Origin of the sequence: Streptomyces sp. NPDC048415, from assembly GCF_040651675.1 — a bacterium.
Lineage (GTDB): Bacteria > Actinomycetota > Actinomycetes > Streptomycetales > Streptomycetaceae > Streptomyces.
In genome coordinates this window covers 56387-113755 of record NZ_JBEZKJ010000017.1, presented here as the reverse complement: position 1 = coordinate 113755, position 57369 = coordinate 56387, and the positions used below count along the sequence as shown (strand labels likewise).

Here is a 57369-nt window from a genome sequence, read left to right as displayed (position 1 = left end):
GTCGGAGTGATCCCCGGTGGCGGCGGTACGCAGCTGCTGCCGCGCCGGGTCGGGGCCGCCCGTGCGGCCGAGCTGATCTTCTCGGCGCGCCGTCTGCAGGCCGCCGAGGCGGGGGAGTTGGGGCTGATCGACCAGCTTGTGGACGCGGGGCAGGACCGTGCGGAGGCGCTCGCGCTGGCCGCCCGCATCGCCGCGAACTCGCCGGTCGGGCTGCGCGCCGCCAAGCGTGCGCTGCGGCTCGGGCAGGGGCTCGACCTCCGGGCCGGCCTGGAGGTCGAGGACGCCGCGTGGCGCTCCGTCGCCTTCTCGGGGGACCGGGCGGAGGGGGTGGCGGCGTTCAACGAGAAGCGGCCACCGTCGTGGCCGGGGGAGTAGGGCTGGCCCCCCTGCCCGCCGGGCACCGGGGCTGACCCCGCTGCCTATGGGGCACCCAGGGGGGGGCCGTCGGGGTGAGTGCGCCTGCCGACGCTGACAGCGTGCCGCTGTCTTTGGTGCGGCTGCCGCCCAGCGGCACGATCGTCCGCAGCTGCGACGGTCGGGTGGGCTGCCGTTCCAGGTGCGCATGCCTGCAGCTGTGACGGTCCGGGTGGGCTGCCGTTCCCAGGCGGGCGTGCCCGCAGTTGGCGGTGGTGGGTGGGCTGCCGTTCCCAGGCGGGCGTGCCCGCAGTTGGCGGTGGTGGGTGGGCTGCCGTCCCTCGGCGCGCAGGCCCGCGGTTACGGGGGCGGGGCGGTTGTCGGCCCCCGGCACGCAGGTCCGCAGCCGTGACGGCCAGTGCGGCCGCTGCGACCCCTGTTCGCCATACCAATGTCCCAAATTGTGGTAAACATCCCTAGCCTGGGGTGATGGGTGAGGACAGACGGCTGAGGGCCGTGGTGGCGCTGGCGCAGGGGATGGCGGCGGCGCACACACCGCGCGAGTCGTGGCGGGCGGCGGCGCGCGGCGCGTGCCACGCGCTGGCCGGAAGCTTCGCCGCGCTCTCCGCGTGGGAGCGCGAGCTCGGCCGGCTGAGGGTGCTGGTCAACGTGGGCGACCGGGCCCCGGACGAGGAGGAGTTCCCCGAGGGGGAGGCCTACCCGGTGCACCAGTTCCCGGAGATCACCGAGTTCCTGCACGAGCGCTGGGCGGGTGGCCGCGGGCCCAACGCCTGGGTGGAGACCGCCGAGGGCCCGGCGGCCGGCCCCGCCGGATACTGCCACCAGCGGGTCGCCGCACTGCGCAGACGGGGCCGCGGCTGCTGCGTCGTCGCCCCGATCGTGCTGCACGGCCGCGCCTGGGGCGAGCTGTACGTGGCCCGCCCGGCCGGCGCCCCCGTCTTCGACCGGGCCGACGCCGACTTCGCGACCGTCCTCGCCTCCGTCGTCGCCGCCGGGATCGCCCAGACCGAGCGCTTGGAGGAGGCGCGCCGGCTGGCGTTCACGGACGCCCTCACCGGGCTCGCCAACCGCCGCGCCGTGGACGTACGCCTCGACGAGGCGATCGAGCAGCACAAGGACGACGCGACCGCGGTCAGCCTCGTCGTCTGCGACATCAATGGGCTCAAGCACGTCAACGACACCTGCGGGCACGCGGTCGGCGACCGGCTCCTCGAGCGGTTCGGATCCGTGCTGTCCCTGTGCGGGGCCATGCTCCCGGGCACCCTCGCCGCGCGCCTCGGCGGCGACGAGTTCTGTCTGCTGGCGGTGGGCCCGGCGGCGGACGAGGTCGTCCGCGTCGCCGCCGAACTCTGCCTGCGTGCCGCCGAGTTGGAGCTGGGGGAGGGGGTGGCATGCGGGGTCGCCTCGACCGGGGATCCGATCGGCCCGGTGCGCTCGGCGCGCCGGCTGTTCCGGCTCGCCGACGCCGCGCAGTACCGCGCGAAGGCCGAACGGGCCGCCAAGCCCGTGGTCGCCGGGCGCGAGGGCCCCGACGACCCCGTCGTACGCCTCGCGGACGCGCCGTCGCCCACGGCCGGGGAGCGCCGGCGCTTCCGGGGGCGGCACGAGCCGCACCGCCCATGACGCGGTGACGGCTGTGACGTATGCCGGAGTAAGGGGTAAACCGGCCACCCACTAGTGACATCATCGAATTCACTGCGTACGCTCCTGAATATGGATATGCACACTGTGGTGGTGGGGACGTCCGGCGTGACCGCGTCCGACGTACTCGCCGTGGCGCGCGACGGCGCCCGGATCGAGCTCTCCGACGAGGCGGTGGCGGCCCTCGCCGCGGCCCGCGAGATCGTGGACGCGCTGGCGGCCAAGCCGGAACCCGTCTACGGCGTCTCCACCGGTTTCGGCGCCCTCGCGACCCGGCACATCAGCCCGGAGCTGCGCGCCCAGCTGCAGCGCAACATCGTCCGCTCGCACGCCGCCGGGATGGGCCCGCGCGTCGAGCGTGAAGTCGTCCGCGCGCTGATGTTCCTGCGGCTGAAGACCGTCTGCTCGGGACACACCGGCGTCCGGCCCGAGGTCGCGCAGACCATGGCCGACATCCTCAACGCCGGGATCACCCCCGTCGTCCACGAGTACGGCTCGCTCGGCTGCTCCGGCGACCTGGCACCGCTGTCCCACTGCGCACTGACCCTCATGGGCGAGGGTGACGCCGAGGGACCCGACGGCGTCGTGGGACCGGCCGGTGAATTGCTCGCCGAGGCCGGCATCACCCCCGTCGAGCTGCGCGAGAAGGAGGGCCTCGCCCTCCTAAACGGCACCGACGGCATGCTCGGCATGCTGGTGATGGCCCTCGCCGACCTGGAGACGCTCTACAAGTCGGCCGACGTGACGGCCGCCCTCTCCATGGAGGCGTTGCTCGGCACGGACAAGGTCCTCGCCCCCGAACTGCACGCCATCCGCCCGCACCCCGGTCAGGGCGCCAGCGCCGCCAACATGCTGGCCGTCCTGAAGGGCTCGGAACTCACCGGGCACCACCAGGACGACGCCCCGCGCGTCCAGGACGCCTACTCCGTGCGCTGCGCCCCGCAGGTCGCGGGCGCGGGCCGGGACACCCTGGCGCACGCGCGCACCGTCGCCGAGCGCGAACTCGCCTCCGCCGTCGACAACCCCGTCGTGCTGCCCGACGGCCGCGTCGAGTCGAACGGCAACTTCCACGGCGCCCCGGTCGCCTACGTCCTCGACTTCCTCGCCATCGCCGCAGCCGACCTCGGTTCCATCGCCGAGCGCCGCACCGACCGTCTCCTCGACAAGAACCGCTCGCACGGCCTGCCGCCGTTCCTCGCGGACGACGCCGGCGTGGACTCGGGCCTGATGATCGCCCAGTACACGCAGGCCGCGCTGGTCAGCGAGATGAAGCGGCTCGCCGTACCGGCCTCCGCGGACTCCATCCCGTCCTCCGCGATGCAGGAGGACCACGTCTCCATGGGCTGGTCGGCGGCGCGCAAACTGCGTACGGCCGTGGACAACCTGACCCGCATCGTCGCGATCGAGCTGTATGCCGCCACCCGCGCGATCGAGCTGCGCGAGGGCCTGACCCCGGCCCCGGCGTCGCGGGCGGTCATCGACGCGGTGCGGGCCGCCGGCGTCCAGGGCCCGGGCCCGGACCGCTTCCTCGCCCCCGACCTGGAGGCCGCGGACACGTTCGTGCGCGGGGGTCATGTGGTGGCGGCGGTGGAGCCGGTGACGGGTCCGCTCCTGTAGGAGCCGCGGTACGTGAAGGGGGCCGCCGTCCGGTGTACGGTGGCCTCCGTCACAGCAGGGCCTCTCGGTGCCGGAAGGCAGCGCAAGTGTGCTACTGTCACATTGATACGTTTTTGGTACCCATTTACTTTGTGCGCCTGATCGGAATCCTCCGCAGGCGCGTTTTGTTTTACCGGCAACTCCGGCTTTTCCCGGTGCATCTCCGGATTGGGTCCGCTACCTGTTCAGGAGAGAACAATGGCTACAGGCACCGTGAAGTGGTTCAACTCGGAAAAGGGCTTCGGCTTCATCGAGCAGGACGGCGGCGGCCCCGACGTCTTCGCCCACTACTCCAACATCGCCAGCTCCGGCTTCCGTGAGCTGCTGGAGGGCCAGAAGGTCTCGTTCGACGTCGCCCAGGGCCAGAAGGGCCTGCAGGCGGAGAACATCGTCCCCGCCTAATTCGGGACGCGCTTTTCAGAGCCGGGACCCGCACCTTCGGGTGCGGGTCCCGGCTCGCGCTGTGAGCGCAGTGCGTGTGCTGTCCGTGGGGCCCAGGAAGGAAATCCAGATCCAGCATGACTCGATCCGAACGTCCCGTCCGTAAGCGGCCGGCGAATGCACGTGGCGGTGCCCAGACCGGCGGCTCCGCGAGGAACGCCGGCCGCAACCCCGGCCGGGGCGCCGGTAAGGGCGCGGCCCGCAAGGCCGCGCCGCCGCAGGAGTTCTCCCTGCCCGAGACGCTCACGCCCGCGCTGCCCGCCGTCGACTCCTTCGACGCGCTGGACATGCCGGCCGCCCTGACGAAGACGCTCGCGGCGCAGGGCGTCACCGAGCCGTTCCCGATTCAGGGTGCGACCCTGCCCAACTCCCTCGCCGGACGCGACGTCCTCGGCCGTGGCCGCACCGGCTCGGGCAAGACGCTCGCCTTCGGACTCGCCCTGCTGGCCCGTACGGCCGGCCGCCGGGCCGAGGCAAGGAAGCCGCTCGCGCTGGTCCTCGTCCCCACCCGCGAACTCGCGCAGCAGGTCAACGACGCGCTGACGCCGTACGCGACCGCCGTCAACCTCCGCGTGGCCACGGCCGTCGGCGGTATGTCGATCAGCCGGCAGGCCGGGGCACTGCGCCGCGGCGCCGAGGTTCTGGTGGCCACCCCGGGGCGGCTCAAGGACCTCATCGAGCGCGGCGACTGCGCCCTCGACCAGGTCGCCATCACCGTGCTCGACGAGGCCGACCAGATGGCCGACATGGGCTTCATGCCGCAGGTCACGGCGCTGCTTCAGCAGGTCGAGCCGGGCGGCCAGCGGCTGCTCTTCTCGGCGACGCTCGACAAGAACATCGACCGGCTCGTGCGGATGTTCCTCACCGACCCCGTGGTGCACTCCGTCGACCCGTCGGCGGGCGCGGTGACGACGATGGAGCACCATGTGCTGCACGTCGCCGACGAGACCGACAAGAAGGCCGTCGCCCTGCGGATCGCCGCGCGCGACGGCCGGGTGATCCTCTTCGTCGACACCAAGCGCGGCGCCGACCGGTTCACCAAGCGGCTGCTCGCCAACGGCGTCCGGGCCTCCGCGCTGCACGGCGGGCGCAGCCAGCCGCAGCGCAACCGCACCCTCGACCAGTTCAAGAACGGTCAGGTCACCGCGCTCGTCGCCACCAACGTGGCGGCCCGCGGCATCCACATCGACGACCTCGACCTCGTGGTCAACGTCGATCCGCCGACCGACCACAAGGACTACCTCCACCGCGGCGGACGCACCGCCCGTGCGGGGGAGTCCGGCAGCGTCGTCACCCTCGTCCTGCCCGAGCAGAAGCGCGAGATGACCCGTCTGATGTCGGACGCCGGCATCTCCCCGCGCACCGCCCGGATCAAGTCCAGCGACGAGGAACTGGCCCGCCTCACCGGCGCCCGCGAGCCCTCCGGCGTCCCGATCGTCATCGAGGTCCCGCAGCCCGCCGAACAGCCCAAGCAGCGGCCCAAGGCCCGGCGCGCGACCGGCGGCGGGGCGAGGCGCCCGGCGGTCGCCGGTACGGGCGCGGGTACGGAGTCCCAGGGTCGTCAGCCACGCCGCGGTGCTCGGCCTGTCGCGGGCGGGGCGTCGGGAGGCACGGCCGCCGGCCGCCGTACCGGAAGCGGCGGCGGCGCGAACGGCCGCCGGGACGAGACGGGCGGCGGCGCGGCCGCTGGTCGTTCGGCCGGCCGTGGCCGAGCCCCGCAGCGTCGCACCGAGCGCGGTGGCGAGGGCGGCGGCGGACGCAGGGCCGCGTAACAGCGGGAGTTGGTTGCCCCGTGTCCCGTCAGGGGCACGGGGCTGTGTCATGTGGGGCTGGTCGCGCGGGCGCGACCAGCCCTTCACAGGTCGCCCATGAACCCCGGATCGATGGAGTCGAGCTTCAGGGCGTAATCCCGGTGCAGATCGAGGATTTCGGCCAGCGGCACCGCGCGCCGGCTGGTCGAGTGCAGGTCCCGCCGGGCCTGGGCCGACCACAGGAAGGGCACGACGGACAGTCCCTGCCGTCCGGTCAGCGCGCCCGACTCCGCCCTCCAGCCGGGCCAGCGCAAGGTGTCGTAGAAGTGGTCCGTGCCCTCGCTCAGGAGCCACTGGAGCCAGGCCGCGTGGCCCACTTCGAGGCCCTCCCAGCGCAGGGAGTCCGGGGCGAAGTACACGATCTCGCCGGGCCGTCCGGGGCGGCCCACCGCCTCGGGGTCGGCCCCGTTGAGGACGAAGACCCCGCCCAGCACATCGTGGCCGACGACGAGTCCGCCCTGGGGGCGCCAGGCGGGATCGACCCGTTCCGGGAATTCGTTGACCTCGGCGAGGCTGGGCAGGTCCGTCACCCCGCCCGGCAGTCCCGTCGAGGCGCCGGCGCCCGCGCTGCCGTAGATCCGCAGCCACCCGCTGTCCAGCACCACGCCACCGCAGTTGAGCGCCATGCCGCCGAGCCAGGACCGTGCGGTGGTCTGCAGCTGGAGCAGGGTCGCGCGGCCCAGCGCCGGGTCGCCGGGCAGCACCTCCATGGACACCCCGCTCCTGGCGAGTGTCTCGGACAGGAGCGGCCAGGCAGGTTCCTCGACGTCGGTCAGCTCGGTCAGGTCTCGCATGGATACCCCACGGGTTGTCCGGGCCGCCGGAGCACGGGGCTCAGTAGGCCGTCGTGCGCTCGCGGCGCACCGAATAGGTCACGAACCCGGCGCCCACGCCGAGGAAGAGGGTGCCGCCGATGACGTACGGCGTCGTGTCGACGCTGCCGGTGTCGGCGAGTTGGGTGTGCTCCCCGCCGGGCTCCGTGCCCGACCCCGTGCCCGACTCCGCGGAAGTTCGCTCCGCGGGGGTGGGTGCCGTCGCGGAGGTTGACGCCGAGACGCTCGGGGCGGGTTCGTCCTGGGTCGCGTTGGCGGACGGGACGAACCACAGGGCTCCCAGGAGGGTCCCCGCTGCGGTGGCGGTCAACAACGATCGACGTGCGGCGGACACGAAATATCGATCCCCTTGTGGCGCTGGCGAATTGGCCGTGTGGGGCGATGCTAATGAAAGGCGCGGGTCGTGGGAAAGTCGCGCAAGCTGTGGGTCGTACGCTCCGTCTCATGAGTACTCCTGAGACATCACAGTTTGTACGGCTTCGTGTCGAACTGGTGCTGGAAGTCGACGACGCCGACGCCGTCACCAAGGCCGCGCTGCGCCGGATCGCCGCCGACACCGGTATGCCGGCCGACGAGCGCACGCATGCCGAGAACGCGGTGACGGAAGACACGTCCGAGGCCCTCGCGTATCTGGTGGATCCGTTCGACCTGGTCAGCGAGGTGCCGGGGATCGAACTCGCCCAGGCCTCCTGGAGCAGCGAGCCCATCGCCTACGACCCCGATTCGCCGGATTGGGACCTCGACGAGGATGATGCTGACGAGGACGACGAGGAAGACGCCCTCGGCTGACGCGGCTTGGGGAAATCGTGACCCCGGGCGGCAACCGCCGTCCGGGGTTTCTTCGTCTCAGCAGACGCACTGACCACCTCCGCACCACCGGTCCCTCTGTCTGGACGTGGTGTGCCCCACACCTCCGCGGTATGTGGAACGGGACGAACCGGTCGTAGCGTTGATTGTTCTTACGGGGCTCTCGTGTCTTTTGGGTATTCGGCAACGATGGAGAAGCGTGTGATGACGGACAGTAAGCGGCGCAAGGGCCTGATGGCCGCGTCCGCACTGCTCGGCGGGGTGCTGGTGCTCTCTGCGTGCAGCGGAGGCAGCAAGGCCGATGCTTCGAGCGGCGGCGACAGCTCGTCGCAGGCCAAGGTCGACGAGGCGGCGGCCAAGAAGACCTCCGAGGCCCAGATCAAGATCACGCCCAAGGACGGCTCCGACAACGCCTCCATCAACAACGGCACCGCGGTCACCGTGAGCAAGGGAACGCTCACGTCCGTCACGATGCAGACCGCGTCCGGCACCGCCGTCGCCGGTCAGATATCCGCCGACAAGAAGAGCTGGAAGCCCTCCGCCCAGCTGGACCGCGCCACGACGTACAAGATCGCCGCCGAGGCCGCCGACTCCGCGGGCCGCGTCGCCCACGAGAACGCCTCGTTCGCCACGGTCGCCCCGGCCAACAGCTTCATCGGCAACTTCACGCCCGAGGACGGCTCCACCGTCGGCGTCGGCATGCCGGTCTCGATCAACTTCGACAAGGCGATCACGAACAAGGCCGCCGTGCAGAAGGGGATCACCGTCTCCTCCAGCAGCGGCCAGGAGGTCGTCGGGCACTGGTTCAGCGCCAACCGCCTCGACTTCCGCCCCGAGAACTACTGGACCGGCGGCTCCACCGTCACCCTCAAGCTGAACCTCGACGGTGTCCAGGGCGCGAGCGGCGTGTACGGCGTGCAGCAGAAGACGGTCACCTTCAAGATCGGCCGTAACCAGGTCTCCATCGTCGATGCCCAGACCAAGACCATGAAGGTCACCCAGGACGGCAAGACGATCAAGACCATCCCGATCTCGGCGGGTGCTCCGGACCACAAGACGTACCAGGGCCAGATGGTGATCTCCGAGAAGTTCAAGGAGACCCGGATGGACGGCTCGACGGTCGGCTTCACGAAGAACGACGGCAAGGGCGAGTACGACATCAAGGACGTACCGCACGCCATGCGTCTGTCGAGCTCCGGCACCTTCATCCACGGCAACTACTGGGGCGCCAAGTCCATCTTCGGCGCGGTGAACACCAGCCACGGCTGTGTCGGTCTGTCCGACACGAAGGGGGCGGGCGACCCGAACACGTCGGCGGCCTGGTTCTACAACCACTCGCTGATCGGTGACGTCGTGGTCGTCAAGAACACCGGCGACAAGACCGTCGCCCCGGACAACGGCCTCAACGGCTGGAACCTGGACTGGGCGGCGTGGAAGGCCGGTTCGGCCGTCTGACAGCCACCTGACCCCGTCGACGGCGGCGGCAGCCCTGAGGGGTTGCCGCCGCTTCGCGTTTCCACAGGGTTCTCCGGCCGCCCACAGATGAACTCGCGGCCCGCCACAGCCTTCTCATCGTTCTCTTATTTCGGCCTTATCCCTTCATCACGCGCCGTACCTACCTTGCGGCCATGTTCTTCACCTACCTGAGGCGCGAACTGCGCCGCCGCAGAAAGGCGGCCCTCGTCGTCGCCTCCGGACTCGCCCTGGGCATCGCCCTGGTCATCGTGGTCAGTTCCGTGTCCTCGGGCATGGAGAAGGCCCAGGGCAAGGTCCTCCAGTCGCTGTACGGACTGGGGACGGACATGACGGTCACGAAGGCGGCGGTGCCCACCACGAGCACCAGCCAGCGTCCGCGCTTCAACTTCGACGCACAGGACAACGGCTCCGACACGGAGCAGAGCAGCGACCGCGTCATGGTCCAGGGCTTCCAGACCCTGGCCGCCTCGACGGTCACCAAGGTCGACTCCCAGAAGGGTGTCGCGGACTCCGTCGGCGGACTGAGCCTCCAAGTCATCAAGGTCAACGGTCAGTTCACGCGGGGTCAGTTCCAGCAGAACCAGAACGGCGGCACCCAGCAGGGCGGCCGGGGCGGCGGCGCCCAGCCCTCGCCCGAGGGCACCGTCAAGGGCGGCGGCGCCAACTTCGACGTCAACAACTACTCCGTCTTCGGAACCGACGTCACCAAGCCGGCCCTCGGCCCGCTGACCTCGTCGAAGATCACCAGTGGTCGTACGTTCAAGACGTCCGAGACGAACTCCAAGGTCGTCGTCGCGGACAAGTCGTACGCCAAGGAGCAGAAGCTCAAGGTCGGCGGCACGGTCACCGTCAAGGGCGTCAAGTACAAGGTCATCGGCATCGCGACGCCCGACAGCGGTGACGCGGCGGCCAATCTCTACATCCCGCTCAAGCAGGCGCAGACGCTCAGCGACTCCAAGAACAAGGTCACCACGATCTACGTCAAGGCGTCCGACTCGCAGCAGATCAGCAGCGTCAAGAGCACCATCCAGAAGAACATCTCGGGTACGACGGTCACCACCTCCGCCGACCTCGCCGACACCGTCTCCGGCTCCCTGTCCACCGCCTCCAGCCTCGCCTCCAACGTTGGCAAGTGGCTGTCGATCGCGGTGCTCGTGGCCGCGTTCCTGGTCGCCGGTCTGCTCACCTCCTCGGCCGTCTCCCGCCGCGTGCGCGAGTTCGGCACCCTCAAGGCACTCGGCTGGAAGTCGGGCCGGGTCACCCGCCAGGTCGTCGGTGAGGCCATCGTCAACGGTCTGGTCGGCGGCGCCCTCGGCATCGCTCTCGGCCTCGCGGGCGCGTACGTCGTCACCGAGATCAGCCCCAACCTGCAGGCCCAGGTGGGCGCTTCGGGCGGCGGCCAGGGCGGCGGTCCCGGCGGGGGCGGCGGCTTCGGTGGTCCCGGACGGCAGGCCGCGACCAAGGCCCTGGACGTCGCGCTCACCGCGCCCGTCAGCCTGGGCACCATCGTCGTCGCGGTCGCCCTCGCCGTCACCGGCGGCCTGATCGCCGGCGCCTTCGGCGGCTGGCGCGCCTCCCGGCTGCGGCCCGCGGACGCCCTGCGCCGCGTCGAATAAGCCCTGAGCGGCCTCGGGGAAGTCTTCCCCGAGGCCGCTTGCCCCTTACGTACTTCCGTATCCCAGGAGTTGCACCATGTACGAACTCAGAGGCGTCACCAAGCGCTATTCGCGGGGCAAGGAAACCGTCGACGCGCTCGCCGGTGTCGACCTGACCATCGGGGACGGCGACCGGCTCGTCATCCAGGGCCCCACCGGCGGCGGAAAATCCACCCTTCTCCAGATGCTCGGCGGGCTCGACCGCCCCACCGCGGGCAGTGTCGAACTCGACGGCACGGACATGGCGAGGCTGTCCGAGGCGAAGCTCACCAAAGTGCGCAGCGAGAACATCGGTTTCGTTTTTCAGAGCTTCAACCTGATTCCCACGCTCACCGCGCAGGAGAACGTGGAGACCGCTCTCGTGCCCCTCGGCGTGAAGACCAAGGAGCGGCGCGCACGGGCCGCCGCGGCCCTGGAGTCGGTCGGACTCGCCGAGCGGCTCGGGCATCTGCCCGCCGAGCTGTCCGGCGGCCAGCAGCAGCGCGTCGCGATCGCCCGGGCGCTGGTCAAGCAGCCGAAGGTGCTGCTCGCCGACGAACCCACCGGCAACCTCGACGAGTCCATGCGCGACGAGATCATGGATGTACTCGAAGCCATGTGGAAGGAGCACGGGCTCACCTTCATCATGGTCACGCACGATTCCTCGATCGCGAAGAAGGCCCCGCGGGTTGCGACAATCCGCAAGGGGAAGATCACTGTCAAGGAGAATGCGGGAGCATAAAGAAGTACAAAGGGGGAGCGTGGGAGCGTAGCGGAACAAGTCCGTCAACTCTTCACCGTCACCTCTCTATTGAGCGGTCGATCACCCCCCGGGCATACTTCGTATTCCGGGGGGTGCGCGTGCGTGCGTACAGGACCTCCCCCGGCCGGATGAATGGGGAATTCATCCGAAACACCTCTCCAGGGGGAGACTTGCGCAGACAAGTGAAAAGAGCGTGCGCGGCGACGGTGGCCACGGCGGCCGCCGTGGCCCTGGCGGCGGGAATGACCAGCCCGGCCTCGGCCAAGCAGGAGCACCCGAGCAGCGCGTCCAAGGCCGCGGTGACGGCCCGGCACCACCTGACGCTGATCACCGGCGACCGGGTGGCCGTGGACGCCAAGGGCCGTGTCGTCGGCTACGAACGCGCCAAGGGCCGCGCCCACATACCCGTATCGATCCGCAAGGCGGCCGGCCACACACTCGTGGTGCCGCTCGACGCCCAGCGCCTGATAGCCGCCGGCCGGCTCGACCAGCGGCTCTTCGATGTCACCGAGCTGAACGAGACCCGCGACGCGGGGCAGCGCGGCCTGAAGCTGATCGTCGGCTACAAGGGAGCCGCGACCGCCGCCAAGGCCGGCGTCCGTGAGGCGGGCACCCTCCGCAGGACCCTCAAGTCCCTGAACGCGGACGCGGTCCTCACGCCGCAGCGGGACGCGGCCGAGCTGTGGAAGGCGGTCACGGACAACGGCGGCACCACCGCCTCCGGCATCGCACACGTCTGGCTGGACAGCGTCCGCAGGGCGAGCCTCGACAAGTCGGTGCCGCAGATCGGCGCCCCGAAGGCGTGGGCGGCCGGTTACGACGGCAAGGGCGTCAAGATCGCCGTCCTGGACACGGGAGTCGACGCGACCCACCCGGACCTCAAGGACCAGGTGATCGCGGCCAAGAACTTCTCCACGTCCGCCGACGCGACCGACAAGTTCGGCCACGGCACGCACGTCGCGTCCATCGCGGCGGGCACCGGCGCCAAGTCGAACGGCAAGTACAAGGGGGTCGCCCCCGGCGCGAAGATCCTCAACGGCAAGGTCCTCAGCGACGACGGCTACGGCGACGACTCCAGCATCCTCGCGGGCATGGAATGGGCCGCCGACCAGGGCGCCGACATCGTCAACCTCAGCCTGGGCGGCGGCGACACCCCTGAGATCGACCCGCTGGAGGCCGAGGTCAACAAGCTCTCCGAGTCGAAGGGCATCCTCTTCGCGATCGCCGCAGGCAACGACGGCGACATCGGCGAGCAGACCATCGGCTCCCCGGGCAGCGCGGCCGACGCGCTCACCGTCGGCGCGGTCGACGGCAGGGACAAGCTGGCTTCCTTCTCCAGCCGCGGCCCCGGCCTCGACGGCGCCGTCAAGCCCGACGTCACCGCCCCCGGCGTGGACATCACGGCCGCCGCGGCCCCGGGCAGCCTCATCGACAAGGAGGTCGGCGAGAAGCCGCCGGGCTATCTGACGCTCTCCGGTACGTCGATGGCGACCCCGCATGTCGCGGGCGCGGCGGCGATCCTCAAGCAGGAGCACCCGACCTGGACGTTCGCCGAACTGAAGGCCGCGCTGACCGGCTCCGCGAAGGGCGGCACATACACGCCGTTCCAGCAGGGTTCGGGCCGGATCGCGGTCGACAGGGCGATCAAGCAGTCGGTGATCGCCGACCCGAGCTCGGTGAGCTTCCCCGTAGCGCTGTGGCCGCACACCGACGACAAGCCGGTGACCAGGCAACTGACGTACCGCAACCTCGCTGCGAAGGACGTCACCCTCACTCTCGTGGCGACCGCCACCAACCCCAAGGGCCAGGCGGCTCCCGCGGGCTTCTTCAAGCTCGGCGCGAAGACACTGAAGGTCCCGGCGGGCGGCAAGGCCTCGGTCGGCGTCACCGTCGACACCAAGCTGGGCGGCACCACCAACGGCGCGTACTCGGCGTATGTGACGGCCACCGGCGGCGGCCAGTCGGTGCGGACCGCGGCCGGGGTGCAGCGCGAGGTGGAGTCGTACGACGTCAAGCTGAAGTACCTCGCGCGGGACGGTCAGCAGCCGACCCACTTCACCGACCTCTCCGCCCTCTCGGCGTCCGGTGACGGACGGAGCTTCTTCACGGAGGGCACCGGCAAGGCGGAGACCATCCGGGTGCCCAGGGGCACCTACACCCTCAGCTCCCAGCTGGTGAAGGACCCCGTCGGCGCGGACGGCGGCGTCGACTGGCTGCTCCAGCCGAAGCTGAGCGTCACCAAGAACGTCTCGGTGACGATCGACCAGCGCACGGCCAAGTCCGCCGACATCACGGTGCCGGACGACGGGGCCAAGCCGGTCGCCGCGATGGTCTCGTACATGTACGACCCCGCGGGCGGCGGTTTCGGCATCGGAGCGGATTCCTTCCAGGACCTGCGGACCGCGCACATCGGCCCGGCGGTCTCCTCGGGTCTGTCCCAGAGCTGGTCGGGCACCTGGACGAAGGGCGACGACACCGAGTACGACATCTTCACCGGCGGCAAGGTCACCAGGCTGCAGGGCGCGCACGTCAAGCACTACAAGGCCGGCGAACTGGCCACGCTGAAGACCCGGATCGGTGCCGCGGCCTCCGGCAAGACGGGTGTGGTGACCGCGAACAGCTTCCTGCCCACCGACTTCTCCTTCGGGACCGGGGTCGAGCAGAAGCTGCCGGGCACCCGCACGCTGCATCTGTCCACCGGTGACCGGGTCCAGTGGAGCTTCGACGTCGAGCAGTTCGGCCGCAAGGACGCCGATGGCTACCCGATCAGCGAGGCCTTCTACACCGAGGAGGACGCGCACACCTTCAAGGCGGGCAAGAGCTACTCGAAGACGTTCAACACCGGCGTCTTCGGCCCCAAGATCGGCGGCGTGTACGGCGTCTACCGCGACGGCAAGTACATCGACGGCTATCTGCCGCTGTTCGCGGACGGCCAGGCGCACACCGGAGGCTCCGTCTACACCTCGGTGAGGACAACCCTCTACCGCAACGGCACCGAGATCGCGCAGACCGATGATCCGCTGGACGGCAGCGGCCAGTTCAAGGTGCCGGACGCGGACGCGGCGTACAAGCTGACCACGTCCGTCAAGCGTTCCGTGAAGGTGGCCGCGGCCTCCACCCGGATCGACGCGAGCTGGACGTTCCGGTCCAAGAAGACCGACGAGGCGAAGCTGCCGGTCTCCACGGTCCGCTTCGGCGCGTCCCTCGGCCTGGACAGCCGCGGCCCCGCCGGCCGGAAGGTCACCATTCCGGTGACGGTCCAGGGCGCTGCCGCGGGTTCCCACCTGAAGTCGCTTGCCGTGTACGTGTCGTACGACTACGGCCAGAGCTGGACCAGGCTCGACGTCAAGAACGGCAAGATCACCTTCAAGAACCCGGCGAAGGGCAAGGGCATCTCCTTCCACGCCAAGATCGCCGACAAGAAGGGGAACAAGGCGACGATCTCCATCTACAACGCGTACTACGGGAAGTGAGCCCGTAGCGAACCGGCCGCCGGAAGCAGGGCTTCCGGCGGCCGGTCCGTGTTTGTGTGGGGGCATGACCGTTTCGACTGTCGAATACATCCGTTACCGGATTCCCGAGCAGCAGTCGGCGGAGTTCCTGGCCGCCTACACCCGGGCCGCCGCCCAGCTTGCCGCGGCCCCCCAGTGCGTCGACTACGAACTCGCGCGCTGCGAGGAGGACTTCGAGCACTTCATCCTGCGGATCACATGGACGTCGACCGAGGACCACGTCGAGGGCTTCCGCAAGTCGGAGCTCTTCCCCGACTTTCTCGCCGAGATCCGGCCCTTCATCGGGAACATCGAGGAGATGCGCCACTACAAGCCGACAACGGTGCGCGGCACCGGGGCGTCGGTGCCCACCCTCTACGCCTGGGCGGGCGGGGCCGAGGCCTTCACCCGGCTGACGGAGGTCTTCTACGACAAGGTCCTCAAGGACGACGTCCTGGCACCCCTGTTCGCGGACCTGGGCGCCGAGCACGCCGCCCATGTCGCCCTCTGGCTCGGGGAGGTCTTCGGCGGACCGCCGGCGTATTCCGAGACGCAGGGCGGACACGGGCACATGGTCGCCAAACACCTGGGCAAGGGGATCTCCGAGGTCCAGCGCCGGCGCTGGGTCAACCTCCTTCAGGACGCGGCGGACGACGCGGGGCTGCCGACCGACGCCGAGTTCCGCTCGGCCTTCCTCGCGTACGCGGAGTGGGGCACGAGGCTGGCCCTCTACTTCTCCGGCCCGGACGCGAGCCCGCCCGGGGAGCAGCCGGTGCCCAAGTGGACCTGGGGGGCCGCGCCGCCGTACCGGCCGTAAGGGAGGGTTTCGCCCCCTCCGCCCCTGCCGTCCCGTATCTGGGGGCTCCGCCCCCCAGGCCCCCCGTATCGCGCTTCGCGCTCGTCCTCAAACGCCGGACGGGCTGGATCCAGCCCCTGCGGGGTTTGAGGAGCGGGGGTTGGGGGCGGAGAGGCGAAAAAAACTACTGTGGGGACGCCGCGCCCGCGCGCGTCGCGTCCGTGCCCCAGGACGCCAGGAGGCGCAGCGCCTCTCCCGACGGGGATCCCGGTTCGGCGTGGTACGTGATCAGGGTCTGATCCGAGTCGTCGGCCAGGCGGAACGACTCGAAGGAGAGCGTCAGCTCGCCGACGAGCGGGTGGCGCAGACGTTTGACCCCGAAGCTCTTCTCCTTGACGTCATGCGTGGCCCACAGTCGCCTGAACTCCTCGCTTTTCACGGAGAGTTCACCGACGAGGCCGGACAGGCGCGGATCGTCCGGATAGCACCCCGCGTCCATGCGCAGCATGCACACGATGTCGATCGCCTTCTGCTCCCACTCCACGAACAGATCCCGGTACTCGGGCGTGAGAAACACCATCCGCGCCCAGTTCCGGTCCTGCGGAGGCAGCTCCGACCAGTCCCCGAAGACCGCCGCGGCCATCCGGTTCCACACGAGGATGTCGGAGCGCCGCCCGGTGATGTACGCGGGAACTCCGTCCAGCGTGTCGAGGAGCTGCCGCAACGCCCCCCGCACCTGCTGCGGCCGAGCCGTCTGCTTCTTCTTCAGCTGCTTCGGCTTCGCCAGGTGCGTGAGATGCGCGTGCTCCGCGTCGGTCAGCCGCAGCGCCCGCGCGATCGCGTCCAGCACCTCCGCCGACACGTTCCGTCCGTTGCCCTGCTCGAGGCGTGTGTAGTACGCGACGGACACGCCGGCCAGCTGGGCCAGCTCCTCACGGCGCAGGCCGGGCACCCGGCGGTGCCGCCCGAAGTCCGGCATTCCCACGTCCTCCGGCTTCAGCCGGGCCCGGCGGCTGCGCAGGAACTCACTGAGCTCGGCACGCCGGTCCAGCGGTCGCCCCGTCCCGCCGGCGGACTCCTGCGAGGGCTGTTCATCCATCCGTCCAGTATTCACGGTCGTACGCAGCGGAGCCTGACCCCACCAGTAGTAGGACCAGCGGACGTACGCAGAGCCGTGGCCTGGGTGAACCCTGGCAGGTGTTGCAGGCTGGAGTCCGTGCCCGACCGAAGGCAGCCGGGTACAGGACAGACCACTCCTGAGGAGAACCCCGGCATGACCACTGTCGCCGCGTACGCCGCCCCCGCCGCCAAGGCTCCGCTGGAGCGCACCACCATCGAGCGTCGCGAGGTCGGCGAGTTCGACGTCCTGATCGACATCAAGTTCGCCGGTATCTGCCACTCGGACATCCACCAGGCCCGCGAGGGCTGGGGGGAGGCGATCTTCCCGATGGTGCCGGGCCACGAGATCGCGGGCATCGTCTCCGAGGTCGGTTCGGGTGTCACCAAGTTCAAGGTCGGCGACCGGGTGGGCGTCGGCTGCATGGTCGACTCCTGCCGCGAGTGCGACAACTGCAAGGCCGGTCTGGAGCAGTACTGCACCGGCGGCGGTATGACCGGCACGTACAACGCCCTCGACAAGAATGGCGAGCCCACCTACGGCGGCTACTCCGAGAAGATCGTCGTCGACGAGAAGTACACCGTCCGCATCCCCGACGGCCTCTCCCTCGACGTGGCCGCGCCGCTGCTGTGCGCCGGCATCACCACGTACTCCCCGCTCAAGCACTGGAACGCCGGCCCCGGCAAGAGGGTCGCCGTCCTCGGCATGGGCGGGCTCGGCCACATGGGCGTCAAGATCGCGCACGCGCTGGGCGCCGAGGTCACCGTCCTCTCCCAGTCGCTGCGCAAGAAGGACGACGGCCTGAAGCTGGGCGCCGACCACTACTACGCCACCAGCGACCCGAAGACCTTCGAGGAGCTGAGCGGCACGTTCGACGTGATCCTGTCCACCGTCTCCGCCCCCCTCGACCTGGACGCCTACCTCTCCCTGCTGAAGACGGACGGCGCCTTCGTGAACGTGGGCGCGCCCGAGGAGCCCGTCCGGCTCAACCTGTTCTCGGTGATCGGCGGCCGCAAGACCCTCGCGGGCTCCGGCATCGGTGGCATCCAGGAGACCCAGGAGATGCTCGACTTCTGCGCCGAGCACGGCTTCGGAGCCGAGATCGAGCTGATCAGCGCGTCCGAGATCAACGAGGCGTACGAGCGGGTGCTGGCGAGCGACGTCCGCTACCGCTTCGTGATCGACACGGCGACGATCTAGTTCCGGGTGCGGACGGGGTGCCGTCGTAGCTGTGGGCATGCGTGCCGCCAGGGGCGGCTCCCGTCCCACGGAAGCGGCACCCCGTAAGCGCGTCGTCCAGCGCCAACGCCGGTTCACTGGTTAGGGCCCCGTCCGCCCCAGCAGCCACGAGAGGTACGGCCCACCGACCAGGGACGTGAGCGCCCCCACCGGGATCTTCGGTGGACCTGAGTTCCCTCGGGGAGGGCTGGGATCGGGGGTGTCGGCTGCCTAGTGTGGAGAGTGGCCGGGTGCGTCAGCCGGTGACGCACCCCGTGCCCCCCAGTGCGCAGGGAGGTTCTCGCGATGCCCGTCGAGCTGAACCACACGATCGTCGCCGCCCGGGAGAAGAAGGCGTCGGCGCAGTTCCTCGCCGACATCCTGGGTCTCCAGGTGGGCCCGAAATACGGCCCGTTCATCCCGGTCCCGATACCCAACGGCGTCACGCTGGACTACATGGACACGACCTCGCCGATCACACCCCAGCATTACGCCTTCCTCGTCTCCGAGGACGACTTCGACGAGATCTTCGCCCGCGTCCAGGCCGCCGGCCTCACCTACTGGGCGGACCCGGGCCACCACCGTCCTCACGAGATCAACACCAACGACGGCGGCCGCGGCACCTACTTCGACGACCCGAACGGCCACAACCTGGAAATCCTGACCCGCCCGTACGGAAGCGGCACCGACTGACTCACCGCCCTGCCGGCAGCCGGCGCCGGCGCCACCAGGGCCACGACAAGGACGAGCAGACCGCAGCCGGCGACAAGGAACCAGCCGGGACGTGAGGCCTGGGCGAGCTGTGCGGGCGCGGCGCCGACGATGGCGCTGCCCGCGACAGCGATGCCGAGGGCGGAGCCGAACTGGCGGGCGGTCGAGGTGATCCCACCCGCGAAGCCGGCCTGGGCGGGTGGCAGGCCGCTGACCGCGGAGTTGGTGATCGGCGCGTTCGCGAATCCGAACCCGATGCCGACGAGCAGGTAGGCCAGCGCCGGCAACCGGATGTCGGTGTGATTGCCGATACCCACGAGGCAGAGGCCGCCGACGGTGGTGAAACCCCCGGCGAGCAGCAGAGGCGGGCGCGGGCCGAAACGCCCGACGAGCATCCCGGAGAGTGGCGCGCACACGGTCGCCGCGATGGCCATCGGGAGTGTGACGACTCCTGCGGCCGCCGGGGTCATGCCTCTCGCATGCTGAAGGTAGAAGGTGTTGAGCAGGAGGGTCGCGCTGAGGGCGACGAACACCGCGACGGCGCCCACGACAGCGGCGATGAACGGCCGCCGCCGGAAGAGCCGGAGGTCCACCAGTGGCTCGGTCCGTCGCGACTCGACCCACCCGAAAGCGGCGGCGGTGAACGCGACGAGGACGTAGCCGGTGATCGCGGCGGGCGAGCCCCACCCGATGTGCGGTCCCTCGATCAGCACCGCGACCGAACCGCCGACCACGAGGGTCAGCAGCAGTTGCCCCGGGCCGTCGAGCCGACGCGGCCGCTCCGCACGGGACTCCGGGACGAAGATCCCGGTCAGGATCAGCGCCACGGCGACGACCGGCACGTTGATCCAGAACACCGACCGCCAACCGACACCCGAGACGAGAAGGCCGCCCGCGAGGGGCCCGGCGGCCATGCTGACGCCGAAGACGGCCGCCCAAACGCCGATCGCGCGCGCTCGTTCCTTCGGCTCGGTCATCACGTTGACGACGATCGCGAGAGCCACCGGGCTGAGCATCGAGGCGCCGACACCTTGCGCCGCGCGGGCCGCGACCAGCACACCGAAGGTCGGCGCACATGCGCACGCCACGGACGCGACGCCGAACACGACCAGCCCGAGCCTGAACACGCGTCGCCTGCCGATGCGGTCGGCCAGCGCACCGGACGACATCAGCAGGCCGGCCAGGACGAGCGTGTACGCGTCGACCGTCCACTCAAGGCCACGGGTTCCCACGTGCAGGCCGGCGCCTATCGAGGGCAGGCCGACGTTCACGATCGTGGTGTCCAGTCCGACCAGGAACAGGCTCAGACAGCAGATGGCCAGCACCGTCCAGCGCCTGGGCGGGCCGGGTTCGGATTTCATGAGTTGCTCCTTCGTGGCGCTTCGTGGTGCCCGCGGAATCGGGACCTCACAGGCCTGAGCAACAAGATCGGGTCGTCGAGACCGGATCGGACAGGAACTTTGCAAGGACTGCAAAAAACTCGGCTACGCCGTGACCTCCGGCGGAGACACTGACCTCTGTGCCCGCAGACTGGCGGCGTGGATGCCGAACTGGAACACCTGCTCGCCGCCATCGGGCCCCGACTGCGCTCGCTGCGCCGCGACCGCGGTATGACCCTGGAGGCGTTGTCGGCGGCGACCGGCATCTCGGTCAGCGGCCTTTCGCGGCTCGAGTCCGGCAAGCGGCGCCCGACCCTGGAGCTCCTCATTCCGCTCGCGCGGGCACACCACGTCGCGCTCGATCAGCTCATCGCCGCCCCGGCAACCGGCGACCCGCGGGTTCACCTGACTCCGCTGCAGCACCGCAAGAACGGAAGCGTCCTGGTGCCGTTGACGCAGTACCCGGGTCGCCTCCAGGTCTTCAAGCAGGTCATCGCGCCCGGCCCGCGCAGGCTCGTCACCCACACCGGCTACGAGTGGTTCTTCGTCCTCGCGGGAGAGCTGCTGCTCGTGCTCGGCGAGCGCGAACTCACGCTCCGCCCCGGTGAGGTGGCCGAGTTCGACACGGCCGAGCCGCACTGGTTCGGCCCGAGCGGTGACCGTCCCGTCGAGATCCTCCACATCTTCGGCCCGCAAGGCGACAAGGCCCGGGTACGTGCGCGGCCGGCCGCCCTCCGAAACGAGCCGTGAGCCCAGCCCGGCGGATCGGGAAGTCCGGCTGCGTCACAGGGCGGGATCATCGAACTGCTCAAGAAGAACGTCGGCCGATGGGCCGGCCTCAGCGGCGGACGCGCCGTCGGCCAGGGGGTGTTCGGCCCAGATGACCTTGCCACCGCGTGTGTACCGCGTGCCCCAGCGCTGAGCGAGCTGCGCCACAAGGAACAGGCCCCGGCCACCCTCGTCCGTGGTCGCCGCCCGCCGCAGACGCGGCGAGGTACTGCTGCTGTCCGACACCTCGCAGGTCAAACAGCGCCCGTGCAGCAGCCGTACCTTGATGGGAGGTGATCCGTACCGGATCGCGTTCGTGACCAACTCGCTGACGATCAGCTCCGTGGTGAAAACGAGCTCCTCCAGCTCCCACTCCCGCAACTTCGCGCTGCAACCCGACCGCACCGAGGCCACCGCCGCAGGATCCGGCGGTACGTCCCACTCCGCCACGCGTGACGGCGGGAACAACCGGGTGCTCGCCACCAGCAGCGCGATGTCATCGGTGGGGTGTGCCGGCATCATCGCGTCGACCACCGCCTGACACGTCTCCTCGGGAGTGCGCCGCCCGGCTTGCTGCAGCGTCCGGCGCAGCTCAACCAGCCCGACGTCGATGTCGCGGGTGCGGTGCTCCACCAGCCCGTCGGTGTACAGCACCAGTCGTGAGCCCTCGGGCAGGGCCAGGTCGCAGGTCTCGTAGGGGTAGCCTCCCAGTCCGAGCGGGGCCGAGGCGGGTACGTTCGGACAGGTGACGGTCCCGTCGGGGTACACCAGCACCGGGTCGAGGTGTCCCGCACGGGCCACCGTGCATGTCCCCGCTACCGGGTCGTAGATCGCGTACAGACACGTCGCTCCCGTCATTCCCTCCACCTCGTGGGCTTCCGCGGCCTCGGCCGTGCCCTCCTCGCTGTCCACACGGACGACCAGTTCGTCCAGGTGCCCGAGAACCTCGTCCACCGGGAGGTCCAGCGCGGAGAAGTTCTGGACCGCGGTGCGCAGTCGCCCCATCGTCACCGCCGCGTGCAGCCCGTGACCGACGACGTCGCCCATCACCAGCGCCACTCGTGCGCCCGGCAGCGGGATGAGATCGAACCAGTCCCCGCCCACCCCCACGTCCGCCTCCGCCGGCAGATACCTCCAGGCCACGTCCAGTGCCTCCTGCTCCGGCTGCCCCCGCGGCAGCAGACTCCGCTGCAGCGTCACCGCCATCGCATGCTCCCGGGTGAACCGCCGCGCGTTGTCGATGGCCACCGCAGCCCGCGCCCCCAACTCCTCCGCGAAGATCAGGTCTTCCTGCTCGAACGCCGGTGAATCCCCCATCCGGTAGAAGTTCGCCACGCCCAGCGGCACACCTCGCGCCCGCAGCGGCACCGTCACCAGCGAATGCAACCCGCGCTCCAGTGCCGTCCGGGTGCCGTCCGGGTCCTGCTCCTGCCACTCCCGCGCCTGCCGCAGGTCCGCGGTCAGCACCGCCCGTCCTTGCTCCAACGCCCGTGTCTGCGGCGCCGCCGGCGAGAACATGATCTTTTCGCCCACCGGGCTCAGCGGCCAGATGGGCTGCCGGCTGCTGCTCGCCGCACGGCGCAGATGCCGCCATTTCTCCGCCGTCGGCTCCTGCCCGCGCATCACCGCATCCAGCAGGTCCACCGTGACGACGTCGGCGACCTTCGGGACCGCCACCTGAGCCAGCTCCTGCGCCGTATGCACCACGTCCAGCGTCGTGCCCATCCGTACGCCCGCCTCATAGAGCAGCTTCAGGCGCCCCCGCGCCACCTCCGCCCGCCCCGACACCGCGGTCAGTTCCGTGGTGTCCCGCAACGTGATCACGTGGCCTCCCTGGGCGCCGTTCGGGAACGTGGGCCGCTTGTTCACCGCCAGCAACCGGTCCTCCGCCAGGTGCACCGCGTCCGTGACCGCCTCGTCCGACGTCAGCGCGCGCGTGATCTCCTCCGGCAGCCCCAGCTCCCGCACATGCCGTCCCTCCGCGTCCGCGGGCAGGCCCAGCAGCCGCTTCGCCTCGTCGTTGGCCAGCAGCAGTCGTTCGTCGGCGTCGGTGATCAGCACCCCTTCCCGCACCGCGTGCAGGACCGCGTCGTGGTGCTCGTACATCCGCGCCATCTCAGCCGGACCGAGGCCATGGGTCTGCCGCTGCAGCCGCCGGGACACCAGCGCGGTCCCGGCGCCGGCCACCGCCAGCGCGGCCGCGCCGGAACCGACCATGATCGGCAGCTGCGGTACCCACCGTTTCCCCAGGTTCTTGACCGTGATCCCGGCGGACACCAGGCCGACGACGTTGCCGTGGGCATCGGTGACCGGGACCACCGCCTGGACGGCGGTTCCCCGGCCCGTCGGGAGCGGGGGCCCGCCTGCCTGCTCGATGGTGGTGCGGCCTTCCAGCGCCGGTTGGATGTTGCCGACGAACTTCTTCCCGATCTCCTTCGGGTAAGGGTAGGTATAGCGAATCCCTTTTGTGTTCATGACAACAACGAAGTCCACGCCCGCCTTTTTCCGGACCGCTTCGGCGCGCGGCTGCAGCACGGCCGTCGGGTTTCGGCTGTGCAGCGCCTGGACCGTGCCCGGGGCGTTCGCGAACGACTGTGCCGCGACGACCGACTCCCGGCGTCCCTGCTGGAGGGCGTCACGTGCCGACTGCAGCAGCAGAGTGGCCACCCCGCCCGCGACCAGCAGCACGACGATCGCGACCTGGAGAAGGAAGACCTGCCCGGCGACACTGCGCAGGTTCAGCAGGGACTCGCGAAGATCATGCGACCGCCCGGTGAACGCGTGGCGCGACGTGTTCCGGTTTGGCCGCAAAGATTCCTTCATGAGTCATTCATAACACTCACGGTACGAGCCCAGTTGGACTCGCCCGGCACCGTTCTTCGCCCGGCGGGGTGGGCGCGTCCCGCACGGCGCACCTCGGCTCGCCCCCCGTCCCCGCGGCCGTGCGATGCCCACGTGATCCTGAGCGATCAGGGGCTCGGTGGGGCTACTGGGCACGCACCAGATGGGTCAGTAGCTGCTCGCCGTCGGGATAGCGACGCTCCGCGGGAAGCAGCTTGGCCGCGGCTTCCAGCTCGCCTCTTTGGACGAGGGTGTGGATCTCGTGGGCCAGTGCGGTCACATCGCTGATGGCGATCGTCCAGTCGTCCGCGTAGCGTCGAGCGGCTTCCCCGGACAGCCCGAGTTGCAGCGAGCGGTGCTCCAAGGGCTGAAGGCGCAGATCGCGCTCGGGGTCCCACTGCACGCGTGCGGGTGCGCGCTTCAACTGGCGCTGCCACGTGCCGCGGTCGAGGTGCACGCCAGGTGTGTAGCTCGACAGACACGAGCCGCGCAGCGCCCATTCGAAGCCCTCTCGGGCGATCTCCACGGCCAGGACGGTCTCCTGCCCGGGCTTCGTCGCCCAACCGCAGCGGTACATCATCCACAGGAACGACGGCTTGATCCACGTCATCCGGTCCCGCTTCCAGATGGCCGGGAAGCGTCCCTCACGTGCGGCGGGCAGACCGATCTGAGGGGAGTACGCCTGGTACACCGTGATCGTGGACGCTGTGTACTGAGCGCGTATCTCGTGCCGTGGTTCAGCCATGAGCCCAGGGTGGGGCACCCATGTAGGGCCATGCCACCGCTTTTTGCACCGGCTGACCTGGTCGTACGCGACGCTTGGGCCGCGGAGTGTCTGCCCCCGCGCGTGTACTCGCCGCAGGGGTGTCGGTAACTCCCGGATCACTCCGCAACGCGGAGCGAGTTGTGGAACTCCGGCTCGGGGTCGCCCTGCTCCGACTCGGTCCACCAGCGGATGCCGGGGTGACCCCAGCGCTCACCCGTCTGCCTTGGCCACACCGATCGGGCAGGACACGCCGGTCCCGCCGATTCCGCAGTAACCCGCCGGGTTCTTGTCCAGGTACTGCTGGTGATATCCCTCGGCCGGGTAGAAGGTGCGCCCCTCGGCGGGGAGGAGCTCCGTGGTGATCGTGCCGTAGCCCGAACCCGTGAGGACCTTCTGGTAGGCCTCACGGGAGGCGGCCGCGGCGGTTTCCTGGGCCGGGGTGTGGGTGTAGATCGCGGAGCGGTACTGGGTGCCCACGTCATTGCCCTGGCGGAAGCCCTGGGTGGGGTTGTGGGACTCCCAGAAGAGCTGGAGGAGACGCTCGTACGAGACGACGGACGGGTCGTAGACGACGCGGACCGCCTCCGTGTGGCCGGTCAGGCCGGAGCAGACCTCCTCGTACGTGGGGTTCTCGGTGAAGCCACCCTGGTAGCCCACCAGGGTCGTGTACACGCCCGCCGGAAGCTGCCAGAACTTGCGCTCGGCGCCCCAGAAGCAGCCCAGGCCGAAGTCGGCGATCTCCAGGCCCTCGGGGTAGGGGCCGAGGAGCGGGGTGCCGAGGACGGTGTGCGGCCCCGGGACCGAGAAGGACGGCTCGGGACGGCCGCGCAGGGCCTGCTCGGCGGTCGGGAGCTGCGGCGTACGGCTGTGCAGGAACATGCGGTCTCCACGAGGTCGGTCCGAGGGCTGGGGGTCGTGGTCTTCAACGTCCGAGGGCCGGGCGGAATTCCGCGCGCGGGAGCCTCTCAGTGCGACAGCGTCGCCGGGCTCCCGCCGTTGGCCTCGTACCCCGCCACCGCCAGGGCCCGGTATATCGCGTAGTCCGCGGCCGGATCGGGGGTCAGGGTCCAGGGGAGCGCGCCGACGTGGCCGTCGACATGCACCAGCTGGTTCATGGCCTCGGCCCAGCGCTCGCCGCGGACCAGGAAGAAGACCAGGAGATGGCGGACGTGGGCCAGCATCGGGTCGTCGGGGCGGGCGGCGTGCACCGCGAACAGCGCGCCGTGCACCGCCTTCGTCACGGTCTCGCTCTGGTAGAAGCTGCGGACCAGGTTCACCTCGGGGAGGTGCTCGAAGACCGCGAAGAGCGGCAGGGCGGCGAGCAGGGACCCCTGCGGGGCGCGCGCGGCCGCGGCCTCCGCGAAGGAGTACGCCACCTCCCGTGAGCCGTGCCACTTCTCGCACCAGTAGTGCAGGGCCGCCAGATGCGCCCCCATGTGGGACGGAGCACGGTCCAGGATCTTCAGCCAGAGTTCCTCGAAGCCCGCCTGGGAGTAGGCGAGTCCGCGGGCCACCGACAGCTCGATGATGTACGGGATCGGGTCACCGGGGGCGAGCAGCGCCGCCTCGCCGCACGCCGCCTTCGCCTCCTCCATGATGATCCGGAAATCGTCCGTCCCCGGCGTCGACGTACGCCACGCCTGCTGCACCAGGAACTCCGCGTGCACCGCCGCGCCGCCCGCGTCCTTGGGCTGCTCGGCCCGCCACACCCGCAGCCACTGCCCGCCGGGCGTCTCGCTGACCCCGCCGGGGCGCTGCCGCAACTCCAGCGACGCGGCGCCCGCGAAGGCCTGCACCCGCTGCCAGCGCGGCTCGCCGTCCGTCTCGGTGCCCGCGAGGAGCTGCGAGGCGGCGCGGTGGTCCTGCGTGCGTTGCACCAGGTCCAGCACGTCCAGCAGGTCTTGGTCGGGGCCCGGCATGCGGATGTCCAGCTCCTCCTGGAGCAGGAACCCGTAGTTCGCCGGGTCCGCGGCGTCCGGGTCGCCGGGCGCGACCTGCTGAATACCGGCGCGCCTGCGCATCAGCACCGGCAGCAGCACCAGGCTGAACATGGCCAGCGCCATCAGGCCCCAGAGAATCTCCATGCCTCAAGCGAACCAGACGGGTCCGACAATTGGCCAACCCGGTCGGGATCCGGGGCGGCATCGGGCGGCCGACCCGGTCGGGCCCCGGCCCGCTCCGGCGGCCCCGAGCGCCCCGCCAGGGCCTCGGGCCGTCGTCAGCCCCGCGGGCGCACTACGCTCGGGACCCATGAGCGACAGGCACATCAGTCAGCACTTCGAGACCCTCGCGATCCACGCGGGCAACACCGCCGATCCCCTGACCGGCGCGGTCGTCCCGCCGATCTACCAGGTCTCGACCTACAAGCAGGACGGCGTCGGCGGGCTGCGCGGCGGTTACGAGTACAGCCGCAGCGCCAACCCCACCAGGACCGCCCTGGAAGAGAACCTCGCCGCCCTCGAGGGCGGCCGTCGCGGCCTCGCGTTCGCGTCCGGACTGGCGGCCGAGGACTGCCTGTTGCGTACGCTGCTCAGCCCCGGCGACCACGTGGTGATCCCCAACGACGCGTACGGCGGCACGTTCCGCCTCTTCGCGAAGGTCGTCTCCCGGTGGGGCGTGGAGTGGTCCGTGGCCGACACGAGCGACCCCGACGCCGTACGGGCCGCCCTCACCCCGAAGACCAAGGCGGTCTGGGTCGAGACGCCCTCCAATCCCCTCCTCGGCATCACCGACATCGCCGCCGTCGCGCAGATCGCCCGCGAGGCGGGCGCCCGGCTCGTCGTCGACAACACCTTCGCCACCCCCTACCTCCAGCAGCCGCTCGCGCTCGGCGCGGACGTCGTCGTGCACTCCCTGACCAAGTACATGGGCGGCCACTCGGATGTCGTGGGCGGCGCCCTGATCGTCGGCGACCAGGAGCTCGGCGAGGAGCTGGCGTACCACCAGAACGCGATGGGCGCGGTCGCCGGGCCCTTCGACTCCTGGCTGGTGCTGCGCGGCACCAAGACGCTCTCCGTGCGCATGGACCGGCACAGCGAGAACGCCGGCAAGGTCGCCGAGATGCTCACCCGGCACGCGCGCGTGACGCGCGTTCTGTACCCGGGACTCCCGGAGCACCCCGGTCACGAGACCGCCGCCAAGCAGATGAGGGCGTTCGGCGGCATGATCTCCTTCCGGGTCGAGGGCGGCGAGGAAGCGGCCGTCGAGGTCTGCAACCGCGCCAAGGTGTTCACGCTCGGCGAGTCCCTGGGCGGCGTGGAATCCCTGATCGAGCACCCCGGACGCATGACGCACGCGTCGGCGGCGGGCTCGGCGCTCGAGGTCCCCGCCGATCTCGTACGCCTCTCCGTAGGCATCGAGAACGTCGACGACCTGCTTGAGGACCTGCAGCAGGCTCTCGGCTGAGCTCGGATCACCAGCCGGTCAGTGGTGGAGTCGTCTGCGACGGCGGCTCCACCCAGGGGCGAGCCATCGTCGCCCAGACGACGAAGGCGACGGCCGCGGCGAACAGCAGCAGCCACATCAGGCGGCGGGCCGCCGTCCTGCGGCGCAGCATGCGCCCTCCGCGGCGCACGACGTCCGCGTAGAGGTCGGGCGGCACCGGCGGCGGCGCCTGCTCCAGCATCCGCCGTACGGCCGCCTCACGTTCGGGCAGGTTCATGACGGCACCACCTTCGCCATGGCCGGCGCCGGGCCCCTCGGCGGATGCAACAGCGTCGCCATCGCGCGGGCGCAGATCGCCCGCACCCGTTCCGTGGCGAGCCCGAGCAGGGCCGCCGTCTGCTCCTCGGCGACCCCCTCGTACAGCCTGAGGACCAGGATCAGCCGCTCCTGGGGAGTGAGCCGGGCCAGGACGGTGTCGGCGGACGGGCGGAGCCGGACGCGCCCGAGGCTGCCGTCCTGGTGCCAGGCCGCGCGCGCGAAGCGGACGGCCAGCTGCTGGCGGGCGCAGTCGTAGGGGTCCTCGCCGCGCAGCCGGTCCCAGGAGGCGTACGTATGGGCGAGGGCCAGCGTCAGCAGGCGTCGCGCGCGCGGGTTGGCGTCCCGGGGCTCCGCCGTGAGCAGGGTGGCGGCATGCAGCAGCCGCCCCGCCGCGCCGGCGACGAACGCCTCGAACTCCCGGGCCCGGCGGGCGCCTTGGGACCCATGCCGTTCTCGCACCACGCCTCCCCCCTGAGGGCGACCCTGAGGAAACGGGGCCCCGGCCGTGTACGACATGCCGGACCGCGTACGACGAGGGCCCGGTCTCATATGAGGCCAGGGGCGGCCTTCCGGTCAAGAGTCCGGAACACATGCGCGCGCGTGGGAGCGCGGAACGCATGCACGCGCGTGGGGACGCGGGCGGTGACGTACGCGTGCGTGGAGACAGCGGGCGGTGACGTACGCGCGCGTGGGGACAGCGGGCGGTGACGTACGCGCGCGTGGAGACCGGAGACGGTGAGGTGGCCGCCGGTGGATCAGGAAGCCGGCTGCGACTCAGGGACCGGTACGCCCTGGCGGGCGGAGAGCGCGCCGTTGAAGCGCGTGAGGAGCGTGCAGAACGCCTCGCGCTCCTCCGGCGCCCAGTCGTGTGTCAGCTCGGCCATCAACTGACGCCGGGAGGAGCGCACTTCGTCGAGGCGGGACTGTCCGCGCGGGGACAGCTGGAGCACCACCGCGCGGCCGTCCTCGGGGTGCGAGGTGCGCTTCACCAGCCCGGTGTCGACCAGCGGGGCCACCTGACGGGTGACCGTCGAGGAGTCGATGCCCATGCTCGCGGCGAGCGCCTTGACACCCATCGGACCTTCCTTGTCGAGGCGGTTGAGCAGCAGGTACGCGGCGCGGTCCATGGAGTTGCGCACCTGCCCCACCCCGCCGAGCCGGGTCTGTTCGGCACGGCGCGCGAACACCGCGACCTCGTGCTGCAGCGTCTCGAGAAGACCGGTGTCACCGACGGTCGTCATGTCCATCGACATTTCAGGTGTTGTGGGCATGGCCGGGGGCTCAATTCATGCGTGGGGAGCTGGGTTGGGGGACAGGGTACGCGGCCGGGGCGCGGGCCGTACCGGCGCTGCGCAAACCGGTCTCGGAGCGTGGTCACGCCGGGAGTACGCCCGCGTGAACTGCGAGACTGGTGGTCATGAGCTACAGCACGGCTGACTCCTTGCACAGCGTGACTCTCGACGACGTACGTGGCGCGCAGAAGATGCTCACGGGCGTATCGCGGGTGACCGCGATGGAGGGCAGCAGGTATCTGTCCCAGCTGGTGGGCGCCCCTGTCCACTTCAAGTGCGAGAACCTCCAGCGCACGGGTTCCTTCAAGCTGCGCGGCGCCTACGTGCGTATCGCGGGACTGCTTCCCGAGGAGCGCGCCGCGGGTGTCGTCGCCGCGAGCGCCGGCAACCACGCGCAGGGCGTCGCCCTGGCCTCCTCGCTGCTCGGCGTGCGTTCCACGGTCTTCATGCCGACCGGCGCCCCGCTGCCGAAGGTCGCGGCTACCCGTGACTACGGCGCCGAGGTGAGGCTGCACGGTCAGGTGGTGGACGAGACGCTGGCCGCCGCGCAGGAGTACGCGGCCGAGACGGGCGCCGTGTTCATCCACCCCTTCGACCACCCCGACATCATCGCGGGCCAGGGCACGGTCGGCCTGGAGATCCTGGAGCAGTGCCCCGAGGTGCGCACGATCGTCGTGGGGATCGGCGGCGGCGGCCTTGCCGCGGGCGTCGCGCTGGCGGTGAAGTCGCTGCGTCCGGACGTACGGATCGTGGGTGTGCAGGCGGAGGGCGCGGCGGCGTACCCGCCCTCGCTCGCCGCCGGGCGTCCGGTGTCGATCGAGAACCCGGCGACGATGGCCGACGGCATCAAGGTCGGGCGGCCCGGCGATGTGCCGTTCCGGTTGGTGGAAGAGCTGGTGGACGAGGTCCGCACGGTCTCCGAGTACAACCTGTCCAGCGCGCTGCTGCTGTGCCTGGAGCGCGCCAAGCTGGTCGTCGAACCGGCCGGCGCGAGCCCCGTCGCGGCGTTGCTGCGGGAACCGGGCGCCTTCGAGGGCCCGGTGGTGGCCCTGCTGTCGGGCGGGAACGTGGACCCGCTGCTGATGCAGCGCATCCTGCGTCACGGTATGGCGGCGGGCGGCCGCTATCTGGCGGTGACGCTGCGGCTGACCGACCGTCCCGGCGCCCTGGCCACACTTCTCGGGGTGTTGTCAGTGGCGGACGCTAACGTCCTCGATGTGAGTCACGTACGGACCGATCCACGGCTCGGGCTCACGGAGGTGGAGGTCGAGCTGCACCTGGAGACGAAGGGGCCCGAGCACTGCGCCGAGGTGAACCGGTCGCTGCGCGAGGCGGGTTACACGGTCATCGACTGACGTCGGATCGCCGTCGTCGGTCGCCTGTTCGTCCGTCTGTCCCTCGTTCGGAAAACCTGTTGAGCAACGCGATACATCGCGTTACGGTGTGTTCCTCGCCACCTGTGAGGTGGCGCAAAACAGGCAAGCAAGACCTTTCCGTGAATCCCCAACGACGTGGAGTACTCACATGCCAGGCGCCATCTATGCCGAAGGCCTGGTGAAGACCTTCGGTGACGTAAGGGCTCTGGACGGCGTCGATCTCGATGTCCCCGAGGGCACCGTCCTGGGCCTGCTCGGGCCGAACGGCGCGGGCAAGACCACAGCCGTCCGCTGCCTGACGACCCTGCTGCGCCCCGACAGCGGCACGGCGGTCGTCGCGGGCATCGACGTGCTCAAGAACCCCGACGCGGTACGGCGCAGGGTCGGCCTCTCCGGACAGTTCGCGGCGGTCGACGAATACCTGACCGGCCGCGAGAACCTCCAGATGGTCGGCCAGCTGTACCAGATGAAGGCGAAGGCCGCGAAGGTCCGGGCGGAGGAGCTCCTGGAGCAGTTCAACCTCGCCGACGCCGCCGACCGCACCGCGAAGACGTACTCGGGCGGTATGCGCCGCCGGCTCGACCTGGCGGCCGCCCTGGTCGTCTCGCCCCCGGTGATGTTCATGGACGAGCCGACGACCGGCCTCGACCCGCGCAACCGCCAGCAGTTGTGGGACGTCATCAAGCAGCTGGTCTCCGGAGGCACGACCCTGCTGCTGACCACCCAGTACCTGGAAGAGGCCGACCACCTCGCGCACGACATCTGCGTGGTCGACCACGGCCGCGTCATCGCCCGTGGCACCGCCGACCAGCTCAAGGCGCAGACCGGCGGCGAGCGCGTCGAGGTCGTCGTGCACGAGCGCGAGCACATAGCGACGGCGTCCGAGGTGTTGCGCGGCTTCGGCAAGGGCGAGACCACCGTCGAGGAGCACACCCGCAAGCTCACCGTGCCCGTCACCGGCGGCGCGAAGCTCCTCGCGGAGGTCATCCGCGAGCTGGACACCCGCGGCATCGAGATCGACGACATCGGTCTGCGCCGCCCCACACTCGACGACGTCTTCCTCTCCCTGACGGGACACGTCGCCGAGGTGAAGGACGAGGAGAACGGCGTGGCCGGCGAGGTCAAGGGCCGCAAGGCGAAGGAGGCCGCGAAGTGAGTGCCGTGACAGACGCCGTCCCCGTGGCGACCCTCAAGGGCGTCGTCACCCAGTCCGTGCGCGACTCCTTGGTCATCGCCCGCCGGAACTTGATTCGGATGACCCGGATTCCTGAGATGATCCTGTTTGGGCTGATCCAGCCCATCATGTTCGTGGTGCTGTTCACCTACGTGTTCGGCGGTTCCATGCAGATCGGCAACAGCACCGATCTGGACGTCTACAAGAACTTCCTGATGGCCGGCATCTTCGCCCAGACCGTCACGTTCGCCACCGCCAGCTCCGGCGCCGGCATCGCCGACGACATGCACAAGGGGCTCATCGACCGCTTCCGCTCACTGCCCATGGCACGCGGCGCGGTCCTCACCGGACGTACCGTTGCGGATCTTGTGCAGACGGCCTTGACGCTACTCGTCCTCGCGCTCGTCGCGCTGCTCGTGGGCTGGCGCCCCGGCTCAGTGGATCCGACCAACTTCGGGAAGATTTTGGGCGGCTTCGGCCTGCTGCTTCTTCTGGGATACGCCTTTACGTGGATCGGCGCGCTGATCGGCCTGTCGGTACGCACCCCGGAGGCGGCCACCTCCGGCGGGCTGATCTGGCTCTTCCCGGTGACGTTCATCTCGAATGCCTTCGTGGACTCCAGCAAGATGACGCCCTGGCTGCGCCACATCGCCGAGTGGAACCCGTTCAGCGCGACCGTTCAGGCGTGCCGCAAGCTCTTTGGTGATCCCGGCCTGTCCCCGTCTGATGCCTGGCCGATGCAGCATCCGGTGTGGGCGTCACTGATCTACTCGGTCCTGATCATCGTCGTCTTCCGCACGCTCGCGGTCCGCAAGTACCGCCGGACGGCCAGTTGATCAGGCTTATTCGCTGAGCCCCCCTCCAGAGTGGAGGGGGGCTGTTCTTGCCGCTCCGAAGGGTCTCCGTTTCGGCGCGTCCTCACTTCACGCAGTGGCGCGCAGCTATGAATCCGCGTGCTGCTTGAGTTTGGGCCCGTACTCCACTTGTGCTGCGAACAGCATCCATCCAGAGGGCGCGCCGCTCGCCGGCGCAGCTCTTGTCGTGCCCTGACTGCTACGACTACATCGGCCATGTGCTGTGGCACGCGCACGCCTCCAAACTGTGGGACCGGTTCGTCATCGATGTCCGCCGGCGCCTGGCCTCCTCCGTCGGCGGGTTCAGTCCCGCTTCTCGCAGTACGCCCGGTTGTCCGTCGCCCGAGTCGCTGAGTACCAGAAACGAGCGGCCGTCCACGTACATGCCGTTGTCCGCCTCGACGGTCCGGCCGGACCCGAAGACGAACCTCCGGCTTGGGGCACTCCGGAACTCCTCATCGACATCGACGCCGTGTGCGCTTCCGCCCGGCGGGTCCTGGTCCGAACGTCCCACAGCCGGGCCGTGGGTCAGTTGGCATTGCGCTGGGGCGCCCAGGTCGACGCCCGACCGCTCGGAACCAACGACAACGGGCCCGACGATGACGCTGTGGCCGCGTACGTGGCGAAGTACGTTACGAAGGGCGCCAGGGAGACCAGCGCCGGCATCGACCACAGCGTCACTACCTGGGACGGCATCAGGTCTGCCCCCGTCAACGAACATGTCCGCACCCTCATGCGCACTTGCTGGCGCCTCGGCGGCCTCCCCGAGTACGCACCCCTCCGTCTCCGGGCCCGGGCTCACACCCTCGGCTACCGAGGCCACATCCTCACCAAGTCCCGCGCTTACTCCACCACCTACGCGGCCTTGCGCGCGGACCGCGCTGCCCACCGAAAAGACGGCGCGGAGCCGGGAGAGGGGACAGTCACAGAGGCCACCTGGCGTTATGCCGGCTCCGGTCGCGCCCCTGGTGCTGCCTAATTCGCTGCGGGAATCGCAGAAGGCCTTTCCCAAAACAGGGAGTTCGCCCGTGAAGCAATGAACGAACAGGGGCGGTGCGAATGAGCTGCCCGAAGAAGAAGCAGCCGCAACCTGGCGAAGTGGTATCTCGCTGGCGCGCTGTTGAGTGGGGGGAACGCGAAGAGCAGCGCCTGGCTGATCTCTTGTTCGGCCGACCACCCAACAGGAATAGGCAGGGCGGCAGTTGTCGGAGAAGACCTGCCGATTAGATGTGGGGCAGCTATCCTGACGGGACATCACATGAAGGTCCCAGAGGGCGGCAACCCCCTGGGACCAGGCCAGTCAAGGACCGGCCTGCCAGTCACGGAGGGACTGACATGGGGAAGAGTACCGTCATGCGTGGGCGCCGGACTGCTCGGGGCGTGATTCGCGTAGCCGTCTACCTTCGCGTATCGACCGCGAAGCAGGTAGAGGGATACGGCCTCGACACTCAGGAAAAGCAGTGCAAGGCATGGCTGGACTACAAGATCGGCCCTGGCAAGTACAAGATTCACAAGGTCTACGTTGACGGTGGAGAGTCCGGAAAGAACGACTCGCGACCTGACCTCGACGAGATGACCGAAGCAATGGAAAAAGGTCTCATCGACCTTGTTGTCTTCGGCAAGTTGGACCGTATCGGGCGGACCATGGAGGACATCCACCTTTGGGTGTTCAACGCCACCAAGCACCACAGGATCAGGGTTGCTACGGCTGACGGTCGCCTGGACAGTGACGACGAACTCTTCGGCATCATGCTCAGCCTGCTGTCGTACATGGCGGAACTGGAACACACCCTGATCCTTGAGCGCACCATGGGCGGTCGGGATCAGAAGTTGGCTGCCGGCGGTTGGCCTCTTGGTCAGCCTCCGTACGGGGTGACTCTCAGCGGCAAGGGAAGGAAAGCGACTCCTGTCCTCTGCGAGGACGAGGTGCGCGTGGTCAACATCGCCGCGAATCTGATCGTAGACCTCGACTACTCGCGGGATGAGGCTGCCGAGCACCTGAACAGCCTTGGTATCCGCACCCGTAAGGGCCTGCTGTGGACCGGGTCGAACCTGGCCAGGCGGCTCAACTCCACTGCGCTTGACGGATACTTGGAGTTCCGCATTGAACGCACGGCCGAGGACGACGAAGAGGAGACATTTGAGGTCTTCCGGATCGAGGTCCCCCGTCCAATCAGTGATCCGAAGCGCGTGGAAGCTCTCCGCAATGCTCTCAACAGGCGGTCGTTCAAGAAGAAGAACCTGAATCACTACCTGTTCACGGGGCGGCTGTATGCGTTGTGCGGTGGCTACTACACGGGATCCAAGGCCTCCGAATCTCCCATCTGCTACTACCGCTGCATGGGTAAACGGCTGGGGCTGAACTGCGAGTGCTCGGAACTCCCCGCACCCGATGTGGAAAAGGCCGTCTGGGCCGAGATCGAGGCTCTGCTCTCGGACGTGGACAAGTTCAGGGCGCTCGCTGCCAGGTGGTTGGGAGCGATCCCGGCCCGCGCAGAGACGTATCGGGAGCGTCTCGCCGAGTTGGACGCGCAGATCGAGAAGAAGAGGGCCAGCCGCAAGGGTCAGCTCCTCCACAAGCTCACCCAGCTCTTCGAGGACGAGTTGGGTGAGGGCGCCGGCGACGGCATCGGTGAAGAGACGATTAGAGAGGTGAAGCAAGCCCTCCAGGCGAAGGAAGAGGACCTGACCACCGAGCGCGAGCGTGTGGCTCGTTGGCTTCGGGACGCCGAAGATCAGCAGCAGCGAGCAGACGAGATCGTTGCTCTGGTGGAGGAGCAGGCGACCGAGATGGACTCCTTCACTCCTGTGCAGCGTCGGGACCTGCTTGAGCTGCTGGACATCCGTGTGCATGTGGTTGGCAAGGGGCAGCCGCACCGGAAGGGCATCGCTGAACCCCTCACGGAATGGCACAGGGAGACAGGCACGCCGGTGCCTCTCAAGATCGGCGATGAGGAGTGGGAGACGGCTGACGCCGTGCTTCCCGACTCTCGCCAGAACTGGACGCCGAAGCGTGAGATGTTCGAGGCGATCTTGTGGAAGCTGCGGACTGCTGCCCCGTGGAGTGAGGTAGAGGTCTCAGGGAACTCCTGGAGTGCCGTGAGGCGTCGCGCAGAGGTCTGGCGCACCTCGGGTGCATGGGCGGCCGTCATGGAGGCTCTGAAAGGCTCGGGTGGGGTCCCGGTGCCGCCACTCCTGATCTTGCCTCCCATGGAGGTCACAGGCAGCATTGATCCCAAGTTCGCGGCGCTGGACCTGGAGACCCTGGAGGCCTGCGACGGTGGCTGGCGATCGTCGCCGTGCTGGTCGGCTGGCGCACCCACACCAACATCGGCGAGGTGCTCGGCGCCTTCGGGCTGCTGCTCCTGCTCGGGTACGCCTTCACCTGGGTCGGGGCGCTGATCGGGCTCTCCGTGCGCACTCCCGAGGCGGCGACGTCCGGCGGGCTGATCTGGCTCTTCCCCGTCACGTTCATCTCGAACGCGTTCGTGGACTCCAGCAGGATGACGCCCTGGCTGCGTCATGTCGCCGACTGGAACCCCTTCAGCGCCACGGTGCAGGCCTGCCGCGAGCTCTTCGGCAATCCGGGTGTCTCACCGTCGGACGCCTGGCCCATGCAGCACCCCGTCTGGGCCTCGCTGATCTACTCGGTGCTGATCGTCCTCATATTCCGGACGCTGGCGGTGCGCAAGTACCGATCCGCCACGGCGTGACCCGGGCATGACGGTGCCCCCGGCCGCGCGGCCGGGGGCACCGTCGTAGTCGCTGGTCCTGGGCTCAGCCCTGATACGGCTCGGCCTTGAGGATCTTCACCGAGGCGAGCCTGCCGTTCGGCAGCTCGTACTGGGCGTCCTCGCCGACCTTCTTGCCGTTCACACCGGAGCCCAGCGGGGACTGTGGCGAGTACGTCTCGATGTCGGAGCTCGCGTACTCGCGCGAGGCCAGCAGGAAGTCCAGAGTGTCGTCCTCGTCGCCGTCGAAGGCGATGGTGACGACCATGCCCGGCGCGACCACACCGTCCGCCGCGGGAGCCTCGCCGACCTTGGCGTTCTCCAGGAGCTGGGTCAGCTGGCGCACACGGAGCTCTTGCTTGCCCTGCTCCTCCTTGGCCGCGTGGTACCCGCCGTTCTCGCGCAGGTCGCCCTCCTCGCGCGCGGCCGCGATCTTGCCGGCGATCTCCGTGCGCGCGGGACCAGACAGGTGCTCCAGCTCGGCCTTGAGCTGGTTGTACGCCTCCTGGGTCAGCCAGGTGACGTTCTCGCTGGTCTGGGTCACAGGTGCTCCTCGTAGGTACTGGGAATACAAAGCATCGCCCTACCCAGAAGAATGTTCTTTCACGGGTGGGCGAAACCACGAGCCTAACAATTCCGCGGCTGAAGGGGGAGGACATAAGCCATCAGAATTACGTCAACGCAGGTCAGCGGGTAAGTGCTGAGAGTGATGTCAGTCTGCGTGGCAGCCGAGAAGCTCCGCTGTGGAGCCCCGCGCCGTCGTACGCAGGGTAACCACCTTGTCGATGCGGGAGGAGCGCTGGTCGAAGCGGAAGTCCGCTCGGCCCACCTCGGTGCCGTCGGCGGCCTGCGAGCGCAGCGTGCAGTAGCCGTGTGCGCCTGTGTCCTTGCGCACCTCCAGGTGCGCCTCGACCGCGCTGTCCGAGACCGCCTCGAAGGTGATCACCTGGGCGCTGATCTTGCTGCCGGCCACGTAGTCGTAGCCGAACCAACCGACCAGGGCGAGCAGGGCGACGCCCAGTACACCGCCGATGGCCTTGAGTTTGCGGTCGGCACGCTCGTCCTCGGAGCGGCCGTAGCGGCCCTCGGGCAGGCGCGTGCTCGCCGTACTCATGATCGTCCTCTCGGCAGGGCCGGGACCAAGGTCCTGGAAGGGGCCCGGGAACGGGGCCCCGGAATTATTCGCCCCCCGATTCCGTCACTATAGAAGCCGCCCATCACGCTGTTTCACGCCGGGCGCCGACAGCCGACTTACTGAGGCGACAGCCGACTGACCGAGGATTGAGTCTTGACTGACCAGCTGCGACTGATGGCCGTGCACGCCCACCCCGACGACGAGTCGAGCAAGGGCGCGGCCACCATGGCGAAGTACGTGTCCGAGGGGGTGGACGTGCTGGTCGTGACCTGCACGGGCGGGGAGCGCGGCTCCATCCTCAACCCGAAGCTCCAGGGCGACGCGTACATCGAGGAGCACATCCACGAGGTACGCAAGAAGGAGATGGACGAGGCCCGCGAGATCCTCGGCGTCAAGCAGGAGTGGCTCGGATTCGTGGACTCGGGCCTGCCCGAGGGCGACCCGCTGCCGCCGCTTCCCGAGGGCTGCTTCGCCCTGGAGGACGTGGACAAGGCGGCCGGCGAGCTGGTCAGGCAGATCCGCTCCTTCCGCCCGCAGGTGATCACCACGTACGACGAGAACGGTGGTTACCCGCACCCCGACCACATCATGACCCACAAGATCTCGATGGTGGCGTTCGAGGGGGCGACGGACACCGAGAAGTACCCGGAGTCCGAGTACGGCACGGCGTTCCAGCCGCAGAAGCTGTACTACAACCAGGGCTTCAACCGCCCGCGCACCGAGGCGCTGCACAACGCGCTGCTGGACCGCGGCCTGGAGTCGCCGTACGGGGACTGGCTCAAGCGGTGGAGCGAGTTCGAGCGCACCGAGCGCACGCTGACCACGCACGTCCCGTGTGCCGAGTTCTACGAGATCCGCGACAAGGCGCTCATCGCGCACGCCACGCAGATCGACCCCGACGGCGGCTGGTTCAAGGTCCCCATGGAGATCCAGAAGGAGGTCTGGCCGACCGAGGAGTATGAGCTCGCCAAGTCCTTCGTCGATACCTCCCTCCCCGAGGACGACCTCTTTGCGGGCATCCGCGACAATGCCTGACATGAGCGCAAGCCTGGCAGTGACACACCTCGTCCCCCTCGCCAAGGAGGTCGACGAGAACAAGGTCACCCCCGGCGTCCTCGGCTTCATCGTCTTCGCGGTGATGGCCCTGGCCGTGTGGGGGCTGATGAAGTCGATGAACCGGCACATGGGCAAGGTCACCTTCGAGGAGGACCCGGACAAGGCGGAGGCTGCCTCCGGCAAGGGGAGCGGCTCGGGCGCGGGGTCCGCGTCCGGATCCAGCTCCGGCTCCGGATCCAGCTCCGTCTCCGGTTCCGGTTCCCGCTCCGGCTCCGGTGGGAAGGCCTCGCCCGCGAAGGGCTGACCGCGCCGACTGGGTACAGGCCGCCGTACGTCCCGTACGGCGGCCTGTACGTCGCCCAAGGCGTTCCATACGGCGGCCTGTACGTCGCCCAAGGCGTTCCGTGCGGCGGCCTCTACGTCGCGCACGGCAGCCGTAGTGCCTCAGTGGGAGTGGTCCACCAGGGACAGCAGCAGGTGCCCGCCAGGGTGGTTCCCCACGCGTTCCCAGGTACGCGCTTCCTCAGCCTCGCCCCGCGCCCACAGCCACCCCCATCACATCCCGGGCGTGCCGCCCCGGCACCATCCCCAAGCGCCAGGCCTGCCACCCCGCGTCCAGGTCCACCCCTCGTTCCAGCAGTAGCTGGTAGGCCTCGATGTAGTCGTCCAGCTTTCCGTCGCGGGACGCGTGGCCGGTGCGGGAGAGCTGGGAGAGTTCCTCCTGGGCCACGGCGGCGCCGATCTCGTAGCCGCCCGGGGCCGCGTACGGCAGGAGGGTGCACCGCAGGAACGTGGCCCAGTCCTCGCCCCGGTGGTCGCCGTACGACGTGAAGAGGTCGATCGCCTCGTCGCAGAGGGCCAGGGCCTGTTGCGTACGGGCGTTGCCGGCGTCGACGACCGCGAGTTCCAGGCAGGTCCACGCCTCGCCGTGGGCCACCCCGATGCGCTGGAAGTCGGCGCGCGCGTCGACCAGGAGCTGCCGGGCGAAGCCGGAGTTGCGCAGGGAGCCGGTCTGGGCGGCGCGCTGGTCGCGGGTGACGCGGGCCGAGTGATGGCGGGCGCAGGCGAGCCCGTACACGTCGCGCATGCGGGAGAACATCGTGCGGGAGCGCTCCAGTTCGCGGACCGCCTGGTTCAGATTGCCGGTCTCCTCCAGGGCCTGGCCCAGGTAGTAGATCGTCCATGCCTCACCGCGCGCGTCCTCGTTCTCGCGGTGGCGGGAGGCCGCCTGGCGCAGGCCGTCGACCGCGGCGGACGGGTCGCCGTCGACGAGGCGGCCGCGGGCCAGCTGGGTGAGGGCCCAGGCCTCGCCGCGGGCGTCGCGGGTGCGGCCGTACAGGTCGAGGGCCTCGCGCAGTTCGCGGTCCGCGCGCGGTACGTCGCCCATGCGCAGGCCCAGCTGGCCGAGCTGGAAGTGGGCCCACGCCTCGCCGTGCACGGACTCGCTCTCGCGGTGCAGGACGAGGGCCTGGGTGAGCAGGTCCAGGGCGCGGGCGAGCCGGGACCGGTCGCGCTCGACGGCCGCGAGCGCGTGCATCGTCCAGGCACGGTCGGCCGCGAGGTCGGGGGAGGACTGGAGGTCCATGGCCTCCTCGAGCTTGGCCGCCGCCTCGGTGAGGTTTCCCTGGTGGTGCAGGGTGATGCCGAGGGAGCACAGCGCCCTGGCCGCGCCCGCGTCGTGGTGGGCCTCGAAGTAGAGGTCCACGACGGAGGCCAGGGTCGTACGGGCTTTGTCGAGTTCGCCGAGCTGGCGGGCCGCGATGCCCGTGCGCCACTGGACCGAGCGGACCAGGAGGCCCTGGTCGACCGCCTGGGTCAACTCGCTGATCTCGCCGAGGCGGTAGAGGTCGCCGCGCAGCAGGCAGTAGTCGCACAGGGCGCCAAGGAGGTTCAGCACGGCGGCTTGGTTCACGCCCTCCGCGTGTCGCAGTGCCGCCGTGATGAAGCTCGACTCGTCGTCCAGCCAGCGCAGGGCCGCGTCCAGCGAGGTGAATCCGTGCGGGCCGAACTGGTCGGCCCGTGTCGACGTCTTGCCGTCCACCAGGCGGATCACCGAGTCCGCCAGCTCCGCGTAGTTCACGATCAGGCGTTCCTGGGCGGCCGTGCGCTCGGCGGGCTCCTCCTCGTCCAGGAGACGGGCCTGCGCGAAGCCCCGTACGAGATCGTGCAGGCGGTAGCGGCTGCCGCGGACATGGTCGATCAGGCCCGCCTGGGAGAGCGCGGTGAGATGGCGGATGGCCTCCGGTTCGTCGGTGGCGAGGAGGGAGGCCGCCGCTGCCGCCCCCAGGGAGGCGCGGCCGGCCAGGGCCAGGCGACGCAGGAGGCGGCGCCCCATGTCCGACTGGTCGGTGTAGCGCAGCCACAGGACGCGTTCGACCGGTTCCACAGGTCCGTACGCCGACAGGTCCGAGGCCAGTTGGCGCGGGGTGCGCGAGCCGAGAGACGAGCCGGCGACACGCAGGGCCAGCGGCAGTCCGCCGCACAACTCCCGCACCAGGTCGGTGGATTCGGCGTCGTAGGGCCCCGAGGTGTCCTGCGCCGCCGCGTTCAGCAGTTCCTCGGCGCCCGCCGCGTCCAGTGCCTCGACGGGAAGTTGGTGCACCCAGGCGGGGAGTTCGGCGGGCAGGTCGAGCGGTTTGCGGGCGGTGACGAGGACCAGGCTCTCCGAGCGCTCGGGGACCAGAGTGCGCACCTGCTCGGCGTCGCTCGCGTCGTCCAGCACGATCGTCACCGGCAGCCCCGTCAGATGCTGGTGGTACAGCTCGCTCAGCCGCCTGACCTGATGGTCCTGCGAGGAGCGCTCGCGGAAGAGGAGCTGTTCGCGCGGTGCGCCGAGACGGTTGAGGAGGTGCAGCAGTGCGTCGCGTGTGGTCAGCGGGGGGTCGTCCGGGCTGTCGCCGCGCAGATCCACCACGCATGCGCCCCGGAACTGGTCCCTCAGGGCGTGCGCCGCCCGGATCGCGAGGGCGCTGCGGCCGGAGCCTGGCGCGCCGTGCAGCACCACCACCGTCGGCTGCGTCTCCGTGCTCGCCCGCGCCGCGTGCACCCACTGCGCGACCCGCGACAGCTCCGTCCGGCGTCCCGCGAACGGCCCGTCCGGCTCGGGGAGTTGGCCGAAGGACTGCTCCAGGACACTGCGCCGCCGCGCCGCCGCGCTCTTGTCGGTACGCCGCAGCTGGGGCGCCCCCTGCTTGGCGCCCGTGGAGGCGCTGAGCACCCGCTGCTGGTCGAAGAAGGGACGGATGCCCCGGACCTCCAGGGCCGTCAGCCACTGCAGCCGCAGCTGCTCGGGGCCCCCGGGCTGGCCGAGGGCCCCGGCCCGGCGGCTCGCGGCCGGCAGATGCGAGGCCGTCACCTTGAGCACGGTGGCTGTCGCGCCCGCGACCCCCACCGTGGCGCCCGCGCCGAACGCCGTCCCCGCTCCGGTGCCGAACGCCAGGTCCGCGACGACGGCCGCGACAGCCGCGACGGCCGCCACCATCAGGGAGGTTCCGGCGCCCTCCTGGGCGTACCGCTGCCCGAAGGTGAGCTGTCCCGCCGCCGCCTCGTCGAGGGCCCGCGTATATGCCCCGTACTCCTCGGTGGCCGTCTGCCCCATCGTCTCGAGCGCGGCCCGCGCCCGTGACAGCAGCACACCCCCCTCGACGCGCCCGCCCGAACGCCGTACCTCTTCCTCCACGGCCCGGGCCAACAGCCGCTCGGCTTCCGCCCGATGGCTGTCCCGCATGTCACGTCCCCCTCCGGCGGCAACTCCTTTGGCTATGAGTGTCCTTCGTGCGGGACGCGAAGGACAGAGGACCGGCGATCATTCGTGCGGAGCCCGCCCCGGGGTCATTCCCGCCGCGCCTGCCCCTTGGAGAGCGCGAGGTACACACACGCGCAGGCGAGCGCCGCCTCAGCCACCGCGCTGGCCAGGGCCTGGAGGAGAGCGGCGCCCGGCTGCGCGGTGGTTATGTCGAACCAGGCGTCGAGCACCGCCACCGCGGCCGTCGCCGACGCGGTCAGCCGGGCGCGCGGATCGCGGCGCAGGCCCAGCACGGCGGTGGCCGCGCATCCCGCGGTCATCAGCACGTCGAGTCCGACCCATGCCACCTGCCAGTTCCGCACCTCGGTGCTCGCGGGGAGCATGCGGACGAGGAGCACCATCCATGGCACGAGCGCCACGGCGGTGACGCCGAGCATCACCAAAGCCCATTTCGGTCGCATGCCTCCACCATAGAACCGCAGAGGAAATTCTGCAAAGAAAATTCTGCAGAACTTACTCTGCAGAGGGAAGTGGGCGGGGGATACCGTGGTCGTATGCCCGACCCCGAGCTGACCAGCCTCGAACGCACCGCCCTGTACAAGTCCCTCGGCAACCCGCTGCGCCGCCGCATCCTCGATCACCTCGGCCGGCACGGCGAGGCGAACTCGACCGTGCTCGCCAAGGAGCTCGGTGAGAGCTCCGGCACGACCAGCTATCACCTGCGCAAGCTGGCCGAGCAGCACCTCATCGAAGAGGTTCCGGAGAAGTCGGGCGGCCGTGAACGCTGGTGGCGGGCGCTCCCGTTCCGCCACACCACCCCCGACCCGGCCTCGATGACCCCCGAGGAGTACGCCGCCGCCGAGGGTTTGGCACTCCTGAAGATCGAGGTGGACACCGAGCTCTATCTGAGGGCCCACAAGGAGTACACGGGCCCGGAGGGATGGGCCCAGGTGCAGCGCTCCGGCAATTGGATGACCAGGGACGAACTCCTGGACTTCGTACGCGAGTACCGGGCGCTGCAGGACCGCTACGGCCACTCTCGTGAGGATGCCCCCGCCGGGGCGCGCCCGGTGAACCTGCGCTTCTACGCCGTTCCGGACACCGTGGGAGAGTGGAAGGGTGAACCGACTGGCCCATGAGACGTCCCCGTATCTGCTCCAGCACGCCGACAACCCGGTCGATTGGTGGCCCTGGTCGGCCGAGGCCTTCGACGAGGCCCGGAAGGGCAACAAACCGGTCCTGCTGAGCGTCGGCTACAGCAGCTGTCACTGGTGCCACGTCATGGCGCACGAGTCCTTCGAGGACGAGGCGATGGCCACGTATCTGAACGAGCACTTCGTCCCCATCAAGGTCGACCGCGAGGAGCGGCCCGACGTCGACGCCGTCTACATGGAGGCCGTGCAGGCGGCGACCGGGCAGGGCGGCTGGCCCATGACCGTCTTCCTCACCCCGGACGCCGAGCCCTTCTACTTCGGCACCTACTTCCCGCCCGCGCCCCGTCACGGAATGCCCTCCTTCCGGCAGGTCCTGGAGGGCGTGCACAGCGCATGGACCGACCGGCGGGACGAGGTCGCCGAGGTCGCGGGGAAGATCGTGCGGGACCTCGCCGGGCGGGAGATGAGTTTCGGCGACGACCAGGTTCCCGGCGAGGAGGAGCTGGCCGGGGCGCTGCTCGCGCTCACCCGGGACTACGACGCCGCGCGCGGCGGATTCGGCGGCGCGCCCAAGTTCCCGCCGTCCATGGTGATCGAGTTCCTGCTGCGGCACCACGCGCGCACCGGCGCCGAGGGCGCCCTCCAGATGGCCGCCGACACCTGCGAGCGCATGGCGCGCGGCGGCATCTACGACCAGCTCGGCGGTGGGTTCGCCCGGTACTCCGTCGACCGCGAGTGGGTCGTGCCCCACTTCGAGAAGATGCTCTACGACAACGCCCTGCTGTGCCGGGTCTACGCCCACCTCTGGCGTGCCACCGGCTCGGAGCTCGCCCGCCGCGTCGCCCTCGAGACCGCCGACTTCATGGTGCGTGAACTGCGCACCCAGGAAGGTGGGTTCGCCTCCGCCCTCGACGCCGACAGCGACGACGGAACCGGACGGCATGTCGAGGGCGCGTACTACGTGTGGACGCCCGAGCAGCTGCGCGAGGTCCTGGGCGACGACGCCGAACTGGCCGCCCAGCACTTCGGGGTGAGCGAGGAGGGCACCTTCGAGGAGGGCGCCTCGGTCCTTCAGCTCCCGCAGCACGAAGGCGTGTCCGACGCCGACAAGATCAACGACATCCGTACCAGGCTGCTCGCCGCGCGCGCCGAGCGCCCCGCCCCCGGCCGTGACGACAAGGTGGTCGCCGCCTGGAACGGGCTCGCCGTGGCCGCCCTCGCGGAGACCGGCGCCTACTTCGAGCGCCCCGACCTCGTGGACGCCGCGATCGGCGCCGCCGACCTCCTCGTACGCCTGCACATGGACGAGCATGCGCGTCTGGCCCGTACCAGCAAGAGCGGTCAAGCCGGGGCGAACGCGGGGGTGTTGGAGGACTACGCGGATGTCGCCGAGGGCTTCCTGGCGCTGGCGTCCGTCACCGGGGAAGGGGTCTGGCTGGAATTCGCCGGGTTCCTGCTCGACCATGTCCTCGCACAGTTCACGGACGCCGAGTCCGGGGCGCTGTACGACACGGCCGCCGACGCCGAGCAGCTGATCCGGCGCCCGCAGGATCCCACCGACAACGCCACGCCCTCCGGCTGGAGCGCGGCGGCCGGCGCACTGCTGTCGTACGCGGCCCAGACCGGCACAGAGTCCCACCGCACCGCCGCCGAACGGGCGTTGGGCGTGGTGAAGGCACTCGGTCCGCGCGTCCCCCGCTTCATCGGCTGGGGCCTGGCGGTGGCAGAGGCGCTGCTCGACGGGCCGCGCGAGGTCGCGATCGTGGGACCGGCCGACGACGCGGCCACAAAGGCCCTGCACCGTACGGCACTTCTGGGGACCGCGCCCGGCGCCGTGGTCGCGGTGGGGGTTCCGGAGAGTGACGAACTGCCGCTGCTTTCCGGCCGACCTCTGGTCGAGGGAGCACCGGCCGCGTACGTCTGCCGTAACTTCACCTGCGACGCGCCGACGACCGATCCTGAGCGCCTCCGCACGGCGCTGAGCGGCCGAAACAGCTGACCGCCAACCGGTCCAAACGCCCCTGGAGTTCGGATTGTTCAGTTAGCCGACCGAGTGTGTTGAAACACGGTCTTCACCAGAAGAATCTGTGCGCTTCACAGATCGCCCATAGTCTCTGCACGGTAACGCGACAGATGTAACTCATTGTCGCGAGTGGGGGCTTTTGGGGATCTGGGGGGATCTGTTGCTCACGTCTGTCTTCATCGCTGCCGTTTCACTGGCCTTGTTCTGGATGGCAGCTTTCACATTGTGGTGGCAGATGCACGCGTGGCGTACGCCCGAGGTGCTGGCCTCCACCCGGTTCAGCAGCCCGGACGGCGGTGAGAGCCTGTCCTTCTCGCTGCTGCTGCCCGCGCGGCACGAGCAGGCCGTGCTCGACCACACCATCCAGCGGCTGCTGAAGTCCACTCACGCCGACTTCGAGATCATCGTGATCGTCGGCCACGACGACCCTGAGACCACCGAGGTGGCCCGCAGCGCCGAGGCGCGTGACCCGCGCGTCCGCGTCGTCGTCGACCACCACGACAAGAAGAACAAGCCGAAGGCCATGAACACGGCCCTGCCGCACTGCCGCGGCGAGGTGGTCGGGGTCTTCGACGCCGAGGACCAGGTCCACCCGGAGCTGCTCGCCCACGTCGACCACGCGTTCCGCACCACGGACGCGGACGTCGTCCAGGGCGGCGTCCAGCTCATCAACTTCCACTCCAGCTGGTACAGCCTGCGCAACTGCCTCGAGTACTTCTTCTGGTTCCGCTCGCGGCTCCATCTGCACGCGCAGAAAGGGTTCATCCCGCTCGGCGGCAACACCGTCTTCGTACGGACGAAGGTCCTGCGAGAAGCCGAAGGCTGGGACCCCGACTGCCTCGCCGAGGACTGCGACCTGGGCGTACGGCTCTCCAGCGTCGGCAAGAAGGTCGTCGTCGCCTACGACTCCGACATGGTGACCAAGGAGGAGACGCCCGGCTCGCTGATGTCGCTGATGAAGCAGCGCACCCGGTGGAACCAGGGCTTCCTGCAGGTCTACCGGAAGAAGGACTGGAAGCAACTCCCGGGCTTCGGACAGCGGCTGCTCGCCCGCTACACGCTGATGACGCCGTATCTCCAGGCGGTCTCCGGCGTGATCATCCCGCTCAACGTGGCGATCGCGCTCTTCCTCGACGTGCCCGTCGGCATCGCCTTCATCACCTTCCTGCCGGCGGTGACCGCCCTCGTCACCTTCGTCTTCGAGCTGGTCGGACTGCACGACTTCGGCAAGCAGTACGGGCTTCGAGTCCGCTTCATCCACTACCTGAAGCTCGTCGTCGGCGGTCCCTTCTACCAGGTGCTGCTCGCGGGCGCCGCCGTGCGTGCTGTCTGGCGCGAGCAACAGGGGCGCAACGACTGGGAGTTGACCAGTCATGTCGGTGCGCATCTCACCGAAGTGATCCGAGAGGACGTTCCTGCGTGACCTCCACTCTTGACGCGGCGACCACACCCACGGTCCCCGCGCAGCGGCCCGCTGCGTCCAAAATCGTCCCCAACTCCTTCCCGGCCCCGCGCTTTCGCGGCTCGCGCGGCGATCTGATCCTGTGCGCGGCGCTGCTCGTGGCGATCCTCGTCGTCCAGGGCTGGAACATCGCCGACTTCCCCACCCTCAGCGACGACGAGGGCACCTACCTCGCCCAGGCCTGGGCCGTCCAGCAGGGCAAGGGCCTGGCCCACTACACGTACTGGTACGACCATCCGCCGCTCGGCTGGATCCAGATAGCCGCGCTAACCTGGATCCCGGCCCACATCAGCCCGTCGCTGATGACCGTCGGCTCGATGCGGGTCGCGATGCTGCTGGTCAGCGCGATCAGCGCGGTCCTCGTCTACGTCCTCGCGCGCCGCCTCTCGCTGCCGCGGTGGGCGGCCGGGCTCGCGATGGTGCTCTTCGGGCTCTCCCCCCTGTCGGTCGTCCTCCAGCGGGAGATCTTCCTCGACAACATCGCGGTGATGTGGACGCTGCTGGCGTTCTGCCTCGCCGCGTCCCCGAGCCGCCACCTGTGGCACCACTTCGGGGCGGGCATCGCGGCCGCCGCCGCCGTGCTCACCAAGGAGACGATGCTCGTCATCCTGCCCGCGCTGCTGGTCACCATGTGGCGCCACGGTCACCGCGACACCCGGAAGTTCGCGCTCACCGGAGCCATCACGGCGTGCGTGCTGATCGGCCTGGCCTATCCGCTCTTCGCCCTGCTGAAGGGCGAGTTGTTCCCGGGCTCGGGCCATGTCTCACTCTGGGACGGCATCACCTACCAGATGAGCCGCCCCGGCTCCGGCTTCATCCTCGACCAGGGCACCGGCTCGTACGGCGTCCTGCAGTCCTGGCTGTACTACGACCGTGTGCTGCCCCTCGGCGGCCTCGCCGGAGCCCTGCTGCTCCTTGTCACCTGGCGCTGGTCGGTGACCGCGCGCGCCCTCGCGGGGCCCGCGCTCACCGTGGCGATCCTCGCCCTGGTGGCCCTGCGCCCGAGCGGCTACCTGCCCGCGATGTACGTCATCCAGGCCCTGCCCTTCCTCGCCCTGGTCCTCGCCGGAGGCACCGCGAGCGTCGCCCACGCGGTACTGCGCCGCTGGCACAGCGGTGAGGAGAAGACATACGTCACGTGGGGGCGCCGGGGCCTTGCGGCCGTGCTCGTGGTGGCCGCCGGCGCCTACGTCGTGCCGCGCTGGTACGACGGTGACCACACCGCCGTGACCGCCGACGCCAACGCCCCCTACCGGGCGGCCTCCTCGTGGCTCAAGACCGAGGTGAAGGACCCGGGAGACACCAGGGTCCTCGTCGACGACGCCCTCTGGCTCGACCTCGTGCACGACGGCTACAAGCCCGGCCTCGGCGTCATCTGGTTCTACAAGGCGGACCTCGACCCCGCGGTGACCAAGACGATGCCGCGCGGCTGGCGCGACCTCGACTACGTGGTCGCCTCCCCGACAGTGCGGCGCGACGCGGTCGACCTGCCCAACGTGAAGGCCGCGATGGAGCACTCGACGCCGGTCGCCACCTTCGGCAAGGGCGAGGACCGCATCGAAATCAGGCAGATCCAGACGGCGGGAGGCCCCCGATGAGCTACGAGTCCACAGTCCCCGATGAGCTCGGCGACCCGGCCGTAGCCGTGGCCGCCGCCGAGATTCCCGAGCCCGGCGCCGTCACCCTCGTCGTACCGACCTTCAACGAGTCGGCGAACATCCGCGAGTTGCTGCGCCGGATCACCGAGTCGGTGCCGGCCCGGCTGCCCTGCGAGGTCGTCTTCGTGGACGACTCCACCGACGACACCCCCGAGGTGATCTTCCAGGCGGCGCAGGACTGCCCCTTCCCCGTCACCGTGCTGCACCGCGACGAGCCCGTGGGCGGGCTCGGCGGCGCGGTCGTCGAGGGACTGAAGGCGGCCAGTTCCGACTGGATCGTCGTGATGGACGGCGACTTGCAGCATCCGCCGTCTCTGGTCCCGGAGTTGCTGGCCGCGGGGGAGCGGTCCGCCGCCGGGCTCGTCGTCGCCAGCCGGTACATCAAGGGCGGCAGCCGCGCGGGCCTCGCGGGCGGCTACCGCATCGCCGTCTCGCGCGGTGCGACCTGGCTGACCAAGACGCTCTTCCCGCGCAGGCTGCGCGGCATCAGCGACCCGATGAGCGGGTTCTTCGCGATCCGCCGCAGCGCCGTCACCGCGGAGGTGCTCCAGCCGCTCGGCTACAAGATCCTCCTCGAACTCGCCGTGCGCAGCCGCCCCCGCCGGGTCACCGAGGTGCCCTTCGTCTTCCAGGACCGGTTCGCGGGCGAGTCCAAGTCGACGGCGCAGGAGGGCTTCCGGTTCCTGCGCCATCTCATCGGGCTGCGCACCGCCTCGCCGGTCGCGCGGATGGTGGTCTTCGGCCTGATCGGCGCCACCGGCTTCCTGCCGAACCTGCTCGGCCTGTACGCGCTCACCGCCGTCGGCTTGCACTACGTACCGGCCGAGATCCTCGCCAACCAGTTCGGGGTCGCCTGGAACTTCCTGCTCATCGAGCACCTGCTCTTCCGCGAGCGGCGCGGGCACCGCAACTGGTGGGACCGCGTGGGCCGGTTCGCGCTGCTCGCCAACGCCGATCTGGTGCTGCGCATCCCGCTGATCGCGCTCTTCGTCGACCACTTCGGGATGGGCGCCCTGTCGGCCACCGCACTGGCCCTGGTGACGACCTTCGTCCTGCGCTTCGCCGGGACCGAAGCACTGGTCTATCTGCCGCGCCGCGGCAGCGAGTCCGGGCGCGGGAGCCGTACAGCAAGGAGAGCCGCGTGAGACATCTGCTGCGACCGAGGCGCAGAACCTCGCTCCTGGCCGTGGCGGGCCTCGCCGCCGGGCTGCTGTTCGTCGCGCCGCAGCCGGCTGCCGCGGCCAACCTCGTCAAGAACCCGGGCTTCGAGACCGACGGCACGGACGGCATGCCGTACTGCTGGGAGAAGTCCGGCTGGGGCGACAACGACTTCGGCTTCGCGACCGTCGCCGACTCCCACTCCGGCTCCAAGGCCATGAAGGTCACCGTGACCCGCCGGGTCTCCGGCGACCGCAAGGCGCTGATCACCGAGTCCACCGACTGCGCGCCGGTGGTCACCGCGGGCAAGCAGTACGACCTCGGGCTCTGGTACAAGACGACGACCCCCGACGCCGCGATCACCCTCTTCCGGCACGACACGACCGCGGGCTGGCAGTACTGGACCGACCTCAAGACGCTGGACATGGCGGGCGGTTGGACTCAGGCGACGGTCCGCACCCCGGCCGTCCCGGCGGGCACCGACCGCATCACCTGGGGTGTCTCGGTGTACGGCACGGGCTCCGCCACCACCGACGACTACACGATGGAACAGGTCTCCGATCCCATTCCGCCCGCCACCTGCACCGGCACCGCCGAGGAGTGCGCCAACGGCAGGTGGACGGTCCTGCCCACCCAGAACCCCGTCCGATCCATGCACTCCGTCGTCCTCAACAACGGCAAGGTGCTGCTGATCGCGGGCTCCGGGAACAGCGAGGAGAACTTCAACGCGGGCACGTTCACCAGCGCGGTCTACGATCCGGTGAACGGCACGTACAAGGTGATCCCCACGCCGAAGGACATGTTCTGCGCCGGGCACGTCCAGCTCGCCGACGGGCGCGTACTGGTGATGAGCGGCAACAAGGCGTTCCCGGTCGCGGGCGGACACGGGTACGAGGGCTACAAGGACTCGTACCTCTTCGACCCGGTCACCGAGACGTACAGCAGGACGAACGACCTGAACGACGGCCACTGGTATCCGTCCGCCACCGAGCTCGGCAACGGTGACATCATCTCGTTCGGCGGGCTGCGCGAGGACTCGTCCGGTTCGGTGACCGCCGAGCGCTGGTCGGCCGCGGAGCAGCAGTGGCTGCCGTTGTGGAAGGTCAATCAGACCTGGTCGTTCTGGGGTCTGTACCCGTCGATGATCCTGATGCAGGACGGCCGCCTCTTCTACTCGGGCAGTCATGTCTTCGGCAACGGCACTCCGGGCACGGGCTCGGCGATCTACGACTACGACGCGAGCACCACCACCGCGATCTCCGGTCTCCAGAACAAGGACGAACGCGACCAGTCCGCGAGTGTGCTGCTGCCCCCGGCCCAGGACCAGAAGGTCCTCACGGTCGGCGGCGGCAACATCGACTCCAACCCCGACGCGAGCCGGCTCACCGACATCATCGACCTCAAGGCCGCCAACCCGGCGTACACCGTGGGCCCGCAGATCCCGCAGGGCACGGTCGACCTCGGCAACGGCAAGGTGGCCGAGACCGGCAACCAGGGCAAGATGTACGTCTCCACCGTCCTGCTGCCCGACGGCAAGGTCCTGGAGACGGGCGGCGGCCTGCACAACCGCGCCAACCCCGTCTACGAGGCGTCGATCTTCGACCCGGCGACGACGACCTTCGATCCGGTGGCCGCCGACCCGCAGGCCCGCGGCTACCACTCCTCCGCGTTCCTGCTGCCCGACGGCCGGGTGATGGCCACCGGCGACAACCCGGGCAACGGCACCTGGAACCACAACGTGTCCATCTACACCCCGCCCTACCTCCTCAAGGGCACCCGCCCGACGATCACTTCGGTGATCGACGACGAGTGGGTGTACGGCGACACGCAGCGGATCACCGTCGACCGGCCCATCGTCAAGGCCGAGCTGATCCGCCCGGCCGCGGTGACGCACTCCTCGGACCCCAACCAGCGGTTCGTCGACCTGCCGCTGTCCGTCGACGGCGACAACGTCGACCTGAACGTGACGAGCAACCCCGACATGGCGCCGCCCGGCTGGTACATGCTCTTCGCCGTCGACGCCAACGGGGTGCCCTCGGTCGCCAAGTGGGTGCACCTCCAGGGCCCGGCCGCGCTCGCCACGGACACCGCCTCGGCCCACGTCCACTCCTTCGCCGACTCCCTGGACGGGACGGTCACGAAGGCGGGCAAGAAGCGGGCCTCGCAGAAGGTGAGCACCACGATCTCCGGCTGCGACCGCCACTACGGGACGATCAACGTCTGCGTACCGACGGTCTTCCCGGACGGTGTGAAGAAGACCACGGCCTCCCGCTGCGCGTGGCTCAAGAAGAACGACTACGGCCGCCTGAAGGTCAACGGGAAGGACGATCCGCTGGGCCTCGACCCGAACAAGGACGGGCTGGCCTGTGGTGCGAAGGACCTGATACGGCGTTAGCCGCCGAACTCGGCGAGGGCGCGCTCCACGATGGCCTCCAGGCGGTCATGGTGCGCGCCCTTCCAGTAGGCACGCCCGCACTCCACGCACTGCGCGAAGACGTCGTACGACCGGTGTGTCCCGCCCTCCAGCTGGTTCGCGACCTGCTCCTTGGCGGCCTCCTTGAGCAGGCCGTTGCACGCCGTGCAGCGCGTCCAGGGCTTCAGCTCGGGTGCGAACCGGCCGAGCACGTCGCGGAGTTGGTCGTCGGGGCGGGTGCTGTAGACGAACGCGCCCGCCCACAGTTCGCGGCGGCGCAGCAGCCCCCGGTCGCGGCTGAGCATCACGCGCCGCTCGGCCGCCGAACGGGCGGCGAGGGCCGGGTCGCCGATGTCGGTCGACTCGTACGCCGTGTCGACGCCGAGGAGGCGCAGACGGCGGGCGAGGGTGCCGAGGTGGACGTCGAGGAGGAAGCGGAGCGGGGCGCCGGGGACCCGCTGCGGGCGCTCGACCGCGCGTACCTCCACCGACTCGCCGGCCGCCGGGATGTGCGAGAAGGCCACCTCCCGGCCGTCCACGACCAGGGCGCCGACCTCCGTGAGCGGAACCCCGAGCGATTCGACGACATGGCCGAGCGTGGAGGAGCCGTCGGTGCGCACCGGGGTGGCATCCATGCGGCGGCCGTGCGGGACGAACAGCCCCAGTTCTGGGGCGAATTCGATGTGGATCTCCGGACCGTTCACCGGGTCAGGATGTCACGGGGGGCGCCTCGGCGGCCTCCGGCTTTTTGAGCTCCAGGCCGTTCTCCAGGACGTCCAGGGAGCGGTCGACGAGGTCGGCGAGATCGTCCTGGTGACCGTTCTCGGCCCAGTACAGGGAGGTCTCCAACAGGCCGCCGATCAGCGACATCGCGTAGACGCGCACTTCGAGGCCGTCCGGGTCCCGGCCGGTGCGTTCCCCGATGACGCGGCACAGCATCCGGCCGGTCACCGACATGCTCTCCATCATCCGGGAGCGGATGGCGGGCACGTCGACCATCAGCCGGGTGCGCAGCCGGGTGACATCGGGCTCCTCGACCGCCGTGATGCCGATGGCCTTCCGCACCGCGTACCGCAGGGACTCCATCCAGGGCTCGTCCGCGGGCCGCTCGCACAGCTCCCGTTCCATGAGCGGGTCGTACTCGTCCGTCAGGACGATGTCCTCCTTGGTGGGGAAGTAACGGAACACCGTGGACGGGGAGACCTCGGCCGCCTCCGCGATCTGCTCGATGGTCGTCGCGTCGTACCCCTGCTCCTGGATCAGCCGGTACGTCGCGTCGCGGATCGCGATGCGGGTCTTCATCTTCTTCCGCTCGCGCAGCCCCGGCTGGGGCCCCGCGGCGGGAGTGGAGCTGTGTGCGGTGGCGGCCATGGTGCTCATTGTCCGGCATCCGCGGGGGCGGGGGCCATGTCGGTGTCCTGCCTGGGCGCGGGGCCGGCCGGCTGCGCGCTCGGCAGCAGCGCCGCCGCCAGCAGCGCGGTGACCAGGGCGGCGATCCCGCTGACCAGCAGGACCAGGTCCATGCCGTGGAGGTATGAGGCGTTCGCTGAGGCGGCGAGGGCGCGGTCGCTCAACTGTGCCGCGACCACATGGGCGCCTACCACCGAGTCGGTGGCGGTGGCCGCGGCAGCGCGCGGCAGGCCGGAGGTGTCGAGACGGTCGCTGTAGGCGCTCGCGAGGAGCGAGCCGAGCAGGGCGATGCCGATCGCGCTGCCCACCTGGCGCACGGTCATCAGCAGCCCGGAGCCGCTCCCGGCCCGGTCCCGGGGCAGCGCGCCGAGGGCGGCGGACATCGCGGGGACCACGGCGAAGCCGAAGCCGAGCCCGGCGATGGACAGCCACAGGGCGGTGAAGCCGTAGCCATCGGCGACGCTCGTACGGCTGCCGAGGATCGCGGCGAAGGCGAGGGCGACCAGGCCCGCGCTGATCACCGCCCGCGCCCCGAACCTCGCCAGCAGCGGCTGCGCGCCTCGCGAGGCGACCAGCAGGCCGCCCATCATCGGCAGCATCCGCACCCCGGTGGCGAACGCGTCGTGCCCGAGCACCGCCTGGAGATACTGCGGCAGCACGAACATCAGCCCGGACAGCACGAACATCACGAGGGTCGCGGCGAGCGTGTTGAGCAGGAAGCCGCGCTGCGCGAGGAGCGAGAGGTCCAGCATCGGGCGGGCGCTGCGGCGTTCGCGTACGACGAGCAGGGCGACCAGGACGAGTGAGGTCGCCAGGAAGCCGAGGATCAGCGGGTCGCCCCAGCCGCGGTGCGGGGCCTCGATGATCGCGTAGATAAGGATGCTGAGCCCGGCGGCGGTGAGCGCGGTGGATACGGCGTCGACCTTGGGCGAGGCGGGGTCCCGGGTCTCGGGGAGCAGGAAGGCGCAGGCGGTGATGCCGATCGCGGCCATCGGCACGTTGACCAGGAAGACCGAGCCCCACCAGAAGTGGTCCAGCAGCCAGCCGCCGACGATCGGGCCGAGCGGCAGGCCGAGTGCGGAGGCCGTGGAGACCGCGCCGACGGCCTTGGTCCGCTCGTCCGGGCCGAACAGCGAGGGCAGGACGGCCATCGAGAGCGGCATCACGAGCGCGCCGCCGACCCCCATCAGCGCGCGGGCGACGATCACCGGGGTGACGTCGTCGACGAGGGCGCCGACCAGTGAACCGGCCAGGAAGACCGCGAGGCCGGTGATGAGCATCCGGCGCCGTCCGAAGCGGTCGCCGAGCAGGCCCGCCGGGAGCATCAGCGAGGCGAAGACGACGACGTACGCGTCCGCCACCCACTGTTGCTCGCCCGTGGACGCGCCCAGGTCACGAGCCATCGTCGGCAGCGCCACATTGAGGATCGTCAGGTCGAAACCGAGCACGAGCATGCTCGCGACCAGGGCCCCGAGGGCCCACCAGCGGCGCGGGTCGCGTGCCGCGGCATCGTGAGTGAGAGTCGGCATAAAAATGAGAGTAGCTCTCAAAAGATGGTGACTGTCAATGCGTGGGGCTGTCAGGGCAACGCGAAGGGCCGCGGCTCGGCAGCCGCGGCCCTGGGAAGTGGGTGGTCGGAGGGTCATCCGTGCTGGTAGGCCACCAGCGAGATGCCGACGTAGTGGACGGCGAACGCCGCGAGGGTGAGGGAGTGGAAGACCTCGTGGAAGCCGAACCAGCGCGGTGACGGGTTCGGGCGCTTGATCCCGTAGATCACCCCGCCCGCGCTGTAGAGCAGACCGCCGACGATGACCAGGACCAGGACGGCGACGCCGCCCGCCCGCATGAAGTCCGGCAGGAAGAAGACCGCCGCCCAGCCCATCGCGATGTAGCAGGGGGTGTAGAGCCAGCGCGGGGCGCCGACCCAGAACACCCGGAAGGTGATCCCGGCCGCCGCGGCGCCCCAGATGCCCCACAGGAGCCACTGCCCCTTGGCGGCCGGCAGCAGCAGCATCGTCAGGGGCGTGTACGTGCCCGCGATGATCAGGAAGATGTTGGCGTGGTCCAGTCTGCGCAGCACGCCGTCCATGCGCGGGCTCCAGTTGCCCCGGTGGTAGAGGGCGCTGACCCCGAACAGGAGGCAGGCCGTCAGGGCGAAGATCCCGCAGGCGATACGCCCGCGGGAGGAGTCCGCGAGGGCGGTGAGCGCCAGGCCGGAGATGAGCGCGGCCGGGAACATTCCGAGATGCAGCCAGCCGCGGAGCTTGGGCTTGACCTGGTCTGGGAGGGAGAGCGCAACGGAACCATGGCCGGCGTCCGGCGAGTCAGTGGGCGCGTCGGGAACGGGCGCAGTCATACGCCGAATCGTACCTACGGACCCGTAACTTACGTATCAATGCCGCGTAATCAACGGTCAAGAGTGGCCATGATCTCACGCGGATGAGGGGGCTCCCCGGGGGGTACCCGGGATGAACCCCGAGTGTGCGGAGGGAAACCTTCCGGCGAGTGGTGATGCTCACTCCGCTCAGGTGTGAGGTCCTCTGGACATATGCGCGGTTGCGTCGGATGATCATATGAGTGCGGTCGGCACCGGATGAGCGCCAGAGATTGACCACGTGAAGCATCCGGGTCGCAGCCCCCACGGGGCCTCAACAAAAAAACCCCTCATCTAGGAGCAATCGTGGCGCGCGACATCGCGGCTCCCTCCACCGTCCCCACCCAGCACAAGGATCTGATCTCGTGGGTCAACGAGATCGCCGAACTGACGCAGCCGGACAGCGTGGTCTGGTGTGACGGATCCGAGGCCGAATACGAGCGACTGAGCGAGGAGCTCGTCCGCAAGGGCACCTTCAAGAAGCTCGATCCGATCAAGCGCCCCAACTCGTACTACGCCGCCTCCGACCCGACCGATGTCGCGCGGGTCGAGGACCGGACGTTCATCTGTTCCGAGAAGGAAGAGGACGCCGGTCCGACCAACCACTGGAAGGCCCCCGCGGAGATGCGTGAGATCTTCGCCGGTGAGCAGGGCGTCTTCCGTGGCTCGATGAAGGGCCGGACGATGTACGTCGTCCCGTTCTGCATGGGCCCCCTCGGCTCGGACCTCTCCGCGATCGGCGTCGAGATCACCGACTCCGCCTACGTCGCCGTGTCCATGCGCACCATGACGCGCATGGGGCAGCCGGTCCTCGACGAGCTCGGTACCGACGGCTTCTTCGTGCGTGCCGTGCACACGCTCGGAGCGCCGCTGGCCGAGGGCGAGGCGGACGTGCCGTGGCCGTGCAACTCCACGAAGTACATCTCGCACTTCCCGGAGTCCCGCGAGATCTGGTCGTACGGCTCCGGCTACGGCGGCAACGCGCTGCTCGGCAAGAAGTGCTACGCCCTGCGCATAGCGTCCGTCATGGCGCGCGACGAGGGCTGGCTCGCCGAGCACATGCTCATCCTCAAGCTGACCCCGCCGCACGGCGAGTCGAAGTACGTCGCCGCCGCCTTCCCGAGCGCC

The 57369-nt window shown here is 69.8% G+C and carries 48 protein-coding genes and 2 pseudogenes (2 of these 50 only partly in view); 31 read left to right on the top strand and 19 right to left on the bottom strand.

Features of this window, described 5'->3' with window-relative positions; all coding sequences use genetic code 11:
* The 5 genes from AB0D27_RS14750 to AB0D27_RS14730 all read left to right on the top strand — a co-directional run.
* Positions 1 to 375, top strand: the final stretch of a protein-coding gene (locus AB0D27_RS14750) for an enoyl-CoA hydratase-related protein (protein ID WP_362507316.1). 456 nt of this gene lie to the left of the window's left edge; the window shows 375 of its 831 coding nt (coding positions 457-831); the start codon falls outside the window, past its left edge; the stop codon is at positions 373 to 375.
* 468 nt (positions 376 to 843) lie between these two features.
* Entirely contained in the window at positions 844 to 1998 is a 1155-nt protein-coding gene (locus tag AB0D27_RS14745) for a sensor domain-containing diguanylate cyclase (RefSeq protein ID WP_362507313.1), read from the top strand.
* 96 nt (positions 1999 to 2094) lie between these two features.
* Positions 2095 to 3633 carry a histidine ammonia-lyase gene (gene hutH, locus AB0D27_RS14740; protein ID WP_362507353.1) on the top strand — a complete coding sequence of 513 codons (1539 nt, stop codon included), beginning with the start codon at positions 2095 to 2097 and terminating at the stop codon, positions 3631 to 3633.
* Between the two features lie 237 nt (positions 3634 to 3870).
* Positions 3871 to 4074 carry a cold-shock protein gene (locus tag AB0D27_RS14735; RefSeq protein ID WP_168510673.1) on the top strand — a complete coding sequence of 68 codons (204 nt, stop codon included), beginning with the start codon at positions 3871 to 3873 and terminating at the stop codon, positions 4072 to 4074.
* Positions 4075 to 4190: 116 nt separating this feature from the next.
* Positions 4191 to 5885, top strand: a complete 1695-nt coding sequence (locus AB0D27_RS14730; protein WP_362507310.1) for a DEAD/DEAH box helicase — start codon at positions 4191 to 4193, stop codon at positions 5883 to 5885.
* 83 nt (positions 5886 to 5968) lie between these two features.
* On the opposite strand, the gene AB0D27_RS14725 is transcribed toward AB0D27_RS14730, so the two are convergent.
* Together AB0D27_RS14725 and AB0D27_RS14720 are read right to left on the bottom strand one after the other, a co-directional pair.
* Positions 5969 to 6718, bottom strand: coding sequence for a DUF2625 family protein (locus tag AB0D27_RS14725; RefSeq protein WP_362507307.1), 750 nt, complete (start codon positions 6716 to 6718; stop codon positions 5969 to 5971).
* Positions 6719 to 6758: 40 nt separating this feature from the next.
* Complete coding sequence (locus tag AB0D27_RS14720) at positions 6759 to 7091, bottom strand: hypothetical protein (RefSeq protein ID WP_362507305.1); 333 nt, start codon at positions 7089 to 7091, stop codon at positions 6759 to 6761.
* Positions 7092 to 7201: 110 nt separating this feature from the next.
* Here AB0D27_RS14720 and AB0D27_RS14715 point away from each other — a divergent pair, with 110 nt between their 5' ends.
* The 6 genes from AB0D27_RS14715 to AB0D27_RS14690 all read left to right on the top strand — a co-directional run bounded on the left by AB0D27_RS14715 (position 7202) and on the right by AB0D27_RS14690 (position 15745).
* Positions 7202 to 7546: a hypothetical protein gene (locus tag AB0D27_RS14715; protein WP_362507302.1), complete on the top strand. Its 345-nt coding sequence runs from the start codon at positions 7202 to 7204 to the stop codon at positions 7544 to 7546.
* Between the two features lie 207 nt (positions 7547 to 7753).
* A complete protein-coding gene (locus AB0D27_RS14710; protein WP_362507299.1) occupies positions 7754 to 9019 on the top strand; it encodes an Ig-like domain-containing protein in 1266 nt (421 codons plus the stop codon).
* 173 nt (positions 9020 to 9192) lie between these two features.
* A complete protein-coding gene (locus AB0D27_RS14705) occupies positions 9193 to 10656 on the top strand; it encodes an FtsX-like permease family protein (protein WP_362507297.1) in 1464 nt (487 codons plus the stop codon).
* A gap of 76 nt (positions 10657 to 10732) precedes the next feature.
* A complete protein-coding gene (locus tag AB0D27_RS14700) occupies positions 10733 to 11416 on the top strand; it encodes an ABC transporter ATP-binding protein (RefSeq protein WP_362507294.1) in 684 nt (227 codons plus the stop codon).
* A gap of 263 nt (positions 11417 to 11679) precedes the next feature.
* Positions 11680 to 14910 (top strand): S8 family peptidase, encoded by a 3231-nt coding sequence (locus tag AB0D27_RS14695; RefSeq protein WP_362507350.1) that lies wholly within the window; start codon positions 11680 to 11682, stop codon positions 14908 to 14910.
* Between the two features lie 64 nt (positions 14911 to 14974).
* Positions 14975 to 15745, top strand: a complete 771-nt coding sequence (locus tag AB0D27_RS14690; protein WP_362507291.1) for an antibiotic biosynthesis monooxygenase — start codon at positions 14975 to 14977, stop codon at positions 15743 to 15745.
* 163 nt (positions 15746 to 15908) lie between these two features.
* Here the strand turns inward: AB0D27_RS14690 and AB0D27_RS14685 are convergent, their stop codons facing one another.
* Positions 15909 to 16823 carry a helix-turn-helix transcriptional regulator gene (locus AB0D27_RS14685; protein ID WP_362507288.1) on the bottom strand — a complete coding sequence of 305 codons (915 nt, stop codon included), beginning with the start codon at positions 16821 to 16823 and terminating at the stop codon, positions 15909 to 15911.
* 174 nt (positions 16824 to 16997) lie between these two features.
* On the opposite strand from AB0D27_RS14685, the gene AB0D27_RS14680 reads away from it, so the two are divergent.
* Both AB0D27_RS14680 and AB0D27_RS14675 read left to right on the top strand, forming a co-directional pair.
* Positions 16998 to 18041: an NAD(P)-dependent alcohol dehydrogenase gene (locus AB0D27_RS14680; protein ID WP_362507285.1), complete on the top strand. Its 1044-nt coding sequence runs from the start codon at positions 16998 to 17000 to the stop codon at positions 18039 to 18041.
* A gap of 324 nt (positions 18042 to 18365) precedes the next feature.
* Complete coding sequence (locus AB0D27_RS14675) at positions 18366 to 18752, top strand: VOC family protein (RefSeq protein WP_362507282.1); 387 nt, start codon at positions 18366 to 18368, stop codon at positions 18750 to 18752.
* Here the strand turns inward: AB0D27_RS14675 and AB0D27_RS14670 are convergent.
* On the bottom strand, positions 18683 to 20131 hold the full coding sequence (locus AB0D27_RS14670; RefSeq protein WP_362507279.1) for an MFS transporter: 1449 nt from the start codon (positions 20129 to 20131) through the stop codon (positions 18683 to 18685). The genes AB0D27_RS14675 and AB0D27_RS14670 overlap by 70 nt on opposite strands.
* A gap of 177 nt (positions 20132 to 20308) precedes the next feature.
* On the opposite strand from AB0D27_RS14670, the gene AB0D27_RS14665 reads away from it, so the two are divergent.
* Positions 20309 to 20899 carry a helix-turn-helix transcriptional regulator gene (locus tag AB0D27_RS14665; protein ID WP_362507276.1) on the top strand — a complete coding sequence of 197 codons (591 nt, stop codon included), beginning with the start codon at positions 20309 to 20311 and terminating at the stop codon, positions 20897 to 20899.
* Positions 20900 to 20932: 33 nt separating this feature from the next.
* Here AB0D27_RS14665 and AB0D27_RS14660 read toward each other — a convergent pair whose 3' ends face one another.
* The 4 genes from AB0D27_RS14660 to AB0D27_RS14645 form a co-directional block, all read right to left on the bottom strand.
* On the bottom strand, positions 20933 to 23740 hold the full coding sequence (locus AB0D27_RS14660; protein ID WP_362507273.1) for a SpoIIE family protein phosphatase: 2808 nt from the start codon (positions 23738 to 23740) through the stop codon (positions 20933 to 20935).
* Positions 23741 to 23903: 163 nt separating this feature from the next.
* Positions 23904 to 24503: a DUF4291 domain-containing protein gene (locus AB0D27_RS14655; RefSeq protein ID WP_362507270.1), complete on the bottom strand. Its 600-nt coding sequence runs from the start codon at positions 24501 to 24503 to the stop codon at positions 23904 to 23906.
* 231 nt (positions 24504 to 24734) lie between these two features.
* Complete coding sequence (msrA, locus tag AB0D27_RS14650) at positions 24735 to 25403, bottom strand: peptide-methionine (S)-S-oxide reductase MsrA (protein WP_362507267.1); 669 nt, start codon at positions 25401 to 25403, stop codon at positions 24735 to 24737.
* A gap of 86 nt (positions 25404 to 25489) precedes the next feature.
* Positions 25490 to 26608 (bottom strand): hypothetical protein, encoded by a 1119-nt coding sequence (locus tag AB0D27_RS14645; protein ID WP_362507264.1) that lies wholly within the window; start codon positions 26606 to 26608, stop codon positions 25490 to 25492.
* Between the two features lie 166 nt (positions 26609 to 26774).
* Here AB0D27_RS14645 and AB0D27_RS14640 point away from each other — a divergent pair, with 166 nt between their 5' ends.
* Entirely contained in the window at positions 26775 to 27929 is a 1155-nt protein-coding gene (locus AB0D27_RS14640) for a cystathionine gamma-synthase (protein WP_362507261.1), read from the top strand.
* Between the two features lie 7 nt (positions 27930 to 27936).
* Here AB0D27_RS14640 and AB0D27_RS14635 read toward each other — a convergent pair whose 3' ends face one another.
* The 3 genes from AB0D27_RS14635 to AB0D27_RS14625 form a co-directional block, all read right to left on the bottom strand.
* Positions 27937 to 28185, bottom strand: coding sequence for a hypothetical protein (locus tag AB0D27_RS14635; protein ID WP_362507258.1), 249 nt, complete (start codon positions 28183 to 28185; stop codon positions 27937 to 27939).
* Complete coding sequence (locus AB0D27_RS14630; protein ID WP_362507255.1) at positions 28182 to 28685, bottom strand: sigma factor-like helix-turn-helix DNA-binding protein; 504 nt, start codon at positions 28683 to 28685, stop codon at positions 28182 to 28184. Before AB0D27_RS14630 ends, AB0D27_RS14635 begins: the two co-directional genes overlap by 4 nt.
* Before the next feature lie 296 nt (positions 28686 to 28981).
* Positions 28982 to 29479: a MarR family transcriptional regulator gene (locus AB0D27_RS14625; RefSeq protein WP_362507252.1), complete on the bottom strand. Its 498-nt coding sequence runs from the start codon at positions 29477 to 29479 to the stop codon at positions 28982 to 28984.
* 164 nt (positions 29480 to 29643) lie between these two features.
* Between AB0D27_RS14625 and ilvA the strand changes: the two genes are divergently transcribed.
* The 7 genes and pseudogenes from ilvA to AB0D27_RS14590 form a co-directional block, all read left to right on the top strand.
* On the top strand, positions 29644 to 30873 hold the full coding sequence (gene ilvA / locus AB0D27_RS14620) for a threonine ammonia-lyase (RefSeq protein WP_362507249.1): 1230 nt from the start codon (positions 29644 to 29646) through the stop codon (positions 30871 to 30873).
* A gap of 169 nt (positions 30874 to 31042) precedes the next feature.
* The gene (locus AB0D27_RS14615) at positions 31043 to 32050 is read left to right on the top strand and encodes an ATP-binding cassette domain-containing protein (RefSeq protein WP_362507246.1); all 1008 of its coding nucleotides are present in this window, start codon (positions 31043 to 31045) and stop codon (positions 32048 to 32050) included.
* Positions 32047 to 32904 (top strand): ABC transporter permease, encoded by an 858-nt coding sequence (locus tag AB0D27_RS14610; protein WP_362507244.1) that lies wholly within the window; start codon positions 32047 to 32049, stop codon positions 32902 to 32904. The genes AB0D27_RS14615 and AB0D27_RS14610 overlap by 4 nt, the downstream gene beginning before the upstream one ends.
* A gap of 149 nt (positions 32905 to 33053) precedes the next feature.
* Positions 33054 to 33170, top strand: a pseudogene (locus AB0D27_RS14605) (hypothetical protein); the annotation flags it as partial.
* Complete coding sequence (locus AB0D27_RS14600; RefSeq protein ID WP_362507241.1) at positions 33146 to 33901, top strand: replication initiator; 756 nt, start codon at positions 33146 to 33148, stop codon at positions 33899 to 33901. The pseudogene AB0D27_RS14605 and the gene AB0D27_RS14600, both read left to right, overlap by 25 nt.
* A gap of 248 nt (positions 33902 to 34149) precedes the next feature.
* Positions 34150 to 36324, top strand: coding sequence for a recombinase family protein (locus tag AB0D27_RS14595; RefSeq protein ID WP_362507238.1), 2175 nt, complete (start codon positions 34150 to 34152; stop codon positions 36322 to 36324).
* Positions 36207 to 36635: pseudogene (locus tag AB0D27_RS14590) on the top strand (ABC transporter permease); the annotation flags it as partial. The gene AB0D27_RS14595 and the pseudogene AB0D27_RS14590, both read left to right, overlap by 118 nt.
* Positions 36636 to 36699: 64 nt before the next feature.
* Here AB0D27_RS14590 and greA read toward each other — a convergent pair.
* Both greA and AB0D27_RS14580 read right to left on the bottom strand, forming a co-directional pair.
* The gene (greA, locus tag AB0D27_RS14585) at positions 36700 to 37197 is read right to left on the bottom strand and encodes a transcription elongation factor GreA (protein WP_362507235.1); all 498 of its coding nucleotides are present in this window, start codon (positions 37195 to 37197) and stop codon (positions 36700 to 36702) included.
* Positions 37198 to 37365: 168 nt separating this feature from the next.
* Positions 37366 to 37767, bottom strand: a complete 402-nt coding sequence (locus tag AB0D27_RS14580; protein ID WP_362507233.1) for a DUF4307 domain-containing protein — start codon at positions 37765 to 37767, stop codon at positions 37366 to 37368.
* A 195-nt stretch (positions 37768 to 37962) separates the two neighbouring features.
* On the opposite strand from AB0D27_RS14580, the gene mca reads away from it, so the two are divergent.
* Both mca and AB0D27_RS14570 read left to right on the top strand, forming a co-directional pair.
* The gene (gene mca / locus AB0D27_RS14575) at positions 37963 to 38823 is read left to right on the top strand and encodes a mycothiol conjugate amidase Mca (protein ID WP_362507347.1); all 861 of its coding nucleotides are present in this window, start codon (positions 37963 to 37965) and stop codon (positions 38821 to 38823) included.
* On the top strand, positions 38816 to 39148 hold the full coding sequence (locus AB0D27_RS14570) for a hypothetical protein (protein ID WP_362507230.1): 333 nt from the start codon (positions 38816 to 38818) through the stop codon (positions 39146 to 39148). The genes mca and AB0D27_RS14570 overlap by 8 nt, the downstream gene beginning before the upstream one ends.
* 219 nt (positions 39149 to 39367) lie before the next feature.
* Here AB0D27_RS14570 and AB0D27_RS14565 read toward each other — a convergent pair whose 3' ends face one another.
* On the bottom strand, positions 39368 to 42571 hold the full coding sequence (locus AB0D27_RS14565; RefSeq protein WP_362507228.1) for a tetratricopeptide repeat protein: 3204 nt from the start codon (positions 42569 to 42571) through the stop codon (positions 39368 to 39370).
* A gap of 104 nt (positions 42572 to 42675) precedes the next feature.
* Positions 42676 to 43050 carry a hypothetical protein gene (locus tag AB0D27_RS14560; protein WP_362507225.1) on the bottom strand — a complete coding sequence of 125 codons (375 nt, stop codon included), beginning with the start codon at positions 43048 to 43050 and terminating at the stop codon, positions 42676 to 42678.
* A 93-nt stretch (positions 43051 to 43143) separates the two neighbouring features.
* Here AB0D27_RS14560 and AB0D27_RS14555 point away from each other — a divergent pair, with 93 nt between their 5' ends.
* From AB0D27_RS14555 to AB0D27_RS14530, 6 genes are all read left to right on the top strand, one after another.
* A complete protein-coding gene (locus AB0D27_RS14555; RefSeq protein ID WP_362507222.1) occupies positions 43144 to 43728 on the top strand; it encodes a helix-turn-helix domain-containing protein in 585 nt (194 codons plus the stop codon).
* On the top strand, positions 43709 to 45742 hold the full coding sequence (locus AB0D27_RS14550; protein WP_362507219.1) for a thioredoxin domain-containing protein: 2034 nt from the start codon (positions 43709 to 43711) through the stop codon (positions 45740 to 45742). The genes AB0D27_RS14555 and AB0D27_RS14550 overlap by 20 nt, the downstream gene beginning before the upstream one ends.
* A gap of 184 nt (positions 45743 to 45926) precedes the next feature.
* The gene (locus AB0D27_RS14545; RefSeq protein ID WP_362507216.1) at positions 45927 to 47189 is read left to right on the top strand and encodes a glycosyltransferase; all 1263 of its coding nucleotides are present in this window, start codon (positions 45927 to 45929) and stop codon (positions 47187 to 47189) included.
* Positions 47186 to 48826, top strand: coding sequence for a phospholipid carrier-dependent glycosyltransferase (locus tag AB0D27_RS14540; protein ID WP_362507213.1), 1641 nt, complete (start codon positions 47186 to 47188; stop codon positions 48824 to 48826). The genes AB0D27_RS14545 and AB0D27_RS14540 overlap by 4 nt, the downstream gene beginning before the upstream one ends.
* A complete protein-coding gene (locus AB0D27_RS14535) occupies positions 48823 to 50031 on the top strand; it encodes a glycosyltransferase family 2 protein (RefSeq protein WP_362507211.1) in 1209 nt (402 codons plus the stop codon). Before AB0D27_RS14540 ends, AB0D27_RS14535 begins: the two co-directional genes overlap by 4 nt.
* A gap of 5 nt (positions 50032 to 50036) precedes the next feature.
* Positions 50037 to 52439, top strand: coding sequence for a galactose oxidase-like domain-containing protein (locus tag AB0D27_RS14530; RefSeq protein ID WP_362507344.1), 2403 nt, complete (start codon positions 50037 to 50039; stop codon positions 52437 to 52439).
* On the opposite strand, the gene AB0D27_RS14525 is transcribed toward AB0D27_RS14530, so the two are convergent.
* The 4 genes from AB0D27_RS14525 to AB0D27_RS14510 all read right to left on the bottom strand — a co-directional run bounded on the left by AB0D27_RS14525 (position 52436) and on the right by AB0D27_RS14510 (position 56223).
* Positions 52436 to 53161: a Mut7-C RNAse domain-containing protein gene (locus AB0D27_RS14525; RefSeq protein WP_362507208.1), complete on the bottom strand. Its 726-nt coding sequence runs from the start codon at positions 53159 to 53161 to the stop codon at positions 52436 to 52438. The genes AB0D27_RS14530 and AB0D27_RS14525 overlap by 4 nt on opposite strands.
* Positions 53162 to 53165: 4 nt before the next feature.
* Entirely contained in the window at positions 53166 to 53828 is a 663-nt protein-coding gene (locus AB0D27_RS14520; protein WP_362507205.1) for a TetR family transcriptional regulator, read from the bottom strand.
* Positions 53829 to 53833: 5 nt separating this feature from the next.
* Complete coding sequence (locus AB0D27_RS14515; RefSeq protein ID WP_362507202.1) at positions 53834 to 55396, bottom strand: MFS transporter; 1563 nt, start codon at positions 55394 to 55396, stop codon at positions 53834 to 53836.
* A gap of 113 nt (positions 55397 to 55509) precedes the next feature.
* On the bottom strand, positions 55510 to 56223 hold the full coding sequence (locus AB0D27_RS14510; protein WP_362507199.1) for a hemolysin III family protein: 714 nt from the start codon (positions 56221 to 56223) through the stop codon (positions 55510 to 55512).
* Between the two features lie 324 nt (positions 56224 to 56547).
* Here AB0D27_RS14510 and AB0D27_RS14505 point away from each other — a divergent pair, with 324 nt between their 5' ends.
* Positions 56548 to 57369, top strand: partial view of a phosphoenolpyruvate carboxykinase (GTP) gene (locus tag AB0D27_RS14505; RefSeq protein ID WP_362507196.1) — the beginning only. It continues 1002 nt past the right edge of the window; only the first 822 of its 1824 coding nucleotides appear in the window; its start codon is at positions 56548 to 56550; its stop codon lies beyond the right edge, outside the window.

What these genes read in the sequence shown, in the direction of transcription:
- AB0D27_RS14745 (WP_362507313.1), top strand. Translation starts at nt 844, where the DNA reads ATGGGTGAGGACAGACGGCTGAGGGCCGTGGTGGCGCTGGCGCAGGGG.
- hutH (WP_362507353.1), top strand. Translation starts at nt 2,095, where the DNA reads ATGCACACTGTGGTGGTGGGGACGTCCGGCGTGACCGCGTCCGACGTA.
- AB0D27_RS14735 (WP_168510673.1), top strand. Translation starts at nt 3,871, where the DNA reads ATGGCTACAGGCACCGTGAAGTGGTTCAACTCGGAAAAGGGCTTCGGC.
- AB0D27_RS14730 (WP_362507310.1), top strand. Translation starts at nt 4,191, where the DNA reads ATGACTCGATCCGAACGTCCCGTCCGTAAGCGGCCGGCGAATGCACGT.
- AB0D27_RS14725 (WP_362507307.1), bottom strand. Translation starts at nt 6,718, where the DNA reads ATGCGAGACCTGACCGAGCTGACCGACGTCGAGGAACCTGCCTGGCCG.
- AB0D27_RS14715 (WP_362507302.1), top strand. Translation starts at nt 7,202, where the DNA reads ATGAGTACTCCTGAGACATCACAGTTTGTACGGCTTCGTGTCGAACTG.
- AB0D27_RS14710 (WP_362507299.1), top strand. Translation starts at nt 7,754, where the DNA reads ATGGAGAAGCGTGTGATGACGGACAGTAAGCGGCGCAAGGGCCTGATG.
- AB0D27_RS14705 (WP_362507297.1), top strand. Translation starts at nt 9,193, where the DNA reads ATGTTCTTCACCTACCTGAGGCGCGAACTGCGCCGCCGCAGAAAGGCG.
- AB0D27_RS14700 (WP_362507294.1), top strand. Translation starts at nt 10,733, where the DNA reads ATGTACGAACTCAGAGGCGTCACCAAGCGCTATTCGCGGGGCAAGGAA.
- AB0D27_RS14695 (WP_362507350.1), top strand. Translation starts at nt 11,680, where the DNA reads ATGACCAGCCCGGCCTCGGCCAAGCAGGAGCACCCGAGCAGCGCGTCC.
- AB0D27_RS14690 (WP_362507291.1), top strand. Translation starts at nt 14,975, where the DNA reads ATGACCGTTTCGACTGTCGAATACATCCGTTACCGGATTCCCGAGCAG.
- AB0D27_RS14685 (WP_362507288.1), bottom strand. Translation starts at nt 16,823, where the DNA reads ATGGATGAACAGCCCTCGCAGGAGTCCGCCGGCGGGACGGGGCGACCG.
- AB0D27_RS14680 (WP_362507285.1), top strand. Translation starts at nt 16,998, where the DNA reads ATGACCACTGTCGCCGCGTACGCCGCCCCCGCCGCCAAGGCTCCGCTG.
- AB0D27_RS14675 (WP_362507282.1), top strand. Translation starts at nt 18,366, where the DNA reads ATGCCCGTCGAGCTGAACCACACGATCGTCGCCGCCCGGGAGAAGAAG.
- AB0D27_RS14670 (WP_362507279.1), bottom strand. Translation starts at nt 20,131, where the DNA reads ATGAAATCCGAACCCGGCCCGCCCAGGCGCTGGACGGTGCTGGCCATC.
- AB0D27_RS14660 (WP_362507273.1), bottom strand. Translation starts at nt 23,740, where the DNA reads ATGAAGGAATCTTTGCGGCCAAACCGGAACACGTCGCGCCACGCGTTC.
- AB0D27_RS14655 (WP_362507270.1), bottom strand. Translation starts at nt 24,503, where the DNA reads ATGGCTGAACCACGGCACGAGATACGCGCTCAGTACACAGCGTCCACG.
- msrA (WP_362507267.1), bottom strand. Translation starts at nt 25,403, where the DNA reads ATGTTCCTGCACAGCCGTACGCCGCAGCTCCCGACCGCCGAGCAGGCC.
- AB0D27_RS14645 (WP_362507264.1), bottom strand. Translation starts at nt 26,608, where the DNA reads ATGGAGATTCTCTGGGGCCTGATGGCGCTGGCCATGTTCAGCCTGGTG.
- AB0D27_RS14640 (WP_362507261.1), top strand. Translation starts at nt 26,775, where the DNA reads ATGAGCGACAGGCACATCAGTCAGCACTTCGAGACCCTCGCGATCCAC.
- AB0D27_RS14635 (WP_362507258.1), bottom strand. Translation starts at nt 28,185, where the DNA reads ATGAACCTGCCCGAACGTGAGGCGGCCGTACGGCGGATGCTGGAGCAG.
- AB0D27_RS14625 (WP_362507252.1), bottom strand. Translation starts at nt 29,479, where the DNA reads ATGTCGATGGACATGACGACCGTCGGTGACACCGGTCTTCTCGAGACG.
- ilvA (WP_362507249.1), top strand. Translation starts at nt 29,644, where the DNA reads ATGAGCTACAGCACGGCTGACTCCTTGCACAGCGTGACTCTCGACGAC.
- AB0D27_RS14615 (WP_362507246.1), top strand. Translation starts at nt 31,043, where the DNA reads ATGCCAGGCGCCATCTATGCCGAAGGCCTGGTGAAGACCTTCGGTGAC.
- AB0D27_RS14595 (WP_362507238.1), top strand. Translation starts at nt 34,150, where the DNA reads ATGTGGGGCAGCTATCCTGACGGGACATCACATGAAGGTCCCAGAGGG.
- AB0D27_RS14580 (WP_362507233.1), bottom strand. Translation starts at nt 37,767, where the DNA reads ATGAGTACGGCGAGCACGCGCCTGCCCGAGGGCCGCTACGGCCGCTCC.
- mca (WP_362507347.1), top strand. Translation starts at nt 37,963, where the DNA reads ATGGCCGTGCACGCCCACCCCGACGACGAGTCGAGCAAGGGCGCGGCC.
- AB0D27_RS14570 (WP_362507230.1), top strand. Translation starts at nt 38,816, where the DNA reads ATGCCTGACATGAGCGCAAGCCTGGCAGTGACACACCTCGTCCCCCTC.
- AB0D27_RS14565 (WP_362507228.1), bottom strand. Translation starts at nt 42,571, where the DNA reads ATGCGGGACAGCCATCGGGCGGAAGCCGAGCGGCTGTTGGCCCGGGCC.
- AB0D27_RS14560 (WP_362507225.1), bottom strand. Translation starts at nt 43,050, where the DNA reads ATGCGACCGAAATGGGCTTTGGTGATGCTCGGCGTCACCGCCGTGGCG.
- AB0D27_RS14555 (WP_362507222.1), top strand. Translation starts at nt 43,144, where the DNA reads ATGCCCGACCCCGAGCTGACCAGCCTCGAACGCACCGCCCTGTACAAG.
- AB0D27_RS14535 (WP_362507211.1), top strand. Translation starts at nt 48,823, where the DNA reads ATGAGCTACGAGTCCACAGTCCCCGATGAGCTCGGCGACCCGGCCGTA.
- AB0D27_RS14520 (WP_362507205.1), bottom strand. Translation starts at nt 53,828, where the DNA reads ATGGCCGCCACCGCACACAGCTCCACTCCCGCCGCGGGGCCCCAGCCG.
- AB0D27_RS14515 (WP_362507202.1), bottom strand. Translation starts at nt 55,396, where the DNA reads ATGCCGACTCTCACTCACGATGCCGCGGCACGCGACCCGCGCCGCTGG.
- AB0D27_RS14510 (WP_362507199.1), bottom strand. Translation starts at nt 56,223, where the DNA reads ATGACTGCGCCCGTTCCCGACGCGCCCACTGACTCGCCGGACGCCGGC.